Source organism: Marinococcus luteus, from assembly GCF_900106595.1.
Lineage (GTDB): Bacteria > Bacillota > Bacilli > Bacillales > Marinococcaceae > Marinococcus > Marinococcus luteus.
This window is the reverse complement of sequence record NZ_FNNC01000005.1, coordinates 1-57,671: the sequence shown is the minus strand read 5'-3', so window position 1 is coordinate 57,671 and position 57,671 is coordinate 1. Positions and strand designations below refer to the sequence as shown.

Here is a 57,671-nt window from a genome sequence, read left to right as displayed (position 1 = left end):
CACGGCGAATCGTTTCCTCAGTGACGTTAAACGTTGAAGCCAGGGGAGCGACGAATACTTTTTTATCACTGTAGAGAGTGGATAGAATTTTTTCTCTTCGTTCAAAAGCGAGCATAACATGGGCCTCCTTATCACAGCTGCTGTTTTGAGTCTTGATTTTACTAGTTACACTATAAGCATAAATCAGGCAGGAATACAGGTTTTCACGCAAAAATCTTTAAAAACAAAGAGTTTTTATACATAAAAGCTTCGCAGTTGAACATGATTTGTATCCTGTTTTAAATTTACAGACATAGAAACAGATTGGAATTATCAATGGAAAAAGTATGGGTTAAAGCTTCTTAACGAACTAAAATAATGGTATCATTAAGTATAAATACATATGTAATTGGAAAAAAAAGTTAAAATATCAGCCTTGATAATGGCAATGCACAAAAGGAGAAAATACTGTTTTGAAGAAGATCTTTTTTGTTATAGCCGGGCTTCTGATCTTACTTATGGCAGGGGCAGGAGGATGGTTTGTAATGAAATCAAACGCTTCACTTGGTAAAAACGCGGAGGACTCCGGGCATTATATAGGTGCTTCGGTGCGCTGGGATCCGCTTGCAGACAATGAAAAGTATAAAGATCTGCTCGTTGAAGAATTCAGCAGTCTCACCGTAGAAAACGAGATGAAGATGGAGGCCGTGCAGCCTGAACCAGGAAGTTACAGCTTTCAAAAAGCAGATGACATTGTAGAGACTGCTGAACAAAATGGTATGAAGGTCCGGGGTCACCCGCTTGTATGGGGCGAAGCGCTTCCCGATTGGGTTCATGAAAAGGTAGTGGATGAACAAAGCGCTAAAGCAGTGCTGAAAGATCATGTGCAGGCAATGGCCGGGCACTACAGCGGACGCGTGCAGGAATGGGACGTCGTTAACGAAGCCTGGAATGACGATGGAAGCTACAGAGAAACTATCTGGTTTGAATATATCGGACCGGAATATATTCCTCTGGCTTTCGAATGGGCACGTGAAGCGGATCCCGAAGCAAAGCTCTACTACAACGACTATGGTAATGAAATGAAAAATGAAAAAACAGATGCTATGTTTGAAGCCTTAAGCAGATGGAAAAATGACGGTGTCCCGATTGACGGTATTGGTATGCAGACTCATATTGATGCTGCCGACCCGAGATTTTCCAGGGAAAAGATGCAGGAAAACTTTAAGCGCTGGGAGGCCGCTGGCTTTGAGACAGCTGTAACCGAAATGGATGTGAAGCTGCAAAACCTGGATGCTCCCCGGGAGGAACGCCTGCAGGCACAGGCAGATATTTATGCAGATGTGACGAGTGTCTGTATGGAGGAGACCTCCTGCAGCGGCCTCACCGTCTGGGGGGTGGGTGACGCAGAAAGCTGGGTCACCGGGCAGGAGTCAGAAAGCGGGGAGCCGCTGCTGTTTGACAGCAGCTGGGAAATGAAGCCGGCATATGACCGTATGAAACGAACATTTATTTTTAATCATATACTGTAACAGGGGGCAGGACATGAACGACACATTCTGGTACATCGTAGCAGCAGAAATAATTGTACTAATGCTGCTGTATTTTTCAGCAAAAAAATGGACATGGTCCCGGCACATACTGCTCTCCCTTTTTCTTATCGTCAATGCTCTCTATCTTTTTTGGAGAGCGGCCGAAACGATTCCTACACTGGGCATTATCAGCTTTATCGCCGGGATTCTGTTATTGGCTACAGAAGTAATGGGCTATTTCCAGGCGATTGTGTTTACGATTTTATCCTGGAGACCGTTCAAACGAAAACATATTCCACTCTCAGAGCTGGAAAGCCTGCCTGCAGTCGATGTATTCATCGCAACATATAACGAACCGGAAGACCTTTTGAAGCGAACTATGATCGCGTGCACGATGATGCGCTATCCTGAAGACTTATTGAAAGTATACGTCTGCGATGACGGGAAAAGAGAGTCTGTGCGCCGCCTTGCAGAAAGCTTAGGTGTAGGCTACATCTCCCGCCCCGGCAACGAACACGCCAAAGCCGGCAACCTGAATGATGCGTTAACGAAAACCGACGGGGAAATCGTTGTTACGATGGATGCTGATATGGTGCCAAAAGCCGAGTTCCTCGAGCGTACCCTCGGGCAGTTCACGGACGAAAAAGTGTCGTTCGTCCAGGCGCCGCAGGTGTTTTATAACGCGGATCCTTTTCAGTACAATTTGTTTTTTGAAGACAATATCACCAACGAGCAGGATTTTTTCATGCGCCGGCTTGAAGAAGGAAAAGATCGCTTTAACGCTACCATGTATATAGGCAGTAACGCTCTGTTCCGCAGAAAGTCGCTCGAGGATATCGGCGGCTTTGCCACTGGTGTGATTACTGAAGACATGGCAACTGGAATGCTGCTTCAAACCGGACAACAAAAAACGGTATTCGTGAACGAAACATTGGCCGTCGGGCTCGCCCCGGAAACATATGCTGACCTTTTAAAGCAGAGAGACCGCTGGTGCCGTGGCAATATTCAGGTCACCCGGAAATGGAATCCGATGAAAATCAAAGGCCTCTCCTTTATGCAGCGGCTGTTGTATATGGATGGCATCAACTACTGGTTCTTCGGTGTTTATAAAATGATTTTTCTGCTGGCACCGCTGTTGTTTTTGATTTTTTCCATTTACAGCCTGAATGCAGAGTTTGAAACGCTGGTGCTTTACTGGCTGCCGGCCTTTCTTTCATCCCAGCTGGCTTTCCGGTTAATGTCCGATCAGAAACGCACAGTGCTCTGGAGTCATGTTTATGAAGTAGCAATGGCACCGTACATGGCAGTCTCGGTAATTACGGAAGCGTTTATGCGAAAAAACATCAAGTTTAATGTGACAGCCAAGGGCATCCAAAACGACCGCCGGCAGTTTTTGTGGAGGGTCAGTATTCCGTATCTTGTACTGCTTGCGCTCACCTTTATTGCCCTGGCTAGAGTGGTGGTGCATTTCACTACTTCTCTAACGCTTTTTCAAAACGAAGACGTATTGTACATTAATATTTTCTGGATCATCTATAACGCTGTAGCTCTCGTACTGGCATTAATGGTTTCAGTGGAACGTCCGCGTTTTCGCGGAGCCGAACGGCACAAAGTAGATCTGGAAGGTACTGTGTCAGCCGGGGGGAGAACGCTCCCGTGCAAAGTGCTGGATCTGAGTGAGACCGGGGTGCGTTTTGAAGTAGCACACCCGGAAGCAAAGTCCTGGCTGTCAGAGGAAGAACACTTTACGCTCAGCGCCGGTCCGATTAACGGCCTCCATGTGCATAAGCTGTGGGTCGGCGGCCAGGCAGAGGCCATGGCTGCTGCTGGAGGTAAATTTCAAAATGTAACTCTGGAACAGTACCGTAGTTTAATCCAGGTCATGTTTTTAGAAATGGCGGATATTTATACGAAACGTATTTACGAGCGTTCTTCGCTCGGGAGAGCCTTTCTGAAGTTTTTCAGAGGGACGGAAAAACAGCCGGCCCAGGCAAAACGCATGGCTGTCCGGGAACAGGTGAATATGTCTGCGACTTTAAAAGTAAACAACGTTATTTATGAAGCGGTAGTCAGGGATTACAGCATGAGCGGCTGCCGGGTGCAGGTAAAGAACGTCAAAAGTATTCAGCCGGGAGATATTGTCTATATTTCCGGAAGAGAGGATGATTTTCCGGATAACTACGCGCGTACCCAGTGGATCCAGCAGCGTGGCCGTAAAACGTGGGTAGGTATGCAGTTTTTACAGGAAAGCATAAGCAGTCAGTCCTCAAGCATCAGCTGAACAACGCAAAAAGGAAGGTTCCTGCGATAGGGAGCCTTCCTTTTATTATTTTTGACCCGGACCTGAAATGATAAGTATTAAAAGAAAAAACGGGCAGCCCTGGGGCAGACCGGCTCACGTTTCTTCCGGAGAAGCGGACGCGGTGGAGGATTTTCCGTGGCGGCGGTGATAAATAACGTTCAGTTCAGCGCCGATCATTAAAATCATGCCGGTCAGGAAAAACCAAAGCATTAGAATAATAATACCGCCAAGGCTCCCGTAGGTGGCAGAGTAGTTGCCGAAGTTGCTGACATAAAAGGAAAAAGCGAGAGATATCAGCTGCCACAGCACGGCAGCTGTGATAGCGCCGGGAAGAATTTCCTTCCATTTCAGTGTTTTGTTCGGAGCAAAACGATACAGTACGAGAAGCACAGCAGACATTATGGTCAGGGCGACGACCCACCGGAGAATTTGAAACAGCAGCTCGGTCTGAGGCGGGAGGCTGACGACAGAGTTGATAAAATTAATGATCAGGTTGCCGAATATAGGAAGAATAAGAGCGGCAGCAAGTGCAATAATCATACCGAGCGTCAGTGCAATGGAAAGGCCCCGGACTTTAATGAAGGAGCGTGTTTCTTCGATATCGTATGCAGTGTTGGAAGCGTTAATGAAAGCGTTGATCCCATTGGAAGCCGACCATAATGCACCGATCAGGCCGATGGTGAAAAGTCCACCCCGTGGGGTTTCAACGATACTCAGAATGTTTTCCTCGAGCACAGAAGTCATGCCACTCGGGGCGGTATTCTGCACAAGCGTGACAATGGCCTGGGAATCAATATTAAGAAGGGGAAGAATGGTAAGTATTAAAATCATCATCGGAAAAATGGAAAGCAGGTAATAGTAGGATTGGGCGGCGGCAAGTAACGGGACGTCGTCCTTTTTAAATTCGCCCATGAGTTCTTTGGCATAGGATTTGATGGTGTTCATATGTTATACCCCTCTCTTTACAGCTTGGCAATACATGCTTATACAAAGCCTTTCCTTACCGTACCACCAGGAGGGCGGGCTTAAACTGCCGGGGCACGGACTGGACGTAATTATTGTAACAGAATGTTTTATAGGGCAGAATAAAGCAGAGAACCAAAGGAGGAAAAAAGAATGATTTATATTAACAGCCGGGCGTTTCAGGAAGAGAAGATGCTAAGAAACGGTCGCACAGAAGAAGGAAAAAGGATCGTCGAATTTATGTTTCAGGTTACTCATGAGGAGTATCACGATGTGACTGTACTATTGTACGAAAATGATTTTAATGTGCAGGTGGGGGAATCAGAACCATTTCAGTCTGAGATTCTGCAGTATTCCACAGATACGGTGAATCTTTATGAACCTGGGAGCAGGGGACGCTATACGCTCGCACTGATTGAAAAATAACCGAAGAGCCGGGGCTCTTCGGTTAGCTTTTGGAATAATCTTTAATTTGATAGGCTTCGGCAAGCTTTTCATTATCCTTCTGGTATTTCAGCTGCAGCACTTTTTGAAGGTTCACAGGAAGCGAGTACCTTTTATAATGAAGGGCAAAGCTTGCGTTATTCTGCAGCAGGCGCCGCGGAGATACAAGGCCGATCTTCGGGATGTCGACGATGGGGATTTTACCGTTTGGATTCAGCGGTGTTTTAACGAAATAATTCAACTTGCGGGCAATTACCGCCTGCATGACTCCGTAGCTGCGGTTCAGCTTAGAGCGGTTGTATTTTGGTACACGGTCGATGCCCATATACTGAAGCAGCTGCAGAATTTGACCGTATTCATCCTTGCGAAAGTTTTCGTACTGCAGCAGGTAATAGTTATCCGGTCCGAAAAGCTCTTCTATTTTCTGGAGATAGCGGTAATAGTGATAATGATCCAGAATACCGTGGTCCTCCCAGTCCTTAAACAAAGCTTTGGCGCTCTTGTATCCTCCCTGATGGAGATATTGAACATAGAGGGAGGTCAGCAGGTCAATTTGATCCCGTACACCGACGATAATATGGGTATCATACGTATCTGCCGGAAAGGTGCGGCGGAGGTCTTCAAGCACTTTTAGATTGTTTTTTGATTTTTTCTGGGAAAATGGACTGCCGGAAAGACCTTCATAGGAAATAAGCACCGGCTTGTCCGGGTGCATAAATGCTTCAATATTTGTGCGAATGGTATAAATGTTTTCATCGCTCAGCCGTTTCAGCCGTAAATCATAAAGCTCCTGATCGATGCGCTTTTTTCGTATGTATTTGATTTCCTGTTTTAGTTTGGGATACACATTCTGCTGTAAAAACGTAGTCGCTGTCTTATGAAAACCGATATGTATAAACACTTTTTTTCGCATAGGTTCCTCCGCATAGTTTGTTTAATTATTATTATCATAACGAAAAATAAGAAGCTCCGCAAAGCGTTTATCCGGCTGAAGTAATAATGAATAAAAAAAGAGCACAGGCACAACTTTATGCCTGTTACTCGTATAACTTCTTTTCGAATCCCGGATTTTCGCTGAGCTGTTGAAGAAGCTCTTTCGGAGAGTCAGAAACGATAATTTTGTCGCGGTGGCCGCCAGGGAGAAACTGCTCCTGTTCCATATGGTTGAAAAATTGAAGCAGGTGGTCATAATAATGGTGAATGTTTAAAAGTGCGCACGGTTTTTGGTGCACGCCGATCTGGGCCCATGTAAACATTTCAAAAAATTCTTCAAGGGTCCCTGGGCCGCCCGGAAGCGCTATGAATCCATCGGCAAGTTCGGCCATTTTGGCTTTTCGCTCATGCATTGTAGATACTTTATAAAGGTTACTAAGGGAAGGATGGGCAATCTCCCGTTCAACGAGTTTATCCGGTATGACCCCTATAACTTCACCGCCGGCTTCGAGCGCAGCATCTGCGAGGCGCCCCATCATTCCTACATTGGATCCGCCGTAGACCAGTGTGCGCCCAGAGGAGGCTATCTCTCTGCCAAGAGCTGATGCTGAATCTTTATATACGGGGTCGCTTCCGAGACGGGAGCCGCAAAATACAGCAATGCTTTTCATCAGACATCTCTCCTTTAATATCTCAATCATTGAATAGTATAGCACGAGTAAAAAAAGAGAAAGAACAGCCAAATTTTCATGTTAAGATAAAAAAGAGAGGCGAAAAGGGAGCGTGAATGTCATGGTTTGCCAACAGGATCAGCCTATTGTCCGTATGGTGCAGCAGCATATGGCCGGCCGGCCGGTATCCTTTCACGTGCCAGGGCATAAAAACGGCACCGTTTTTCCGGCGTCGCTAAAGGAATGGAAAAACATCTTTCCTTACGACCTGACAGAAATCACCGGACTCGACGACCTTCATCAGCCTGAAGAAGGGATTGCGGAAGCTGAACATTTAGCGGCGGAAGTGTTCGGGGCCGAGAGAACTTGGTTTTTAATTAACGGCTCTACAACAGGAAACCTTGCGATGGTAATGGCCGCCTTTTCTCCGGGAGACCAAGTGCTCGTGCAGCGCGATGCTCACAAATCAGTGATGAATGCGTTAAAGCTTGCCGGTGTCCGGGCCGTATTTGCACGGCCGGAAATAGATGAATATACGCAGCTTTCCATCGGTATTTCCCGGGAAATACTGGCAGACGCGTGGGCCCGTTACCCATCATTAAAAGGGGCAGTCATCACTTCTCCTTCGTATGAAGGGTGGAGCAGTGATATTTCGTCCCTTGCAGAGTTCGTGCACGAACGTGATGGGGTATTGCTCGTAGATGAAGCCCACGGAGCCCACTTTGCAGCCAGTCCGCTGCTTCCGAAAGGGGCTCTCGCCCAGGGGGCGGATGTGGTCGTCCAGTCCGCGCATAAAATGCTGCCGGCTCTCACGATGAGTGCGTATCTACATGTATCCGGCTCCCGGGTTTCCCGTGAACGTCTATCCTATTATCTGGGGATGCTGCAGTCGAGCAGCCCTTCATATCTGCTCCTCGCTTCGCTCGATGCTGCCCGTCATTACGTACATACAATGCAGCATGAGGGATGGAGTGCCGAACAGCTTTCCGCCCAAAAGCAGCAGCTTGAGGCAGTCATCGGCAGCAGACTGATACAGCCGCCGGAGCACGTAGCCCCGGATCCATTAAAATTGATGGTTCCGGTACCTGAAGGGTATACAGGATGGGAGGTGCAAGAGGCCCTCGAACAGGAACACATCTATTCAGAGCTTGCCGGCAGCAGCTATGTTCTCTGGACTCTGCCCCTGACCAGCGAACATATCAACATTCCCTTAAAGGCAGTCGAGAGAGTGTGGGAAGGACTTGAGCCCCGGAACGGGAACAGGGTCCCCTCCTTTTCCATGTTTGAATTGTTTCCCCGGCTCTCCGAAGGCGCCCGGGAAGAAGAGCCTGGCGGCGAAGAGTGGATCCTGCTTGAAAGCGCAGAGGGAAGAACTGCGGCAGCGCCGCTGGTTCCCTATCCTCCGGGGGTCCCTCTCTGGCTTGAAGGAGAATGTATGGACGCCGGAAGAATTAGCTATGCCCGTGACCTTCTGCAGAACGGAGGACGCCTGCAGGGCGGCAGGAAAGAAGATAACCGCTTTTTTGTAAAAGTGAAACATAGGGAGAAAGGATAGAGGCATATGCAGGACACGAGTAAAGGGAAGTTCATTACGTTAGAAGGGGGAGAAGGGTCCGGAAAGTCTACGGTTATTGCAGCTCTCGAACAGTGGCTGCAGGAAGATGGATTCAAGGTGTTAAAAACGCGGGAGCCCGGGGGCATTCCGATTGCTGAAAAAATCCGGAGTCTGGTGCTCGATCCGGAATATTCAGAGATGGACGCACGCACAGAAGCACTTTTATACGCTGCTGCAAGACGCCAGCATTTGGTGGAACGGGTTTTCCCGGCTCTTGCCGAAGGAGCTGTTGTGCTCTGCGATCGTTTTGTGGACAGCAGCCTCGCCTACCAGGGCGCAGCCAGGGGTCTTGGCATAGATGAAGTGGCAGCTGTAAATGAATTTGCGATCGAAGGACGCATGCCTGATCTCACGCTGTTGCTTGATGTAGATCCGGAAGAAGGGATAGCAAGAATTCAGCGGGCTGAAGAAAGGGAATGGAACCGCCTGGATAATGAAGCTGCCCGTTTTCATACGAGGGTACATGAAGCGTATATGACGCTCGCAGAGAAATATCCGGCCCGCATTAAAAAAATCGATGCCGAAAAGCCGCTTGAAGAAGTAATTAAAGACTGCACGGAAAAGGTACAGGCCTACTTGAATGTAAAAAGTTGAGGAAAAATACAAATTCAGTACATACAATAAAATAAAAACGGGAAAAGGCATTAGGAAAATATCGCAATAAAGGAAGGAGCCGGACAGATGATTGCTATTTTATATGTGAGTATCGCTATCATTGTTTTGGCACTTATCTGGTTAGTTATCGGTGTTGTTCAGGCTGTTAAAGCAGCATCTTCCCAGATGAAGACCATCAATGAAACAATGGAGCGGATTCAAAAGAAAACGGACGGCTTGATTAATGAGTCGGAAACATTGACCCAGCGCCTGGAGGTTATTAACGATTCCGTCAACCGGGATATGGAGGCTATCCAGGAGCTTACGAATACGCTGAAGGGCTCCAAAGAAGCTGTAGGGAAATATCATATAGCGACGCGGGCAGTAGCTACAGAAACGCTTCATGAAAATCAAAAGCGTACGAAAGAAAATGAACAGGTGGCCCAGATACGTGACATCGGGGACACGGTGGTCGATCTGTACGCTAAATGGAAAAACCGTAAACAAGCATAGAAAAAGCAGTCAGGGGAGCGGTCCCCTGCTGCTTTTTTTACTGGGAGGAAGCTTTATATTCGCGTATATTCAGCCGGTACGATTGAATACCAGCGAATAGAAATAAAACCGCTGTGCAGATAAAGAGCGGAACTACAAGTCCGGAGCAGATGGCAGCGAGCCACGGGTAGGAGGTCTCTCCGAAATGGCAAAAGCCCCATAGCCCCAGTGCCACAGTAGTGCTTGCTGCCCCGACCAGAAACGGACGGTATTTTTTATACGCAGCAATAATAAACCAACTGCCAAACAGAGTGTAGAAAAAACCAATCACATATACGTTGACTGCTTTTTGAGCTGCTCCGAGTCCTGCAGAAAGCAGCGAATCGCCGGATTGATTCATATTAACCGAAACCACTTCATCGGCCCCGGATGCGCTGCTTACAATACGGAGTTCATACTCCGCGGGCTCCTCCGGCCAGTTTTTCTGGTGCATGTAGGCAATATCATCTGACTGATGAAAAAATGAAGGAGAATCAATGTTGTTTTCATGGTTGGTTAATCTTTTGGCCTGCATGTCTTCAAGGTCATATAAAAATAAATCGTACTGGTAGTTTGGCTCCTGGCTGGAAGCGACGTTCGTTGTATAGGCATAGCGGCTTTCTGACGGCGAAGCTGTCGGATTGTACAGCCCTCCGGGGAGGTTGTTCGCAAATTCGATATGTTCCTCATATACTTTGTTATTCAGCGTTTTCATTCCTACATGCATCTCATCATCGGGGCCTTCAGTGTAAGTATACAGAAGCATATTGCCTGTAGCGTCCGGAGAGATGTTTCCCATTAAATACTTGCTTTCACTGGTGATTTTTTTGTAAGCTCCTCCGGCGGCAGGCATGGAGTAGATGCTGAACCCTTTCTCTGTGCTCCGGTCGGCGGACTTCCAGGCGTCCGCCGGCATGCCTAAAAAGTAAATGAGCGTGCCATCCGGCGAGTAGGCAGCATCACGTACGTGAAGCTCACTGCCAGTTAACCGTTCATGCTGGCTGCTGTCCGTCTCTGATGTATAAAGAGAGCGAATCGAATCATTGTGTCCCGATAAAAATAGAATATCCTCCGGCGAGTGCGGATGGAAAGAAGGAGAAAATTGCGGCTGGTCCAGATCAGTAAGCGGCTCAGGATTTTTGCCGTCAGCAGTTGAGGTATATATTTTCTCCTCGCCGCCTGTGATATAGGTGAACGCTAATGTATCATCAGAAGGAGCGACAGACACGCTGCTTCCCATCCCGTCGAAGGACCGGTAAGGGTCTTCTTCCTTGGAATAGCCGATAGCTGTAGAACTTATTAATAAAACGGCGGTAATAAGAACGGCCCGGAGCAGCCAGCGGGGAAAGCGCATGAGTCCAACTTCCTTTCTTCGTTAATCTGATGATTCGGCAATGCCATAAATAGGAAACTGTTACTTGAAGTATTCCATATTTTGCTGATGGCTTCAATTCCAGTGTGTTTATTCCCAAATATTGATCAAAAGGTCTTAGGCTTAAGTGTTGAATCGAATGTTCAACAAATGGCTGTTTCGTTGGTGTGCTTCACTTTTTACTGTATATACAGTAAAATAAAAGTAATAAATATTGTGGATCTGGACGAAATAGGAGGTACGGAGCATGAAGCTGTTAGTGGCTGTGGTGCAGGATAAAGATAGTAACCGGTTGTCTAATGCGCTGGTGGAAGCAAATTTTCAGGCGACCAGGCTCGCGAGTACTGGCGGGTTTTTGAAAGCCGGAAGCACCACGTTTTTAATCGGTGTGGAAGATGAGCAGGTGGATGAAGTAAAAAAGGTCATCCAGGAAAACTGCAAAACCCGGGAACAGCTCGTCGCTCCTGTTTCGCCTATGGGCGGAAACGCAGATTCCTACGTTCCCTACCCTGTGGAAGTACAGGTCGGCGGAGCGACCGTTTTTCAATTAAACGTGGAAGAGTTTGAAAAATATTAAAGACGGAGAGATTAACATGAGTTGGGAAGCCATGCAGGAAGAACAGCCTACAGTAATGTCGCTGTTGGAAAGAAGCATGAACAAAGACCGCGTGGCCCATGCTTATATATTTGAAGGAAAAGCGGGTGCCGGCAAGCGTGAAACAGCGCTTCTAATGGCACAGCGCTTTTTTTGCGTAGAAAAAAGCGGTTCGGTGCCGTGCGGAGAATGCCGGGAATGCCGCAGAATTACGCACGGGAACCATTCGGAAGTCATGTTTTTACAGCCGGAAGGTGCTTCGATTAAAAAAGCACAGGTGGAAATGCTTCAAAAAGAATTCACCTACAAAGGAATGGAAGCCCGTTTAAAAATTTATATTATCGAAGACGCTGACCGTATGACGGCCAGTGCAGCCAACAGTCTGCTGAAGTTCCTCGAAGAACCGGAAAGTCCGACGCTCGCGATTTTATTAACGGAAAATGCTCATTTTCTGCTGGACACGATTCAGTCCCGCGCCCAAAAGATTGCGTTTTCTCCTCCATCCGTGGAACGTCGCCGCCGTTTATTTCAGGAAAGGGAAGGTACAGGGGAAATTGCGGCCGGCCTGCTTGCAAAACTGGCCCATGTCCCCGGGCGTGAAAACGACGCGGCGCAGGCTGAGTGGATTGTACAGGGTCGAAATCTAGTGATACAATTAACGGAAGAGGTGCATCAACGCCTTCACAGTGCATTATTGACACTGCAGGATAAATGGCTTGTACATTTTTCAGATAGAGAAGAACTGGACATCGGCTTAGATATGCTGCTTTTTTGGTATCGCGACCTCCTGTCGATCATATACGGTTCGGATGACATCACATACTTCGATCAAAAAGCGACGTTGGAACGAGTAGCCCTTCGTTTTTCAGAAATGGAGGTCGTTGCCCGACTGCAGGCAATTTTAGAAGCAAAGCGCCGGCTCCGGGCTAACGCGAATGCGCAGCTTCTGATGGAACAGCTGCTGATCCAGTTACAGGAGGGATCATGACATTGCATGATGTAGTAGGCGTCCGGTTTAAAAAGGCGGGAAAGATTTATTACTTTTCCCCGAACGGCCATGACGTGCAGGTAGAAAGCTGGGTCATAGTAGAAACGGCCAGAGGAATTGAGTACGGAAAAGTAGTGCTTGAAAATAAGCAGGTCAGCGGCGATGATGTCGTACTGCCGCTTAAAAAAGTTATGAGGCTTGCCGATGAGGATGATCATGCCGCTGTGAAAGAAAATAAACAGCTTGAGCAGGAAGCATACGATCTCGGCTGCGAAAAAATTGCGACGCACCAGCTGGATATGAATCTGGTGAACGTGGAATATACCTTTGACCGGAATAAGATTTTATTTTATTTCACGGCGGAAGGACGGGTGGATTTCCGTCAGCTGGTGAAGGATTTAGCTTCCCAGTTTCGTACGAGAATTGAACTCCGGCAGATTGGTGTCCGGGACGAAGCTAAAATGCTCGGCGGAATCGGCCCGTGCGGAAGAATGCTTTGCTGTTCGACGTTTCTCGGAGATTTTGAGCCGGTTTCCATTAAGATGGCAAAAGATCAGAATCTTTCCTTAAATCCGGCAAAGATTTCCGGTCTGTGCGGCAGGCTTATGTGCTGTTTGAAATATGAAAACGATCATTATGAAACAGCCAAGCGTGAAATGCCGGACGTTGGAGAGCATATTGATACCCCGGAAGGCAAAGGAAAGGTAGCCGGTATCAACATTTTAGAACGCCTCGTACAGGTGAACTACGCAGAAGAAGAGAGAGTATTGGAATTTTCGCTGGATGAGCTGCTTGATGAAGGCTTCATCGCAGGATAACAGTTAAACGGACGGAGAAGGTGGGGGTGCGAGTGGATAAAAAAGAAATCTTCTCCCAGGTGATTCATATGGAAGAGCGGATCGGCAGGCTCCATGATGAACTGGGAGAGCTCAAAGAACAGCTGGCGATGCTGATTGAAGAGAACCAGGCACTCGTACTTGAAAATCAGCACCTGCGTCAGCGGGTGGAAGACAGCGGTGAGGAGATTCAGGAAAAGGAATTAGCCGGAGGGGATTCTCAGCCGGGGCCGAGCCGAATTCAGACAAGCAGTATGGGGGAGGGCTATGATAACCTTGCCCGCCTGTACCATGAAGGCTTCCACATTTGTAATATGCATTACGGCAGCCTGCGGACGGATGGAGACTGTTTATTCTGCCTCTCCTTTTTAAATCAAAAATAAGCTATCTGGAACCGCCTGTCTGTAAAGACAAGCGGTTTCGTTTATATCTTGAGGACACACACTCATGCGTTTTCAACGAGGAGGGCGTGCAATGATCAGGCTTGTACAAGAGGAAGACTATGAAGCGGTGCGCCGGGTGGCTGAGCTCACGTGGGAGCATACGTATAAGAATTTAATACCGGCCCGGACAAGAGAGGCGTTCATTGACGCTGCGTACTCTAAAAAAATGTTTGATGTTAAGCGCGGAGAGTCCATATTTTTAGCCGCGGTTACCGAAAGCGTTCTGATAGGCTATATTAACGTGCTGCAGCAGGAGGAAGCGGAGCTCGCAGCTCTTTACGTACTGCCCGAGTATCAGCGGGCCGGCTGGGGACAAAAACTGTTCGACGCCGGGATGGAATATATTTCTGCTGAAAAGAAGACGGTGACAGTGTATGTGGAAGAGGGAAATACCCGGGCTGAAGCTTTTTACGAAAAGCAGGGGTTCCGGGAAACGGAGCGCTTCACAGAAATGTTTATGGCAACGCCGTTAAAAACGATAAAGATGGAAAGAGGGCTGCCCAGGTAAAGAAAGGCCTGAACGGTTTTTTGCCGAAATGGGTGGTATTACAGATAAAAACAAAGCGAAAGGACGGGATCATCAATGAGCGATATATCAAAATCCATCAAAGAGCATGTCCAGGCTCGCACGATAACCCTTCGGGACGGCACGGAGCTTCCGTCGCTTGGCCAGGGGACATGGCATATGGGAGACAACGCTGGGCTGAGGGAGCAGGAAATAGAAGCATTGCGGACAGGACTTGATTATGGAATGACGGTGATTGATACAGCCGAAATGTACGGCGGAGGCAAAGCAGAGGAACTAGCCGGAGAGGCACTGGAAGGAAGAAGAGAGGAAGCCTTTGTCGTTTCCAAGGTTCTTCCAAATAACGCAGGCGGCGAAAAACTTGAAAAAGCATGCGAAGGGTCGCTCAGCCGTCTCGGTGTGGAACAGCTGGACTTGTATTTACTCCACTGGAGTGGAAGTGTCCCTCTCAAAGAAACAGTGAAGGGCATGGAAAAATTAAAAGCAGATGGAAAAATCAAGCGATGGGGCGTTTCCAATCTGGATACCCGGGAGATGAAAGAGCTGCTCTCGCTCGAGCATGGAGGTAACGCCGTCTGCAATCAAGTGTTATATCACCTGGCTTCAAGGGGGATTGAGTTTGACCTGATGCCGTGGATGAAGGACCAGCGGATGCCGGTAATGGCATACTGTCCGCTTGACCAGGGAGGAGGGCGTACGCTTGGAGAAAGCCGGACCCTGCAGAGAATCGCTGAGCGCCGGAGCATGACTCCACTGCAGATTGCACTCGCCTGGACCATCCACTCGGGGATGGTGTTAAGCATTCCGAAGACGTCCAATCCGGAACATGTGCGGGAAAATGCGGAGGCAGCGAGTGTGACACTGACAAATGAAGAAGTCGAAATGCTGGATCGTGCTTTTCCGAAGCCGCAGACAAAGCAACCACTCGACATCGTGTAGCTGCCAGCCGGCCTTTTCGTATGAGAAGGCCGGTTTTTGTGCCGGATTGAGAAGAAATAAGCTGCAGGCATGTGCTAAAATATAAATAATTCTTAACGCGGGCAGAAATGTGCAAGGAGTCTTTTGATGAAAACTATTTTACGCTATGTTCGTCCTTATAAAGCAGCAGCGGTGTTGTCTTTCTTTCTGCTTTTGATTGAATTATCGGTGGAATTATTTCAGCCGCTTCTTCTTGCGAGACTGATCGATGACGGTCTGGCAAACAATGATATCGGCCTGGTCGTCAGCCTTGGGCTTGCGATGGCGGGCCTTGCCCTGCTCAGCTTTGGCGTTGGGGTGCTGAACTGTTTTTTCGCTGACCATGTCGGACACAGCACCGGCTTTGATCTGCGCAATGAAATGTATAAGCGTGTCCAGGAGTCAAGCCTTGAGAATCTGCAGAATTTCCCGCAGTCCTCGTTACTTACCAGGCTCACCAACGATATTACCCAGGTACAAAACATGATTGTGATGATGCTCCGGTTTATGCTTCGTTCCCCGCTTTTGCTGATTGGCGCGACTGTTATGGCTTTTGTGGTAAATGCCCGAATGGCTCTCATACTGGTGATTTTTATTCCTTTTTTGCTGTTAATCCTCGCATGGCTGATGACAAAAGGGATGATTTATTTCGGCAGCTTGCAAAAGCGTATCGATGCTGTGAACAGGGTAATGAAGGAAAACCTTGGCGGGCTGAGGCTTGTACGGGTTTTTGGCCGCGAGCAGCATGAAATTAAACGCTTTTTTGTACAGAATGAAGCTCTCCAGGAAAGTGCTGTTAAAGCTTTTCGTTATACGGCTCTTACTTCGCCAATCCTGTTGTTTTTAATGAACGCAGCGATTGTGCTTATGCTTTGGATCGGAGGGTCTGCCGTGCAGAACAACGAGGCCCAGGTAGGTGAGGTGGTAGCGGTAGTTAACTATGCTACAAGAATGACTGGCGCGCTTGGCGTTGTCGGTATGCTGATTACGCTGCTTGCACGGGCGAGAACCTCCGCCTCGCGGATTGAAGAGGTGCTCGAAGGTACCGAAAAAGAAAATTCCGGGCAGGATGCGGTGAAAAAAGAAGGAAGTATAGATGTCCAGTTTGAGAATGTGACTTTTGCTTATAGCGACAGCCGGGTCCCGGCCCTGAATGATGTAACGTTTCACGTGAAACGCGGCGAGCAGATGGCGGTTCTCGGGGCGACCGGGGCTGGTAAATCTTCTTTGTTCCAGTTAATACTTCGTTTGTATGAGCCGGTCAGCGGCCGTCTTCTTATTGATAATTCGGACACGAGGAATCTTAACATTGCTTCTTTAAGAACCCAAGTTGGCTATGTGCCCCAGGAGGCAAAATTATTTTCAGGGACAATTCGGGAAAATATTCAGTGGGGCCGGGAAGAAGCCGGAGACGGGGAAATAAGCAAAGCGGTGGAGACGGCTCAGCTTGAGGAAACGATCCGGGCCCTGCCCGAGCAGGAGCAAACGATGATCGGGCAGAATGGCGTAAATCTCTCGGGTGGTCAGAAACAGCGGGTGACGATTGCCCGGGCGCTGCTGCGAAACCCGGGGCTGCTGCTCCTCGATGACAGCACAAGTGCGCTGGATGCGGAAACGGAGGCAGAATTTCTAGAGGCACTTGAAGCGTATCCGTGCACCTCCATTTTAGTGACTCAAAAGCTTTCAACGGCGCTGAAGGCGGATAAAATGCTGCTTCTTGAGCACGGGGAAGTCATCGGGTTCGGTACTCATGAAGAGCTTTATAAGGAGTCTGCATTCTACAGACAGCTGTATCAATCACAGTACGGGAAGGAGGCGGCGACATGAAAAAGCACTGGATCACCTCGCCGTTTCAATATAAACACCCGGATATTAATCCTTCCCAGGCAGACGGCCGTCCGGACACCGACCGGATACAGAACTGGAAACGTACGACAGTCCGGCTCTGGTCTTACCTGTCCGTTCAGAAATGGCGGCTGACAGCTGTTTTTGTCTGCGTGTTTTTTACTGCTGCCTTTATGCTTTCGGGACCGCTGCTTCTCGGCCATATTGTTGACCAGTATTTAGTGCCGCAGCGTCTCGAAGGGCTTGGCACGATACTTTCACTGTTGTTTGCTGTGTACGTTGGGTGGGGAGTTATGAGCACCATTCAGACTTATGTGATGATTTCTCTTGCCCAGCAGGCCGTATTTAAGCTTCGTTACCACCTTTTTTCCCATCTGCAGACACTGCCGCTTTCGTTTTTTGACAAACGGCAGCACGGCTCGATCATGAGCAGAATGACGAACGATATGGATAACATATCAACTACTTTAAACACCTCGGTCGTGCAGATCATGACAAGCCTGTTAACGTTTACCGGCATTCTCGTTATCATGTTAGTGATCAGCCCGCTTCTCACCTTTTTTACGCTTTTGTTTCTGCCGGTCATGTTCTTGGGTCTGCGCTGGATTACCAGACGGACAAGACTGTTGTTTCAAAAGCAGCAGCAGGCGGTTGGGGCAGTGAACGGGTATGCTGAAGAAACGATTTCCGGCCAGTCGATCGTGAAGGTATTTTCTAAAGAGCCGCGTGTCATGAAAAACTTTGAACAGGAAAGTGAGACCCTTCGTCATGCAGGGTTTTGGGCTCAGACGTATTCTGGTTTTATCCCGAAATGGATGAATTTTTTAAACAATATTAATTTCGCGGTTACTGCAGGAGCCGGAGGCATTTTGGCGTATTATGGTGTCGGAGCGGTCACCATTGGTACGATCGTGATTTTTGTGGAATATTCCCGGCAGTTTACCCGGCCGCTGAACGACCTGGCGAATCAGTTTAATGCTCTGTTTGCGGCGCTTGCCGGCGCAGAGAGAATTTTTTCGTTTCTGGACGAGCAGGCGGAGGACCACCGGGAGGAAGAAGGAACAGCAAAGACTGTTTCCGGAGAAGTAAAGTTTCAGGACGTTTCGTTTGGTTATGAAAACGAAAAGGTGCTCCGCGGCATTGATTTTCATGTAAATGCCGGCGAGACAGCTGCTTTTATAGGCCCTACCGGCTCGGGGAAAACGACCGTAATGAATTTAATTATCGGTTTTTATACGGCGGAAGCCGGAGAGGTTTACGTGGACCAGACACCTCTTTCTGAATGGAACATTAAGCACCTTCGGAAGCAGATGAGCGTAGTTCTGCAGGATGATTTTCTGTTTGAAAAAACGGTAATGGAAAACATACGCTACGGTAATCTGGATGCCGCGGATGAAGAAGTAATAGAAGCGGCAAAAGCGGCCAACGCCCATGCATTTATCGAGCGGCTGCCGGAAGGATACCAGACGATGCTTGGGAAGGAAGGAAGCGGATTCAGTCACGGGCAGCGGCAGCTGCTTTCCATCGCCAAGGCAGTCCTATCCGACCCGAAAATTCTGATTCTTGATGAAGCAACCTCAAGCGTGGACACAGTAACAGAAATGAGAATACAGGAGGCGCTGGGGCGTTTAATGAAAGGACGTACTTCTTTTGTAGTGGCCCACCGCTTAAACACCATTGAAAAAGCAGATATCATCTATGTCATGGATAATGGAGAAATTGCAGAACAGGGAACGCACAGTGAACTTCTTCGAAAGCAGGGACGGTATGCAGCTTTTCAGCAGGCCACTCAGCAGAAAGTGGATATATGAAAAACTGTGAATCAATACAAAACCAGGGGGCGTAGGCAGTGAAAGAGGTATTACAAGAAGGTGAGAGAGTCGACTATACCCCTTCTAAGAAGTCTATTATTCAACATGAAAATGCTTTTGCGTTTTCCATTGATTCGGTGCTGCTTGCGTATTTTTGCTCTGTGCCGAAAACTGTTGGGAAAATTATCGATCTTGGGACCGGTAACGGAATTATCCCTCTGTTATTAACAGAGCGGAGCCGCGTTCCTGTTACAGGTATAGAAAGACAGCCGGAGCTGTGTGATATGGCGGCCCGGACGATGGCCATGAACGGAGCGGACGGGCAGGTTACCGTTCAGCAGGAAGACGTACGGACGGTTCGTTCCAGGTATCACGGTGATCAGTGGTCGCTGGTGACGTGCAATCCTCCTTATTTTGATACCGGCCGGGAGACAATGAAAAATAAGCAGGAAAAGCTGGCAAATGCACGCCACGAGGAGCACGGAAGCCTGGAGGAATTTGTACAATCCGCCGCATTTTTAGCCAAGCAGAAAGGAAAGGTGGCTATGGTTCTTCGTCCGGAAAGGCTTGCAGAGCTGTTTAGTTATTACCAGAAATACCGGATCGAGCCGAAGCGGGTACAGTTTGTGCATCCAAAGGCAGAGCGGGAGGCAAATATCGTGATGGTGGAGGGAATGAAAGCTGGCAGGCCCGGTTTGGAGTGTCTTCCCGCGATTATTGTCTATAACGCAGACGGACAGTATACAGAGGAGTTTAAGGCATACTATGGAACAAAATAAACATGTTGTGTATATATTGCAATGTCGGGACGGGAGCCTGTATACCGGCTATACAAACAATCTGCAAAAGCGGCTGGAAGCCCACAATGCAGGCCGGGGTGCGAAGTATACGAAGGGGAGGGGGCCTGTGCGGATCGTTTATCATCAGAGATTCCCTACAAAAGCAGAGGCGATGCGGGAGGAATACCGCATTAAGCAGCTCCCCCGCAGTCACAAACAACAGTTAATGAAGGAGGCGCATGATGACCCAGCAGTTCAGCTTTCAGGCTACTGAAAATACTGGCATGCTTTATTTAGTGCCAACGCCGATTGGGAATTTAGAGGATATTACCTTTCGGGCGGTGCGTATACTTCAGGAAGCGGCATATATTTTGGCCGAAGATACGAGACAGACAAAAAAGCTTACCCAGCACTATCAGATAGATACGCCTTTAGAGAGCTATCACGAACATAACAAGCGTCAAAAACAGGAAAAAATTCTGCAGTGGCTCACAGAGGGAAGACAGGTGGCGATGGTAAGTGATGCAGGTACGCCGCTGGTATCTGACCCTGGGGATGAACTCGTGCAGGAATGCATTGCACAGGGAATACCGGTAGTGCCGCTCCCCGGTGCAAGTGCTCTTCTGCCAGCGCTGACAGCTTCCGGACTCGGGGGCGGCGGCTTTTATTTTCATGGGTTTCTGCCGCGAAAGAAAAAAGACATACGCACGGTTCTGCACCAGCTTCCATCAGGCGTACCAATTGTTCTTTATGAATCGCCGTACCGCCTGCTCGGAACCATCCACTTTCTGCATGAAGAATGGGGGGACGTGCCGGCTGTGGTGGCAAGAGAATTAACGAAGAAATATGAAGAGTTTGTCCGTGGCACCCTGCTTGAAGCAGCGGCTGCTTTTGAGGACAGAGACATTAAAGGGGAGTGCGTATTAATTGTAGAAAAGCCTGTTTCGGATGAAGCCGCAGAAGAGGACGATGGGCCGATGGAGGAAGAAGTCCAGAAATACATGGAAGCGGGCGCTTCAAGCAAAGAAGCGATTAAAAAAACCGCCCAGCGCCGAAATGTTAAAAAACAGGAAGTGTATGCGGCTTATCACGGGTTAAATAAACCATAAAAAAAGAGCCTTCCCCCGAAAGGAAAGGCTTTTTCGTGAACTTAAGCGTTCGATTTATGGTTTTGCACATAATCCTGAAGATCTTTAATAATTGCTTCAGCGCCTTCAGGGGAAAGAATGATTTTACCGTCGGCAAGAGATAAGTTGTCATCCGACACTTCTCCGGTTACCTGGCAAGTCATGTTTGGTTTATATTTTTTCAATACAATGCGGTCATGGTCCACATAAATTTCAAGAGCGTCTTTCTCTTGGATTTCAAGTGTACGGCGGAGTTCAATTGGAATAACTACGCGCCCTAATTCGTCAACCTTACGTACGATACCTGTTGATTTCATTGGTAGGTCCTCCTTAAATTTAGTTTTATTCGTCAAAATTCGACATTTTCTATCTGTATGCTAACAATACCAATGTTTTCTAACACCGTCAACGAATTTGAATCATGGTTTCTGTGAAATTTAACAAAAATTTCAATCATATATACACAAATAAATCTTTTTATACATTTAATTACATGTTCATTTTAAAAAAATAAGAGTTTAATCAGGCCGATTATGTATAAAAAACCATAAAAAATTATAATAGGAAAATATTTACTTCGGAAAAATTAGTTTTTGTCGAATTGTCGAATGAAAATATTTTTGACGAAAAGGGAAAAAACACATAGTATATTAGTGTAGAAAATATTGGCCCGACGAATGGATGAGTATCTACAGAAGCCGGCACAGAGAACCGGGAATGCTGGAAGCCGGTGCGGCAGAACTAGAGAAAATGGTCCGGGAGGGCGTCCGTGTGAGCTGTAATAGTAAAGACGGGCCGTCGGCGGCGTTAACGCTGAACTTCCGGGGGCCGGGTGCGCCTGGAAATAAGCCGTTGTTTGTAAAAATAACGGAAATTTGGGTGGTACCACGTGAGCGCAGCTTTCGTCCCTTTGGCGGACGGAGGCTTTTTTATATTGGAAGAGACCTTATACATTTTTGAAGGGGGACATAAACATGCCAGAAGAAAAGAACACTTTTTATTTAACGACACCGATTTATTATCCGAGCGGCAAGCTTCATATCGGACATGCGTATACGACAGTAGCGGGAGATGCTCTCGCCCGCTACAAGCGCCTGAGAGGCTATGATGTAAAATACTTAACCGGAACTGATGAACACGGACAGAAAATTGAAAGAAAAGCGGAAGAAAACGGAGTCAGTCCGCAGCAGTTCGTCGATGATGCAGCGCAGAACATCAAGCAGCTGTGGGACAAATTAAATATTACCTACGATGATTTCATCCGCACTACTGAAGACCGCCACCGCGATGCTGTACAGATCATTTTTGAAAAACTGAAAGAAAACGGGGATATCTATCTGAGTGAATATGAAGGATGGTATTCGGTGCCGGATGAGACCTTTTATACAGAAACCCAGCTCGAAGATAAACAGTACGACGAAGCAGGCAATGTAACCGCCGGTATCAGCCCGGAAAGCGGTCACCCGGTAGAAAAGGTGCGGGAAAAATCGTATTTTTTCAAAATGAGCAAGTATGCGGACCGCCTGCTTCAGTTTTATAAAGATAATCCTGAATTTATCCAGCCGGAATCCCGTAAAAATGAAATGATTAATAATTTTATCAAACCGGGTCTCGGTGATTTATCTATTTCAAGAACAACATTTGAGTGGGGCATTCCTGTCAAAAGCGACCCGGAGCACGTGGTGTATGTATGGATTGACGCACTTAGCAACTACATCACTTCACTCGGCTACACGACAGAGCACGATGAAGAATACCAAAAATACTGGCCGGCAGATGTGCATATTGTTGGCAAAGAAATCGTGCGTTTCCATACTATTTACTGGCCGATTATGCTGATGGCCCTTGATCTGCCGCTTCCAAAGAAAGTGTTCGGCCACGGATGGCTGTTAATGAAGGACGGAAAAATGTCGAAGTCCAAAGGCAACGTGGTTGATCCGATTCCGCTTGTCGACCGCTACGGCCTGGATGCTGTCCGCTACTATCTGCTCCGGGAAGTGCCGTTTGGCTCCGATGGGGTATTCACGCCGGAAGGATTTGTGGACCGGCTGAACTATGATCTCGCGAACGATCTGGGCAATCTTTTGAATCGTACCGTGGCGATGATTAACAAATACTTTGACGGCTCCATCCCGGCTTACGTGAAGGATGCGAGTCCGTATGATGCTTCGCTGCTCGAGCTGATAGATGCAACCGTCACAAAGGTAGAAAACGCGGTTGAAGAAATGGAGTTTTCAGTGGCTCTGACAGCTATATGGCAGCTTATCAGCCGGACAAACAAATATATTGATGAAACGCAGCCGTGGATTCTTGCAAGAGATGAAAGCGAGCGGGAAGTACTGGGCTCCGTGCTGTATCATCTGGCAGAATCTCTGCGGGTAATCAGTATACTGATTCAGCCGTTTATGACAGAAACGCCGAAGAGCATCTGGTCGCAGCTTGGAATAGATAAAGAAATTACAGGCTGGGAGACGACGAAATCCTTCGCTCATATAAAAGAAGGCACCAGAGTAGCCGGAAAGGCCGTGCCTGTCTTCCCTCGTCTTCAGCAGGAAGATGAAGTGAAGTATATTATTGAATCGATGGGCGGTACAGTGAAAGCGGAAGCAGAAGAGGAAGAGGAAACGGAAGAAAACGGTGAAATCACAATTGATGATTTTGGTAAAGTTGAGCTGAAGGTAGCGGAAATCATCGACGCAGAACCAGTCAAAAAAGCTAATAAACTGCTTAAAATCCAGCTTGACGTAGGGGATGAGAAGCGTCAGGTCGTTTCCGGCATCGCAGAGCATTACACCCCGGAGGATCTGAAGGGCCGGAAGGTGATCTGTGTGACTAATCTGAAAGCGGTGAAGCTCCGGGGAGAGTGGTCGGAAGGAATGATCCTGGCTGCTTCTAAAGGAAAAGAACTTACGCTCGCTACTATCGATCAGGCTCTTCCAAACGGATCGATCGTCAATTAAAGAAAGGACGAGAATGTAATGCTTTTTGATACGCATGTTCATTTGAACGTAGAGCAATTTGAAGGAGAAGTCGCAGAAACGATCGAGCGGGCCAAAGAAGCCGGGGTTGAATACATGACGGTCGTCGGCTTTGACCGGGAGACGATTCCGAAAGCGATAGAACTGGCGGAAACGTACAATTTTATTTATGCAGCAGTCGGCTGGCACCCGGTTGACGCTGTCGACATGACCGATGAGGACCTGGACTGGCTTGAGGAACTCGCGGGCCATCCCCGCGTGGTTGCCCTCGGAGAAATGGGGCTTGATTATCACTGGGACAAGTCTCCGAAGGATGTACAAAAAGATGTCTTCCGCCGGCAGATACACCTGGCAAAGAAAGTGAATATGCCGATCATTATTCATGACCGCGAGGCCCATGATGATATTGTCGATCTGCTGGAGGAAGAAAATGCGGGAGAAGTCGGCGGTATTATGCACTGCTTTGGCGGAACTGCCGAGACGGCGAAGCGCTGCATGGATATGAATTTTTATATTTCCTTTGGCGGTCCGGTCACGTTCAAAAACGCAAAGCTTCCTAAGGAAGTAAGCAGGGAAATCCCGATGGACCGGCTGCTGGTGGAAACCGACTGTCCGTTTTTGGCGCCGCACCCTTACCGGGGCAAGCGGAACGAGCCGGCGTATGTAAAGCTGGTAGCTGAAAAAATCGCAGAATTGAAAGAAATTCCGTATGAGGAATTGGCTGAACAGACGACAAAGAACGCTAAACAGCTTTTCCGTCTGTAAACGATGAACAGGCCCGCTCTTTCCATGAAATTGGAAAAGCGGGCTGTATCATAGAAAAAGACTAAATTGGCTTAGAAGGAAGGTAACCGTGCGTATTTATGAATGTATCGTAGTGGAGGGCAAATCTGATACTGCAGCTGTCCGCAATGCGGTAGAGGCAGACACCATTGAAACGAACGGGTCGGCAGTAAGTGAGGAAGCGCTCCGCCGGATTGAACTCGCCAGGGAGCGAAGAGGGGTTATTATTTTAACCGACCCGGACGTACCAGGCGAGAGAATCCGCCGGATTGTCAGCCGGCGTGTGCCGGGATGCAAGCACGCTTTTTTAACAAAAGGTAAAGCCTTCGGGAGCCCGGGCCAGAGTCTGGGGGTTGAGCACGCTTCTGCAGAAACGATCCGGGAAGCTTTAAGGCACGTGCGGAGCGAAAAAGAGCACCCGGAAGTGACAGCAGCAGTAACAAGGCAGGACCTTCTGGAGCTTGGCCTGTTCGCCGGAAGCGGTTCAAGAGATAAACGTGCCCGCCTGGGGGAAATACTGAACATTGGCTATGCCAATGGAAAGCAGTTTTTGAAAAGGCTGGAAATGTTTCAAATCAGTCAGGCTGAATTCACTGCGGCGTATGAACAATTATTGGAAGAGGAGGAGAAGGCGTGAAGGATATAGCGACCCCCGGGCGGACAAAAGACATACTGGAAAGACACGGATTTGCGTTTAAAAAAAGCCTGGGACAAAATTTCTTAATCGACGCAAACATTTTAACGCGCATTGCAGAAGCAGCGGGCATAGAGCCGGAAGACGGGGTCATAGAGGTAGGCCCCGGCATCGGGGCCCTCACAGAGCATCTCGCAAAACAGGCCGGGCAGGTGGAGGCGTTCGAAATCGACCAGCGCCTGCTTCCGATTCTTGAAGAAACAATGGCTCCTTATCCGCATGTCCGGGTGCACCACCGCGATATTCTGCAGGTGAACCTCGGGGCGTTTATTCATGAAAACATGAGTGAATGCCGCAGCATATCCGTCGTAGGAAATCTTCCGTATTACGTTACAACTCCCATCCTGATGGCAGTGCTTGAACAGAGGCTGCCGATTAAAAACATTGTGATTATGCTGCAAAAAGAAGTGGCAGAGCGAATGGCGGCCGTGCCCGGCACAAAAGCCTACGGATCTTTATCCATAGCGGTACAGTATTTTGCGGAAACAGAGAAGGTGATGACCGTTCCTAAAACCGTTTTTATTCCGCAGCCACGAGTCGATTCGCTGATTCTCCGCTTGAAAAAGCGCTCCGCTCCGCCGGTGCACACAGTGAATGAGGAATTCTTTTTCCGCCTGGTGCGGGCATCGTTTGTCCAGCGCAGAAAAACCCTCTGGAACAATTTGCTGCACCAGCTCGTGGGCCCGGAGGGGAAAGGCAGACTGCTGCAGGCGTTTGAGCAAACCGGCATCGATCCCGGGAGACGCGGTGAAACGCTTTCCATGGAAGAATTTGCTCTACTGGCCAACGAACTTGCTCCTTTTTACCAGGAATTTTAAGATATTCTGAAAAAGAAAGATTTAGTAATTGACATTCAAATTGAAGAATTGTTATAATGAAAAATTTTTGACAACTAACCCGGGCTATGGTAAGATAGTTTTTAGTGAGGTGGGTTAGACAATGGGAAAAACATTGGTGGAGATTAAAGAAGCGTTGGATTTAAAAGTAGGTAAACGAGTTACGGTAATTGCTAATGGCGGACGCAAGAAAACCGTCGAACGTTCCGGGTATTTAGAGGAAACATATCCTTCCGTCTTTATTGTCAAACTGGACAGAGCCCAGCATCCTGTCGAACGTCTTTCTTACAGCTATACAGATGTACTCACCCAGACAGTCAAACTGTATCTAACGGAAGAAGAAGAGCTTCAGGCTTAACTAACACATACGAATGCAGTCCCCGGACAGCATACAGGCTTTCTGCGCTAAGCGGAAAGCTTTTTTCGTTTTTAAAGCCATGTTGAAGAAAGGACGCCAAAAGGTGCGCGAAAGCCTGATTTCCGAATCCACGTGCTCCTGCGGCAGTAAGGGAAGCTTTTCCTGCTGTACATGCTGCTGTTTTTCAACTAAAATGTTAGAAGGTTGAAAGTACGGTAAACGTGGAGGAAGATGAGAGAAGGAGAATGATGGTGAAGTTATCAAAGAAGGCTCCGGCGAAAATAAATCTGACGCTCGACGTTTTAGGTAAACGGGCAGATGGCTATCACGAGGTGAAAATGGTGATGGCTCAGGTGGATTTGGCTGATCGTCTGGAGTTTGAGCGAAGAAAAGATGGAAAAATTGTCGTGCAGATGTCAGAAGGCTTTCTTCCGGAAGACCATAGAAACCTGGCTTACCAGGCTGCAAAGCTGTTAAAGGATAAATACCGTATTGCTTACGGCGTGTCGATTTTCATACATAAAAACATCCCTGTCGCTGCCGGCCTCGCCGGTGGCAGCAGTGATGCTGCAGCTACTCTGCGGGGAGTGAATGAGCTTTGGGAAATCGGTGCGGACATGGAGGAACTGGCGGAAATTGGGGCGCTGATCGGCTCAGATGTCTCCTTTTGCGTACACGGAGGAACGGCGATCGCCACTGGCCGGGGAGAGCAGATTGAACACATTGACCCGCCCCCGTCCTGCTGGGTAATTTTAGCTAAACCTCCTACAGGCGTTTCCACCGGGGAGATTTACCGGAGAATCGACGCGGCGAAAAAACGCCAGGAGATGACCCCGGCGATGGTGGAGGCGATTCGGAATAACAATTATGAGCAGCTTTGCCGCTCTTTATCCAATACCCTTGAAGAAGTAACTCTGCCGCTTTATCCCGAGGTGGGCCAGATTAAAGCCCGCATGCTCGATTCCGGGGTGGATGCTGCGCTGATGAGCGGCAGCGGTCCTACTGTTTTCGGACTGGTGGATAAGGAAAGTAAAGTAAGCCGTGTGTATAATGCGTTGCGTGGTTTCTGCTCCCAAGTGTACGCGGTTCGCCTGTTGAACGACCGAAACGCTTGATAAAATCCGTATGAAAATGGTATATTCTTGCTAAATATTCGGATTTTACGGAGGTAAGCATGAAAAAACTGAAACGAAGCGGCCGATTGGTTGATATGACCAATTTTTTGCTGCAGCATCCACATGAACTTATCTCTCTTGGTTATTTTACGGAGAGGTATGATTCCGCCAAATCCTCGGTAAGTGAAGATTTGACTATCATTAAAGAAATTTTTGAAACACAGGGCGTTGGTGCACTGCGTACGGTGGCAGGCGCGAGCGGCGGCGTGCGATATGTGCCGAAAGTGGAAAAAAGCACGGCAGAATTGTTTGTCGGGGGGCTGTGTGAAAAGCTCGAAAACAAAGAACGGCTGCTGCCTGGAGGGTATTTATATATGATGGATATCCTTGGGCGTCCGCGCACGATGAACGAAGTGGGGAAAATGTTTGCTTCTGTTTTTGCGGACCGGCAGATTGATGCCATTGTTACTGTGGCTATGAAAGGCATTCCGCTTGGTCACGCAATTGGTACATATCTCGACGTACCTGTAAGCATTGTGCGAAGAGACCACCGGGTCACGGAAGGGTCGACGGTAAGCATCAATTACGTATCAGGTTCATCGAGACGCATTCAGACGATGTCCTTGGCCCGGAGGAGCCTGCCGGAAGGATCCAACGTTCTTGTAGTGGATGATTTCATGAAAGCAGGCGGTACGGTAAGCGGAATGATAGAGCTGCTGCAGGAGTTCCGGGCAAATGTGGCGGGCATCGGAGTGCTTGTAGAAGCTGAAGGCGCGGGCGAGCGGCTGGTGGATGATTACGTGAGCATTGCAAGAGTGGAAGAGGTAAACGAAAAGACAAAAAACATCCGTGTAGTTCCCGGCAATTTTCTCACAAAACTGGAAAAGGAGAGATCAAGATGAAGGAAGTATTTACTAAGCAGGCCCCAGAGGCCATTGGACCGTATTCGCAGGGCATCAAGGTAAATAATGTATTTTACAGCTCCGGCCAGATTCCTTTGACGACCTCAGGCGAAATTGTCAGCGGCGGCGTCGAAGAGCAGACGCACCAGGTTTTTCAAAATCTGCAGGCAGTACTCGCTGAAGCCGGTTCTTCGCTGAATCATGTTATTAAGGCAACAGTATTCATTAAAGATATGGAAGAATTTCCGGTTATTAATGAAGTGTATGGTTCTTACTTTCAAGAGCATCAGCCGGCCCGTTCATGTGTCGAAGTGGCCCGTCTCCCTAAGGATGTAAAAGTGGAAATTGAAGTGATCGCTTTATTAGCTTCATAAAAACAGTGCTCTGTGCTGCCTGTGCGAATGGCAGCCGGGGCGCTGTTTTTTTACGATATGGGTAGAAAAGAGCATATGACAAGCCGATAAGAAGAATAACGGAAAGATTTTTAAAGACAGGACTTTCAGCTCGAGCAAAAAGATGTGGTAACATGCATAAAACATCGTTATACTGGATACATGTTTATATACTTTAAAATTAAATATATCTGCAGGCGATTTTTTGCCTGGGCAGGACTTTGCGGAATAATATAGAAATCAATAATCAGCCTCTTTACGCTTTATGCGAAAGAGGAGATACATATAGATGAGAGAGTTAATAAACCAAAGGTGGTGAAAACATGCAGGTAACAGATGTCAGGCTGCGCCGGGTAAATACTGATGGACGAATGAGAGCAATTGCCTCAATTACATTCGATGAAGAGTTTGTGGTCCATGATATTCGGGTCATTGATGGAAATAACGGTCTCTTTGTTGCTATGCCCAGTAAACGCACCCCTGATGGGGAATTCCGTGATATTGCCCATCCTATTTCGTCAGCAGCGAGAGAGAAGATCCAGTCCGCTGTGTTGGCAGAATATGAAGAACAGGAACAACAGCCCGCAGAAAAAAATTTTAACGAAGCCGGCGCTTCGTAACATTATATGTACCAGGGCAGCGATAACGGTCTCGAGGGGGGCCGTTATTTATTTTTGCCTGTAAACGAAATCAGGTGGATAGGTAAACGTTCATTATGTAGAATAGGTAATAGTGTATTCTTGAAAACCTACAGCTTTTAAGATATTATTCTTAGTGGACAAAAATGCGCATATGGAGGAACCTACATGAATAATCGCTATGCCGTTATTTTAGCTGCCGGAAAAGGCACCCGCATGAAATCCAGTCTCTATAAAGTACTTCATCCTGTCTGCGGAAAACCGATGGTGGAACACGTGGTGGACGAGCTCGAAGACGCCGGTGTCGATCAATTAGTGACGGTGACCGGCCACGGGGCAGAATCTGTCGAAGAGCATTTAAAGGAGCGTACTTCTTATGTGCTTCAGGAGGAACAGCTTGGCACGGCTCATGCTGTAATGCAGACGAGGCAGATGCTTGAAGGTAAAAAAGGGACGACCATTGTGGCGTGTGGAGACACTCCATTGATTCAGGGAAGCACGATGCAGGCTCTGATGGATCATCACGAACAAATGGAAGCAAAAGCAAGCATTCTGACAGCCGTAGCAGACGACCCTGCCGGATACGGCCGGGTCGTCCGGGGCAGCAGTGGAGAAGTTGTCAGGATCGTTGAACATAAGGATGCAGACGAAACGGAAAAAAACATCCGGGAAATTAATACGGGGACTTACTGCTTTGATAATGAAGCGTTGTTTCATGCGCTCAGCGAGGTGGACAACAATAACGTCCAAGGGGAATATTACCTTCCCGATGTCATTGGTATCCTTCAGGAGAAGGGGGAGACCGTATCTGCCTGGACCACCCCTGACTTTTCTGAGACAATCGGGGTGAACGATCGCGTGGCTTTATCCCAGGCTGAAAAAGCCATGAAGCGCCGCATTAATGAACATTGGATGCGGCAGGGAGTAACCATTATTGATCCGGAGAATACTTATATCTCCAAAGAATCTGTGATTGGCGCTGATACAGTAGTTGAGCCCGGGACAATTCTCCGCGGCAGTGTACATGTAGGAACCTCCTGCCACCTTGGCCCGCATTCAGAAATCAGCAACGCTGTCATTGGCAGCGAAACAGTGATCCGTCAATCGACAGTGACGGACAGCGAGGTAGGAAATTCCGTACAAATCGGCCCTTACGCCCACGTCCGGCCGGCTTCGTCCATCGGTGATGAAGCTAAAATCGGCAATTTTGTTGAAATCAAGAAAGCATCCATCGGACAGGGAAGCAAAACGTCCCACCTAAGCTACATTGGAGATGCAGAGGTAGGAAAAAATGTGAATATCGGCTGTGGATCCATTACTGTTAATTACGATGGTATGGGCAAGCATTTAACGAAAATCGAAGATAACGTGTTTATTGGATGCAACTCCAACCTTGTGGCACCGGTGAATGTTGGGAAAGGCGCATACGTAGCAGCAGGTTCCACTATTACTTCGGATGTACCGGAGGATGCGCTTTCCATTGCGCGGTCGAGACAGACGAATAAAGAAAACTATGTAAGTGAAAAATTAAATGCAGATAAAAAGCAAAACAAGTGACGGAGGGAATTAAAAAATGTCCACGATGGATCGCTCCAATTTGAAAGTATTCACCCTGAACTCAAATCCAAGACTGGCAGAGGAAATTGTTGAACAGATCGGTACAACAATGGGACTCAGCTCTGTAAAAAGATTCAGTGACGGAGAAGTGCAGATAAACATTGAAGAAAGTATCCGTGGCTGCGATGTCTTTTTGGTCCAGTCGACTTCAGACCCGGCCAATGAACATCTTATGGAGCTTTTGATTATGATCGATGCCATGAAGCGGGCTTCGGCAAAAACGATCAGCGTTGTCCTCCCTTATTACGGGTACGCACGTCAGGACCGTAAGGCCCGGGCGAGAGAGCCTATTACAGCCAAGCTGATTGCCAATCTGCTGGAAACAGCTGGAGCGACCAGGATTTTGAGCCTGGACCTACACGCGACGCAAATTCAGGGATTTTTCGATATTCCGGTGGATCAACTACAGGGAGAACCTATTTTGTCCCGTCACTTCAACGAAAAAGGCCTGGAAGATCTCGTTATTGTATCGCCTGACCACGGAGGCGTCGTGCGTGCGCGCAGAATGGCAGACCGCCTGAAGGCTCCTATTGCGATTATTGATAAGCGCCGGCCGCGTCCAAACGTTTCAGAGGTCATGAATATCGTCGGTGACGTAAAAGGCAAAACAGCCATCATTATTGATGATATTATTGATACCGCCGGAACGATCACTCTCGCAGCGGATGCGTTAATCGAGTCGGGCGCAAACCATGTTTACGCATGCTGCACCCACCCGGTACTTTCCGGCCCGGCAATTGAAAGAATCGAAAATTCGAGGATTGAAGAACTGGTAGTAACAAATTCCATCGTGCTTCCGGAAGAGAAAAATATTGATAAGGTAACGCAGCTTTCCGTCGGCCCGCTTATGGCTAAAGCAATTATTAATGTCTTTGAGCAGACCTCGGTCAGCCGTTTGTTTAATTAATCTACAAGAAAATCAATGGTTTGAATAAGCCATTGATTTTTGATGTGGATTCTGGTATAATTATGTCTCAAGTGGGCAAAATTACGCGAACACGTGAAAATAAAATTTAACTTATGAGGTGAATACCATGGCTACGCAGTTAACTGCAGCTCGTCGTCCTGAAACAAAACAGTCAGTGACGAAAAAACTCCGCAGAGAGGGCACAATTCCAGCCGTTATTTATGGCAAGAAAACGGAAAGCCAGCCTATCTCTGTTGACAACGTTACATTCCTGAAAACGATTCGTGAGGCTGGAAAGAACGGCATCATTGATCTTACTATTGAAGGCGAAAACAAAAAGCACCAGGTCATCGTGCATGATATGCAGGTTGACTCCATTAAGGATTACTTTATCCATGTTGACTTCTTTGAAGTAGATATGACTTCCGAAATGGAAGCAGACGTTGCTGTACACCTCGAAGGCGAAGCGCCAGGGGAAAAAGACGGCGGCGTTGTCTCCCACATGATGTTCAATATTACTGTCAGCGCACTGCCTGCTGAAATTCCTGACAGCATCAGCGTGGACATTTCGACATTGAATGTCGGCGACTCCATTCAGGTAGCAGACCTTCCAGAAGGTTTGAACTACACGATTACGAGTGAGCCGGAAGAAACAATTGTTACTGTTCTTGTACCGGAAGAAGAGCCGGAAGAGCCAGGCGAAGAAGAAGCAGAAGAGCCTGAGCTTGTAGACGCGGATGAAGAATCCGAAGAAGGTTCTGAAGAAGGCAGCAACGACAACAACAATTCATAATTTCTGCACCAAAGCCGACGGAGGGCGTGCTGCCTTCCGTCATAAATAAAGATCGCAGGCGACGCTGTTGTACAGGCGCTCTGCGATCTTTATTTATGCTATGCTGTTAAGCGGAAATATCTTAAAATAAGACAAGTACTGTAATCGTTTCAAACGTCAAAAAAACAGTTTTTTAGTACAATATGTAGAAGCAGCCTGAACATTATACGTACGAAGCAGAGCGGGGGACCAGCATGAAATTTATTGTCGGGTTAGGCAACCCGGGAAAAAAATATAAAAAGACGCGCCACAATGTCGGATTTGAAGCTGTTGAAGAGCTCGCTTCCATGTGGCAGCTGTCATGGAAAAAGAGCAAGTGGAGGAGCGAAACTGCCGAAACAATGGCAGGGGGCGAAAAAGTGATACTGGTAAAGCCTTTGACTTATATGAATCTTTCGGGAGAAGCAGTAGGCCCGATGCTTGATTTTTATAAAGCGTCCCCGGAAGATGTCTTAGTTGTGTATGATGATCTGGACCTGGCTCCCGGCACGGTCCGCCTGCGTAAAAAAGGCGGCCATGGCGGCCATAATGGCATACGCTCGTTAATTGAACATTTGGGTACAAAGGAGTTCAAGCGTCTGCGAATTGGCATTGGAAAGCCGGAGAAGGCGTCCGTGATTGACTATGTTCTTGGCACTTTTCCACCGGAAGAGAGAAAGCAGATGGATGAAGCTGTTAAAAAGGCAGCAGTCTCGGCGGAAGCCTGGAGCAGTAAATCATTTGACGAAGTAATGAATGAGTTTAATTAATAGAAGGATGGAGTGGGGCTGAAGCGTTCCGCTCCCCTTTTGCGTGATAAAAAAAGACCACCATGAATAGGGAGGAACGAGCATGAAGGGTTTACCATCGATATTGGCCTCCAACCCGGAGGTCAGCGCAGTCATCGGCGACCTTCAAAACGGGGTACCGGAGCAGCTGATTTCAGGGCTCAGCGGATCGGCAAGAACGTTATTTATGACGCTTGCCCAGGAGAAGACGCAAAAGCCTCAGCTGGTAGTGACGCACACGTTGTATCAGGCGCAGAAGCTGTACGATGATTTGTTGGAATGGTCGGAAAAAGAAGTATTAATCTATCCGGTCAATGAGCTTATTTCTGCTGAAATTGCGGTAGCGAGTCCGGAAATGAGGTCGCAGCGAATTGAAGTGCTCGACCGTCTGGTCAGCGGCTTTGACGGAATTATTGTGAGCCCGGTGGCCGGCCTTCGCCGTCTGCTTCCTCCGCCTGCTGTTTGGGAAGCAGCCCAGTGGCCGCTGCATACCGGTGACGATCTTGACCTGGATGCTTTCCAGCAATTTCTCTATGCTTCCGGCTATCAGCGGGCCGATATGGTGGCTGCTCCCGGTGAATTCAGCATCCGCGGCGGTATTATTGACATTTACTCGCTTACGGCGGACAATCCAGTTCGTCTGGAGCTGTTTGATACAGAAATTGATTCTCTCCGTTTGTTTAATCCAGAGGATCAGCGGACAATTGAGCAGATTACTAAGGTAAATATCAGCCCTGCCCAGGAAACAATTCTTTATCCGGAACAGTTTCAGCGTGCAGCCTCCCAGCTTGAGGACGGACTGGGTAAAACGCTGAAAACAGTCAAGGACGAGACCGTGAAACAGAAGGTGCAGGAGCGCCTGTCGGAAGAGCGGGAGCAGCTGCTGCAGCACGTACGTTTTCAAAGTCTGTACAAATATATGCAGTTTTTCTATGAACAGCCAGCTACCCTGAGCAAGTATTTTTCCTCCGAAACGATCTTTTTTATTGATGAAGTGAGCCGTGTGCAGGAAACAGCAGAACGGCTGGATGAAGAAGAGGCAGAGTGGCGGACAAATATGGTGGAGCAGGGGGAGCTGCCGGTAGAGATGCAGCTTTCGGTACCGTTCCATACGCTTATGAAAAACATCGATTTTCCGAAGGTGCTTTTTTCTTTATTTACCCGTAGTTTATCCGAGTTTCACCCGCGCCGGGTGGCGAATGTCACGAGCAAGGCGATGCAGCAGTTCCACGGTCAGCTGCCGGTACTGAAAAATGAAATTGAACGCTGGCAGAATGGCGGATTTCGTATCGTTTTTGCCGCTGAGACTAAGGACCGCCTCGAACGGCTGCAGAGAATTCTCGATGATTACGGAGTAGAAGCAGAACGGGCCGACAAGGACGGACCATTTACGCCGGGACGTCCTGCTATTGTACAGGGGCGGCTCGACAGCGGATTTGAATTGCCGCTTGAAAAGCTTGCCGTCATTACGGAGCAGGAGACGTTTACAAAGCAGGTGCGTCGCTCGAGGCGCCGGGAAAAGCTGAATAATGCGGAACGCATCAAGAGCTATTCGGAGCTGCAGGTGGGAGATCTGGTGGTTCACGTGAACCATGGCATCGGAAAATACCTGGGAATGGAAACCCTGGACGTTGGAGGAGTGCACCAGGACTTCTTAAACGTATCCTATGCGGGCAACGACAAACTGTATGTGCCGGTCGAGCAGATTGATCAGGTGCAAAAGTATGTGGGATCAGAAGAAAAGGATCCTAAAATTTATAAACTTGGCGGCAATGACTGGAAGCGTGTAAAACGCAAAGTGCAGTCCTCGGTTGAAGACATTGCTGATGACCTGATCAAGCTGTATGCAGAACGGGAGGCTGCGAAAGGGCACGCCTTTAACCGGTATGCGATGGAGGAGCAGGCGTTTGCAGCGACGTTCCCTTATCAGGAAACGGAGGATCAGATAAAAGCAATTGAAGAAATCCGCGAAGACATGGAGCGCGAACGTCCGATGGACCGCCTGTTGTGCGGGGATGTTGGCTACGGAAAAACAGAAGTGGCAATACGGGCGGCGTTCAAAGCAGTAATGGACGGCAAGCAGGTGGCCATTTTGGTGCCGACAACGATTTTGGCCCAGCAGCATTTCGATACGCTCACAGAGCGTTTTGCCGAGCAGCCGATCAACATTGGCTTAATGAGCCGTTTCCGGACGAAAAAACAGCAGAACGAAACGATCCGCGGGCTGAAAGCAGGAAGCGTTGACATTGTGATCGGCACGCACCGTGTGCTTTCCAAGGACGTACAGTTTCATGATTTAGGGCTGCTGATTGTCGACGAAGAACAGCGGTTTGGAGTTACTCATAAAGAGAAAATTAAGCGGCTCAAGGCAAACATTGACGTGTTAACACTGACGGCAACGCCGATTCCAAGAACGCTGCATATGTCGATGCTCGGCGTTCGTGACCTGTCAGTTATCGAGACCCCGCCGGAAAACCGCTTTCCGGTCCAGACGTATGTGATGGAATACAACCCGACGCTGGTCAAAGAAGCCATTGAACGTGAAATCAGCCGCGGCGGCCAGGTGTATTTTATGCATAACCGGGTGGATAATATCAGCCGGATGGCTGACCAGATTTCGATGCTTGTGCCGGAAGCGGAGGTCGCCTACGCTCATGGACAGATGAATGAGCAGGAGCTCGAATCGGTCATGGTGGAGTTTTTAGAGGGCAACAAAGATGTACTGGTCACGACAACGATTATAGAAACAGGGGTCGATATCCCGAACGTGAATACGCTTATTATTAATAACGCTGACCGGATGGGGCTTTCCCAGCTGTATCAGATCCGCGGCCGGGTGGGCAGGTCCAACCGCGTAGCGTATTCGTATTTCACGTACCAGCGCGACAAAGTGCTTTCTGAGGTGGCGGAAAAACGCCTGCAGGCCATCAAGGAATTTACGGAACTCGGCTCCGGCTTTAAGATTGCCATGAGAGACCTCTCCATCCGTGGAACGGGTAACCTGCTCGGTGCAGAGCAGCACGGCTACATTGAATCCGTGGGCTTTGATTTGTACTCACAGATGCTCAAAGAAGCTATTGAAGAACGTAAGGGAGATCAGCCGAAGCAGCAGGAGCCGGAGATGGATATGAATATGAAAGCAGATGCCTATATCCCTGACTTTTATATCGATGACTCCAAGCAGAAAATAGAGATGTATAAACGCTTCCGGGGGCTTGAGACGCTTGAGGATATGGAAGATCTGCAGAGTGAAATGATGGACCGCTTCGGGGAATATCCGGTGGAAGTGGAAAAGCTGTTTATTCTCAGTAATATTCGTCTGCGCGCGGAAGCTTCCGGAGTGGAATCCATTTCCCAGGAAGCAAACAAAACCATTATTCTGGTAGGCGAAGCAGCAAGCAATGCAGCAGATGGCGCTTCGCTGTTCGGACTTGTAAATGATCTGGGACGTCATATCGGTATCGGGACCAGTGGAAAAAAAATTCAGATCTCAGTGCAGCACCAGCGGCTCGAAGAAATGAAAATCCTCACTTCCGTGCAGGCGGTTGTCAAAGGCGTACAGGAAGCAAAAAAAGAGCCGGAAGGAACAACGTCCCCGAAATAGAGCGGGCGGATAGAAGGTACCGAAGATGACAAATGACAGACGCTCTTTCGCCCGTTTACTAAAAAGCGTTTCCCTGCTGACAGCAGCTGCCCTGATAGGAAAAGTATTCAGCGCTGTTTACCGGATTCCATACCAGAATATGACCGGAGATATTGGATATTATGTTTATCAGCAGGTGTACCCGTTTTACGGTATAGCGATGATTCTTGCTCTTTACGGCTTTCCGGCTGTGCTGGCCGGGGAAATGGCACAGCAGAAAAAAGCATCCGACCGGCTGGAAACGATGAAAGCGGCTGGAATGGTGCTGGTATCTGCAGGGGCTTCGGCTTTTATGCTTCTGCTTCTTTTTGCGCCCGTGGTGGCTGGTGCTATGGGGGATGAACAGCTTACGCCGGTACTACGTATGACTTCATTCGTCTTTCTCCTCGTGCCTGTGCTTTCGCTTGGACGCGGATACTACCAGGGGATAGGGAGAATGGAGCCGACGGCTTTATCGCATGTAGTGGAGCAGGTGTGCCGGGTGAGCTTCATTCTGTTATTTGCCTGGGCAGCAGTATCGGCCGGAGAGGGAGTGTACGACATAGGCGCCGGTGCTATGGGAGCATCCATAGCAGGTGCCGGGGCAGGGGCTTTGATTATGCTGCTTCTCTGGTGGTCTCAGCACCGTCGTAAACCGCTGCCTTTTCGTTTCCGGGGAGCCGGGAAAGAGTATAAAACGATGGTAAAAAAACTGCTTATACCAGGAGTAGTCGCCTGTCTCGGTGCAATGGTGTTTTTGTTTTATCAATGGATCGATGCGTTTACTGTAGTTCCCGGGCTTGAGGCTTACGGTGTTTCCGGACAGGATGCGAAAGAAACGAAGGGTGTGCTGGACCGGGCGCAGCCGCTTCTCCAGTTCGGCACGGTAATATCTACGGCGCTCGCAGCAGCTGTACTCCCTTCGCTGCGCGGAAAAGAAGGAGTTTTCCTCGGCGGGCTTGCTCTTCGGGTCAGTCTGGTTATCGGCGGAGCAGCGGCTGTAGGCCTGTATACAGTAGCCGGTTTTGTGAACGTGATGCTGTTTGAAAACAGGAGTGGGACGGAGCTTATGGCGACGCTCGCTATTTCACTTCTGTTCAGCGGCTGGATTGTAACTGCGAACGCGATTCTCCAGGGGGCAGACCGTGTCCGGATGGCTGCCGGAGCGATAGTGGCCGGAGGAGTCATAAAGCTCATCGGAAATATAGTGCTTATCCCGGTCTCTGGAGCAATTGGTGCAGCGGCGGCAACGATTGGCGGTCTTGCCGTCACGAGCCTTCTGCAGGGGATGCTTCTGCAGAAGCACGGGCTGATTTCCTGGCCTTCCCGCAGATGGTGCATCTGCTGGGCGGCTCTTTTAGTCCTGCTTGGCGCTGGCCTGTGGGTGCTGCAGCTGCCTGTCGGCAGCGTGGATGCACGGACGGTCGCTGGCATGTGGGCCCTTGGCCTGGCCGTGGCCGGCGTGGCGCTTTGTCTGGCTCTTGTCAAAGGCTTAAGACTTTTCGAACCCCAGGAGTGGAAGATGGTTTCCGCAGGCGGAAACAAGAATGAAAAGAGGGGGACTTCCTAATGAATAATGCAGATATGCGACCAGTTATTACCGTTTTAGGCCTCGGAGCAGGGGATGCCGGGCAGCTCCCACTGGAGGTTTACCGTCGTCTCCGCTCAGCCTCCTCTCTGTATTTGCGTACCAGGGAGCACCCGGTAGTCAGAGAGCTGCAGGAAGAGCTGCCGGCCTATAAAACCTTTGACCGGATCTACGAACAGACAGATTCGTTTGAAGAGGCATACGGATTAATGACGGCAGAGCTGCTGGAGGCTTCCAAAGCCCCCGGGGAAATTTGTTATGCAGTGCCGGGACATCCGCTAGTGGCAGAAATGGTGGTGCAGCAGCTGCTCGAAGCGGAAAAGGCCGAAAAATGCCGGGTGGACATTGTGGGGGGACAAAGCTTTTTAGACCCTGTATTTGCAACCCTCCGGCTGGATCCAAGTGAAGGATTTCAGCTGCTGGACGCGACGGCGCTGAAAAGAGAAGACGTGCAGGTGTCCACCCATTTGCTGCTCACTCAGGTGTACGATCGTATGACAGCTTCGGAGGTGAAGCTGACGCTGATGGAGCTGTACCCGGAAGAGCACATAGTGCACATGATTTCCGGAGCGGGAACGGGGGCAGAACGGCTTCAGGAGCTTCCGCTGTACGAGCTTGACCGCGAAGACTTTGTCGATAATCTAATGTCAGTCTATGTTCCGCCGCTGCCGTTTTCAGCCCGGTACGGCGACTGGGACAAATTCCGCAGCATTATCGCTGCCCTCCGTGCACCGGACGGGTGCCCGTGGGACAGGAAACAGACGCACCAATCGCTGAAAAAATACCTGCTCGAGGAGACCTATGAAGTATTAAGTGCCATCGATGCTGAAGACGATGACAACCTGCAGGAAGAGCTGGGGGACATTTTGCTTCAGGTGATGCTTCATGCTCAAATTGGGGAAGAGGAGGGCTTTTTCACCATTGATGATGTGGTGGAATCAGTAACAGAAAAAATGATCCGCCGGCATCCGCACGTGTTCGCGGAATCAGCGGCGGCTACCCCGGAAGAAGTGAACACTCAGTGGGAAGAAGTTAAAAAAGCTGAAAAAAGCAAAGACGGCGAAGAAGATTCTGTACTCGCGGATATTCCTCAGGCAATGCCAGCACTTATGAGAGCCTATGAAATCCAGAAAAAGGCAGCGAAAGCCGGGTTCGACTGGGGTGATGACGCTCCGATGTGGGACAAGCTCCATGAAGAAATAGAAGAATGGAAAGCAGAGCTTCGGGCAGAAAACGAACAAAACAGCTCAAAAGAATTTGGGGATATTTTATTTGTGCTCGTGAATCTCGCCCGGTTCTTTCGCGTACACCCGGAGGAAGCGCTGGAACAGACAAACCAGAAATTTTTCCGTCGTTTTGCCTACATTGAACGGAAAATGAATGAAGAAAACCGGCAGTGGCAGGAAGAAAACTTTCTGCAGACAGCGGAATCATGGTGGCAGGAAGCGAAGAAGGAGGAGCGGTAACGGTGAGAATAGATAAGTTTTTAAAGGTGTCGCGGCTGATTAAGCGGAGAACTCTTGCAAAGGAAGTAGCTGCTCAGGGACGCATTACGGTAAATGGCAATCAGGCGAAGGCCGGTACGGAAGTAAAGCCTGGGGATGAAATCATCGTACGTTTTGCTTCGAAGACATTAAAGTTAAGAGTGGAAGCCATTAAAGATACAACGAAAAAAGACGAAGCAGAGTCGATGTATACACTGATGGAAGAAGAAAGCAAATAATGCGAACGGCCGTTCCTTTTTGGGACGGCTTTATTATTTAGTATGTAAGAAAACCTGCGCAAACAAGAAAAATAAAGCAAAAAACTGTAATAAAGAGGAAAAACCGTGTTGAAACTCTTTCGCTGCTCCGTTATGATTAACATAACTAAAATCGTAAACGTTTTATAAAGTGCGTCTTTTATAACAAAGCTTGCAGAGACGAGCGAAGGAGGAGCTCTTGATTGATTGAGGAAAAGAAAAAAGTAACAAACATTCATCGACCGCACTCCCACCAGCAGACACAGACAGATGCCCGTAAAGAAGCCGCAGTGCAGAAGCAGCGCCGTGGATTGAAAAAAAGAATGACTGCTTTAACTGTCGTTACTGCCTTTGTCGTCATATTAATGGGCATCACTTTGTTTTCACAGTGGCAGACAATTGCGGCCAACAATGAAGAGCAGCAGCAGATGGAAGAGCAGATGGTGAACCTTGAGGATAAAGAAGCGGACTTAAATCAGCAGGTGGAGGACTACAACGACCTTGATTACATAGCGGAAGTCGCCCGGGAAGAATATTATTTAACCAAAGAAGGGGAAACGCTTTATAAACTTCCGGAAAGCGATTCATCTAATTGACATTGTTTTTTGGCTTCGAGTATAATTACTTGGACACAGAGAAATTGAAAACGTGAGGCGTTTCTCTTTCTTTTGCACTAATCTCTTTTTATATTTCATATAGGATCCATAAGGAGGAGCATTTTTTAGATGGCAATTGAAGTGGGCAGCAAGATACAGGGCAAGGTTACCGGCATTACGAAGTTTGGCGCTTTTGTAGAAGTCGAGCCGGGAAAAACAGGTCTCGTTCACATTAGTGAAGTCGCGGATAAATACGTGGAAAACATCAGTGATTTTCTGTCCGTCGGGGATGAAGTGACAGTAAAGGTGATGAAGGTAGAGGATGATGGAAAAATCGGACTCTCCATCCGTAAGGCGCAGGACCGTCCTCAGGAAGAACGCCCGAAAAGCAGCGGCAGCGGACGTCCAAAAAGCGGGGGAGACCGGCCCCGCGGAGGATCGAAACCTCCTCAGCAGCAGCGTCCGGCAAGCTTTGAAGACAAAATGAGCAGCTTCATGAAAGACAGCGAAGAACGCCTGGCCACTATCCGTAAGCAGACAGAAAAAAAGGGAAAAAAATCCCGCAAGTAATGCCGGAAGCTTCCCACCCTGGAGAGAGCCTGCCAGCGCACGGCAGGCTCTCTTTGTTCGGGGAAATGCTTCAGCTGAAATTAATTTCATATCGCTTATTGACTTTTAATATAAAAACAATTTATAATCGTGAATGTCGCAATAAATGGCGGCGTAGCTCAGCTGGCTAGAGCGTACGGTTCATACCCGTAAGGTCGGGGGTTCGATCCCCTCCGCCGCTACCAAATAATAACTTGAATGCTTCCACTGCCAATCGGGCAGTGGTTTTATTTTGTTCCAATTAATTGAAGCGGTTTCACTGCTGAAAATTACTTTTGTTCCGCTGGCGAGTATTCTATACTTTAACCGAAAGCACATTTACATATTAATTGAGGAAGGGCGGGGAGGCACGTGGAAAAAGCAGATGACATTATGGCCATGTGTCTGCATGCCGGACAGCTTATGCTTCGTTACGGTTCAGAAACGTTCCGGGTAGAGGACACAATGCGGAGAATGGGCCAGGCTGCCGGAATGGAGCAGGTGAATACATTTGTGACGACAACAGCTATCTTTTTGTCGTTTAAATCGCCTGTAGACCAGCGTGACCATATACAAATGCTCCGAATTGAGGAACGTTATCAGGATTTAAGCAAAGTGACTTCAGTCAACCAGCTGTCGAGGGAATACGTGAGCGGTCTTCTTACTTCAAGGGAGGTAAAGAAGCAGTTAAAAGAAATCGAAGAATCACCGATGAATTATCCTGTATGGTTCATTTACCTGGCTTCCGGTATCGGCGGGGGTGCTTTTTCTTATTTGATTGGCTCGAGCATCATGGATATGCTGCCGGCCGCGCTTGGCGGACTCGTGACAGCGGTGGCGCTCGTACGCTACCAAATGAGGCTGAAAGTGAAGTTTTTCTCGGAGTTTCTGGCATCATTCACAGGTGCTTTAATAGCCATGCTGATGGTGCAGATGGGACTTGTAATGAATACCAATCAGGTGATTATCGGTACGATTATTCCTCTTGTGCCGGGCGTACCATTGACGAATGCGGTGCGTGATTTAATGTCAGGAGACTTGGTGGCAGGAGTAGCCAGGGGGGCCGAAGCGGCTGTCTCAAGCATGTCTATAGCAGGCGGTGTGGCAGTAGCACTCACAATTTTTTTCGTATAGACTGAGGAAAAGAGGGAAATAACGATGGCGATGTTTGCATTAGAGCTGGGCCTTTGTTTTGTGGCAACGATCGCTTTTGCGATTATTTTTAATATCCCGCTCCGGCTCGTCTGGTGGGGTGGGTTTATCGGTGTATGTACGTGGGCCATTTATTCACTGATGCCGGTTTTAGGACTGTCGCTTGTTTTTGCGGCGGCGGTGGCTGCTTTTTTTGCTTCGTTTGTCAGCCAATGGTTTGCCCGGTTTATGAAAGTCCCGGTAACAACCTTCAGTCTCCCGGGAATTATTCCGCTGATCCCTGGCAGCCGGGCGTATGAAACAATGCTTGCATTCGTGCAGGAACGGTATTTATATGGACTGGAACAGGGAGTGGAAACAGTGCTGCAGGCCATTGCGATTGCGGCTGGCCTCGTGTTCGCGTTTTCGGTATTTTCTGTTGGCAAAGGAGTGGGCCAGCGTTATGAAACGCATCGTTGAAGAATGGATCACCAGATGGGAAATGATACCATCGGGAGCGAAAGTACTCGCAGCGGTATCCGGCGGTCCAGATTCCATGGCAGCTGCCTCCATCCTGAAAAGCTTACAGAGTAAATATGAATTCACGTTGGGAATCGCGCATGTAAATCACGGCTTCCGTCCGGAAACATCGAAGGCAGAGGCGCAGATGGTGCGGGCGTGGACAGAGCACCAACAGCTGCCTTTTTTTTCTGCGGCAATGTTTATGAAGGAGGCTCCTGAAGAAAAGGCGACCCAGGCATCGGCCCGGAAAAAAAGATATGATTTCTTTTTCCGCACTATGGAACGTTTTGGCTATAATGTGTTGATAACCGGCCACCATGCGGATGACCAGCTCGAAACGATGATCATGCAGGCAGCTTCGGGCCGGTCGCTTCTCGGCGAAGAAGGGATTGCCCCGAAGCGTACAATGAACGGATTTGAGGTTGCGCGTCCCCTGCTTGGTGTGCAAAAAACAGACGTTCTGCTCTATTGCAGAAAGTACGGCATTCCTTACGTGGAGGATGAAAGCAATTCTGCAGATGATTACAGGCGCAACCGGGTGCGCCACCATGTCATTCCGGCGCTGACAGAGGAATTTCCATTGGTGCATCAGCACATGCAGGAAAAGTATGAATGGCACAAAGAACAGCAGGACTATATGCGCAGCCAGGCCCGAGCTTCCCTCGATTTTTACGGAGAACAGCTGGAGCTCAATCATGCAGCTGTAAGAATGGATTTTTTTCACGAAGCCCCTCTTGCTTTACAAAGGGAAACGGTTTCGCTACTATTAAATTATTATTTTTCTGCAGAAGAAACAGGCATTTCTGCTTCTTTGGTAGATTCCTGTATTGGTCTGGCTTCTGCCGCCGGCCCGTCGGGAGAGCTTCATTTACCCGGGGGGATACTAGTCCGCAAATCTTACGGCAGGCTGGAATTCTTACGCAGGGAGGAAGCCGTGGCTTCTTCTCCTGAGATGATACGCATTTCTGGCTATGGTAATTACAAATACGGCACCGGTATCGCTGGAGTAAGTCGTGACCGGCCGGAGGACACGGATTTTTGGGTTGCTGTACCTGAAAGAATTCTTTCGTTCCCGATATACGTAAGACCCCCGCGCGCAGGGGACCGAATACATATACCAGGCATGAAGGAAGCGAAAAAAATTCATCGTCTGTTTATAGACGAAAAAGTTCCAAAGCATGAACGTGCGCACCGGCCCGTATTTACAGATGAAAAAGGAACCATTTTATGGATTCCGGGCCTCCGCGCCTCCTTTCGTTATGAAAAAGAGGCAGCATACTTCGTATGGAAAAAAGACTAAGCGGGCACGTGAAATAAGAAGTGACAATTTCGGAAAATTTTTTGTGCAGGGAAGCAAATTCCCTTTATACGTGCTATGATTGAAAATGGACCATTTTTAACACTGGCAGCTTATAACACGGTTGTACCGCTTCTGTTTTGTGACTATAGTTATATAAAATAAAACAGCGGCTGTTAAATAACAGCCCGGATGAAAGAATGAAATTCGCTTGGGAGGGTAAAGACATTCAGATGCACGACGAAATACAGGATATATTAATCTCGGAAGAAGAACTGCAGGCAAAAATTAAAGAACTGGGCACGACGCTTACGGAAGAGTATGACGGGCGTTTTCCTTTAGTGATCGGAGTTTTAAAAGGAGCACTTCCTTTTATGGCTGATATTGTCAAGCGCATGCATATTCATCTTGAAATGGATTTTATGGACGTTTCAAGTTATGCCGGAGGCACGGTGTCTACTGGCGAAGTTAAAATTATCAAAGACCTGGATACAACGGTTTACGACAGAGACATCGTGATACTTGAAGATATTATCGACAGTGGGCGTACGCTTAAATACTTAATCAGCCTCCTGCAGACCCGGGGAGCGAAGTCACTGAAAGTGGTAACGCTTCTGGATAAGCCGGAAGGACGGGTAGTAGACCTTACCGCAGACCTGGTTGGTTTTACTGTGCCGGATGAATTTGTCGTAGGCTACGGCCTGGATTACGCAGAGAGATACCGGAATCTGCCGTATATCGGTGTATTAAAGCCCGAGATTTATCAAGGCGGATGATTAGGAACAGACAAGTGAATATGATACTATTATTGCAGCTTTCGATGTATGCAGGAGGAGGTCAGGAATGAACCGAATTTTTCGTAACACTGTGTTTTGGCTTTTTTTATTCCTGGTTATTATAGGGATTATCAGCTTTGCCCAAAACGATGGTGGAGATACAAATACAATCAGCAGCACAGAGTTCAATGAACGTCTTAGTGAGAACGAATTTGCTACTATTACGCTTCAGCCCGAAGGCGGAGTTTACAATGTAACAGGTGCTACAAGTGGGGATACTGAAAACGCGGAAACATACGAGTCGTATATTCCGATGACAGATGAATCAACACAGCAGCTGCAGACAGCGCAGGGGCCAAATGGCAACGCTGTCGAATTTGATACACAGCCGGAAGAAGAAACGAGCGGCTGGGTTACTTTCCTTACGACGATGATTCCATTTATCATTATCTTCCTTCTATTCTTCTTCCTGCTCAGCCAGTCCCAGGGCGGCGGCAGCAAGATGATGAACTTTGGTAAAAGTAAGGCAAAAATGTACCAGGAAGACAAAAAGAAGGTGCGTTTTAAAGACGTAGCCGGTGCGGAGGAAGAAAAACAGGAGCTTGTAGAAGTCGTTGACTTTCTGAAAGACGCCCGTAAATTCTCCAACATCGGTGCCCGTATTCCAAAAGGCGTACTTCTTGTCGGTCCTCCGGGTACAGGTAAGACGCTGATCGCCCAGGCGGTTGCCGGAGAAGCAGACGTACCGTTCTTTTCCATCAGTGGTTCAGACTTCGTGGAAATGTTTGTCGGTGTCGGTGCTTCCCGTGTACGTGACCTTTTTGAAAACGCGAAGAAAAATTCACCGTGTATTATTTTCATTGACGAAATTGACGCAGTGGGACGCCAGCGTGGTGCCGGCGTCGGCGGCGGCCATGATGAACGTGAGCAGACGCTGAACCAGCTTCTGGTTGAAATGGACGGCTTTGCCGGCAATGAAGGCATTATTATCATTGCAGCGACTAACCGTGCCGACGTACTGGACCCTGCACTTCTCCGTCCGGGACGTTTTGACCGTCAGATTCTTATCGGCCGTCCGGATGTAAACGGCCGGGAGGAAATTCTCCAGGTGCATGCGCGCAACAAGCCGCTTGCAGAGGATGTTAACTTCCGGGCGATCGCCCAGCGTACGCCTGGCTTTACCGGGGCGGACCTTGAAAATCTTCTGAACGAAGCGGCGCTTGTAGCAGCTCGTGCTGATATGCAGAAGATCAGAATGACGCATGTGGAAGAAGCGATTGACCGCGTTATTGCCGGTCCTTCGAAAAAATCACGCGTTATTTCAGAAAAAGAACGTAACATTGTGGCTCACCACGAAGCAGGCCATACAGTTGTTGGTATGAAGCTTGAAAACGCGGATATGGTGCACAAGGTAACCATTGTGCCGCGCGGCCAGGCCGGCGGTTATGCAATGATGCTTCCGAAGGAAGATCGTTACTTTATGACCAAGCCGGAGCTTCTCGATAAAATTGTCGGCCTGTTAGGCGGCCGTGTGGCAGAGGAAGTCATGTTTAACGAAGTGAGTACAGGTGCTCATAATGACTTCCAGCGTGCGACAGATATCGCCCGCCGCATGGTTACCGAGTACGGTATGAGTGAAAAACTCGGCCCGCTGCAGTTTGGTTCAAGCGGAGGCGGCCAGGTATTTCTCGGCCGTGACATGCAGAACGAACAAAATTACAGTGACGCTATCGCTCACGAAATTGATAATGAGATGCAAAGAATCATTATGGAGTCGTATGAACGCTGTAAACAAATTCTGACGCAGTATAAAGACCGGCTTGAGCTTGTAGCCCAAAGTCTTCTGGAACTGGAAACGCTGGATGCAGAGCAGATTCGTTCCCTTGTTGAAGACGGCAAGCTTCCGGAGGATCACTATTCGAATAAATCGGATGAAGAGATGGGTGCTACGAAAAGCGAAGAACAAAAACGTGAAGAGGAACAGGCTGACCACGTCCTAAAAGACGACAGCGGTGAATCTTCTTCGGAGGATACCTCCACCGAAGAAACGACAACTTCTTCGGACTCGGGCTCCGACAGTGACGATACGAACCGTCGCGACTAGTATAAAAGAAAGGATGCCTTTAAGCGGGCATCCTTTTTGTATGCTTGAAAGAGAGTAGATGTTTTTCTCCGCACGTTCCGCGGTATAGCATAAACAGAAAGAATGCGAGCGGATTAGTTGTTTTTCAATTGGTTTTGTACAATACTATGTATCAGGTTTTCGAAGATAATATAATGATATAGAGAGCAAGAGTGGAAAGGAAGGAATTAAATCAATGAAGGATTATTTGGTAAAAGCAACAGCGTTTAATCATCAGGTTCGTGCTTACGCCGTGCACACGACAGAAATGGTGGATGAGGCGGTCAGACGCCACCGGGCATGGCCGACTGCTTCGGCGGCTTTAGGCCGGGCGATGACAGCTGGTTCCATGATGGGAGCGATGCTTAAAGGCGACGATAAACTGACCATTAAAATTGAAGGGCACGGGCCGATGGGTCCAATTATTGTTGACAGCAATTCTTCGGGTGACACGAGGGGATATGCCCACAATCTGCAGATTCACTTCGATTTGAATGACAACGGTAAACTCGACGTTGCCCGCGCCGTTGGTACAGAAGGAACACTGTCGGTTGTTAAAGATCTCGGCATGCGGGATATGTTTACCGGCAATGTTCCGATTGTTTCCGGCGAACTCGGAGACGATTTCACGTACTACTTTGCAAATTCCGAACAGCTGCCTTCGTCTGTCGGCCTCGGGGTGCTTGTGAATCCGGATAACTCTGTGAAAGCAGCTGGCGGATTTATTATTCAGGTGCTTCCAGATGCAGAGGAAGAATATGTAGCGCACCTTGAGCAGCAGATACAGCAGATGCCGCCGGTGTCCAAGCTTATTGAGCACGGCAAAACTCCGGAGGAAATCCTTCATATTATCCTTGGCGAAGAAGTGAACGTGCTCGATACGCAGCCAGTTCAGTTTTCCTGCCAGTGCTCCAAGGAACGGGTGGAAAACGCGATTATTTCTCTTGGCACCGACGAGCTCCAGGATATGATTGAAAAAGACGGGGGAGCCGAGACGACGTGTCACTTTTGTAATGAGGTCTATCACCTGGACGTGGACGACCTGGAGCGTTTGAAAGAGCGCACCTCCGAAATTGAAAACCGCTCCTAGGTCATTTGTGCGCCTTTTGATCTACAGATTGACAGAAGTTGACCATATTGGTACGATTAATTTATTATAAAACCAATAAATTTACTTGGTATTTGAAGGAGGAGCATGAATGAAGGCTGCAAATAACGTTACAGAACTCATTGGGAATACTCCCGTAGTAAAACTAAACCGTTTAACCGGGGAAAATGATGCAGATGTTTATTTGAAACTCGAGTATATGAATCCGGGAAGCAGCGTAAAAGACCGTATTGGTCTTGCGATGATCGAAGCTGCTGAACGGGATGGCCGCTTAAAAGAAGGGGATACAATCGTTGAACCGACAAGCGGTAATACAGGCATCGGCCTGGCGATGGTAGCTGCAGCCAAAGGCTACCCGGCGGTGTTGGTAATGCCGGAGACAATGAGCATGGAGCGTCGCAATCTTCTTCGTGCCTACGGCGCGGAACTGGTGCTTACACCGGGACCTGACGGCATGGGTGGCGCAATTTCTAAAGCGAATGAGCTTGCTGAAGAAAAAGGCTACTTTATGCCGCAGCAGTTTGAAAACGAAGCGAATCCGAAAATCCACCGTGAAACAACCGGTCGTGAGTTGCTGGAGCAGATTGACGGACCGATTGATTCCTTCGTTTCCGGCATCGGGACCGGCGGCACGATTTCCGGTGCAGGCGGCCTGCTGAAGGAGCACTATCCGGAGATGCGTATTGTAGGTATTGAGCCGGCAGATTCCCCAATTTTAAACGGCGGAAATAAAGGCCCTCACAAAATCCAGGGGATCGGCGCCGGTTTTGTACCGGGTACGCTGAATACAGACATTTACGATGAAGTAGCGGAAGCAACCACGGAGCAGTCGTTTGAATATGCACGCCGCGCTGCCCGCGAGGAAGGTATTTTAGGCGGTATTTCTTCCGGATCGGCTATTTATGTTGCTCTTCAAGAAGCGAAAAAGCTCGGCAAAGGCAAAAAGGTCGTAGCTGTTATTCCTAGTAACGGGGAGCGTTACTTGAGCACGCCTCTTTATCAGTTTGAAGAAACTGTAGATTAGCATAAAAATCCTTAAAGAGCCCGTACCCTGAAAAAGGGGCGGGCTTTTTTTATGGGAAAATATCTTTTGTGCTTTACTTTAAGTTTATTTGGAGTGAATGGGAACGAAAAAGGGTAATAAAGCAGGCACAGCGTTCTGATTGTTTTTTTATAAAAAATTTCGTAGACTTGGAGGAAATATAAAGAGAATTGTCTGCGAAAAGAGAGACTTGGACGAAACCGGGGGCATAAACATAATGGATGAGCGACTGGCCAGAGGGCCTCAAGCAGGAGAATCATATACACAGACTACGACGTCGTTTTTTCAGACGAATGAGCAGTTTTTTCAGGCGTTTGAGTTTCTTGGCAGAGACGAACCTTACCAGGTGCTGCTTGAAAGCGGGCGCCAGGGCGAGCTTGACATTGCTGCCCTTTGTCCCTTTGCGGTAGTGGAAGGGAAAAATGGAGAAACGAGCCTTCATAGACATGGGAGTACTGAAATGCATGAGGGAGACCCGCTTGAAGCGCTGGCAAAATGGATGGAGCCGTACAATCTTCCAAAGAATCCGGATCTCCCAGCGTTCCAGGGAGGGGCGGTAGGCCAGATAAGCTATGACTATGTACGGTATATTGAGCATCTTCCGGAGCTTGCGGTGGATGATCTGAGAATGCCGGATGCGTATTTTCTCCTGTATGACCTGTTTTTCATTCACGACAAAAAAACGGGGAAAACGTGGGTATGGCATTTACATGCCGAAGAAGAAGACGCCGTTAAATTCGTCGAGAAATGGAAAAAAGCATGGCTGGAGGCGGCAGAAAAGTCTTCCAGGCAGGAGCATCCAGAAGCGAAGGGGGCTGTATCTGCCGAAAAGTCGGTACCGTCCTTTTCCGAGGAGTTGTTCGGTGGAGCGGTGGAGCAGATTAAAGGGTACATTGCCGCCGGGGACGTATTTCAGGTAAATTTATCCACGCGCCAGACGCAGCTCCTGCATACTTCTCCCTTTCATATTTATCAAAAGCTAAGAGAGCTGAATCCTTCCCCGTACATGGGTTATATGCACACTCCGGACTGGCAGACGGTCAGTGCCTCCCCGGAGCTGCTGGTTAAAAAACGGGGTGCGGAAGTGTCTACCCGCCCAATTGCCGGGACCCGTTCGAGAGGAAAAGACGAACAGGAGGATATGGCGCTTGAACAGGAATTAATGGGAACGGAAAAAGAGCGGGCCGAGCATGTCATGCTTGTCGATCTTGAAAGAAATGACCTTGGCCGTGTCTGCCGTTACGGGTCGGTAAAGGTGGATGAATTAATGGCGGTGGAACGGTATTCCCATGTGATGCATATCGTTTCCAATGTAAGAGGAATACTTGCTGAAACAGAGCAGGTGTATGATATGATAAGGGCAGTATTTCCCGGTGGAACGATCACCGGTGCTCCGAAAGTACGGACGATGGAAATTATTGAAGAGCTTGAGCCGGTACGCCGGGGTTTCTATACAGGAGCGTTCGGCTGGATTGGCTACAATGAGGATGCGGAGCTGAACATTTCGATCCGCACGATGCTTGCCAAGGACGGGTACGCTCATGTTCAGGCAGGAGCCGGGATTGTCATCGACTCTGATCCAAAAGCAGAATACAAAGAATCAATCAAAAAAGCCAAAGCATTATGGGAAGCGAAAAGCCAGAGTGAAGCAGAGGCCGGTATCACCCACGAGCAGAGCTGAGACTAGAATAGAAAGGAAGATTTTCGCATGATTCTAATGATAGATAACTATGACTCTTTTACGTACAACCTCGTGCAGTACCTCGGAGAAATGGGCGAAGAACTCGAAGTGCGGCGCAACGACCAAATCACGGTGGAGGAGATTGCTTATTTGAATCCGGATATTCTGATGATTTCCCCGGGGCCCTGCAGTCCGGATGAGGCGGGGATCAGCGTCGAAGCGATACGGCACTTTGCCGGAGAGATCCCGATTTTTGGTGTCTGTCTCGGCCACCAGGCGATTGCGCAGGCCTTCGGGGGCGATGTTGTACGGGCGGAGCGTCTGATGCACGGAAAAACATCGGATATCCACCACGACGGTGTAAGTATTTATGCCGATCTTCCAAATCCATTAACGGCTACAAGGTACCACTCGTTAATTGTGAAAAGAGAAACACTGCCGGACTGCTTTGACATCACCTCTGAAACGGAAGCCGGTGAGATTATGGGGATCCGCCACCGCACCCTCCCTGTGGAGGGCGTGCAGTTTCACCCCGAATCGATTATGACCGGTGAAGGGAAACAGATGCTCAAGCGCTTTGTGGACCGGCACCGGCAGTCAGAAGAGGTGCTGTAGCAGTGTATGTGTATATAGACGGTGAGGTAAAGAAGGCGGGCGAAGCTCGTCTTTCTGTGTTTGATCACGGTTTTATGTACGGACTTGGCTTGTTTGAGACGTTTCGGGTTTATAACGGCCACCCGTTTTTGCTGAATGCTCATATGGAAAGGCTCGAAGCCGGCGCAGAAGAGCTCGGCATTGTCTTTCGCTATGAGCGTGAAACGGTCGAGGCAGAAATTCAGCAGCTGCTCGACGCCAATGGGCTGCAGAATGCCTACGTACGCTACAACGTTTCTGCAGGGCCCGGGGATCTGGGGATCCAGACGACTCCCTACCTTGAACCGGTTATTGTTATTTACATGAAGCCGCTCCCGGCAGCAGGAGCAGAACCTATGCAAAAGGACGCCTTATGGCTCCGTCTGAGGCGGAATAGTCCGGAAGGCCGGGAGCGCATGAAGTCTCATCATTATATGAACAACTGGCTCGCCAAACAGGAAATAAAAGACCGGCCGGACGTGGAAGGTATTTTTGTAAACGGCGAAGGGTATGCCGCAGAAGGCATCGTGTCCAATATTTTCTGGCGGAAAAGAGATACTTTGTATACACCGGCAGTGGGGACAGGTATTTTAAACGGCATTACCCGTCAATTTGTGATACAGTTAGCACATGAAAATGATTACATCGTGGAGGAAGGATACTTCCTCCCGAAGAATATAGAAGCAGCGGAAGAAATGTTTGTCACGAATTCTATTCAGGAAATTGCAGCAGTGCGTGCCCTCGGGGATCATTATTTTCCAAGTTATTCAGCGGCCCGGCTGCTGCACAGCCGCTACCAGAAAGAAAGAGAGAAAAAATAACAGCTGGCACGGCAGGGAGGAGAGAAAATGCGCAATCAGGTAATGCGATGGAAGAATTGGGAGCTTGATTTTTCCTTAAAAACGTTTGTCATGGGTATTTTAAACGTGACGCCGGATTCTTTTTCTGACGGAGGCCGGTACAGCGAGGTGGAGCAGGCTGTTGCGCAGGCAGAAAAGCTGGTGGAGGACGGAGCGGATATTATAGATATCGGCGGGGAGTCCACCCGTCCCGGTGCGACATTTGTAGAAGCAGAAGAAGAGCAGCGGCGGATCGTTCCGGTACTCGAAGCCCTGAGGGGCCGGATAGGTGTGCCTATCAGCGTGGACACCTATAAAGCATCCACCGCCGAAGCAGCTGTCGAAGCCGGGGCGGATATCATTAACGATGTGTGGGGAGCGAAAGCAGATCCGGACATGGCCCGGGTAGCAGCTGAATACGACGTGCCGATAATTTTGATGCACAACCGGGATAATACAGAGTACCAGGATTTGATGCCTGACATGATTAAGGACGTTTATGAAAGTATAGCCATTTGCGAGCGAGCCGGGGTCAAAGCAGACCGCATTATTCTGGATCCTGGCATCGGCTTCGCAAAAACGTATGAGCAGAACCTGGAAGCGATGCGGAACATGGATCAGTTTACGTCGCTTTCGTACCCAGTACTCCTTGGCAGCTCCCGTAAATCGCTCATATCAAAAACGCTTGAACTTCCTGCCCATGACCGGGTAGAAGGAACGGGTGCTACGGTGAGCCTTGGTATTGAACGCGGATGCGACATTGTCCGTGTGCATGATGTAAAAGAAATGACGCGCGTAGCACGGATGATGGACGCTATGCTCGGAGTAAGAAAGGAGCATTCGGTTGGATAAAATTCATTTGCAAGGAATGGAGTTTTACGCTTATCACGGGGTGTTTGAAGAGGAAAACAGGCTCGGCCAGCGCTTTCGCGTCAATTTAGTACTCGAAGCGGACCTGAAGCCGGCAGCAGCAGAGGATGACGTAGAAAAAAGCGTCAACTATGCCGAAGCGTTTGAAGCAGTGAAAGAAGCCGTGGAAAACCAAACTTACCGGCTGGTAGAAACGATTGCGGAAAAGATTGCCGAAACAATATTTGAGCGTTTTGGAATCGTTGAGCAGCTTCACGTGAAAGTGATTAAACCGGATCCGCCAATCCCAGGCCACTACGATCATGTTGCCATTGAAATGACAAGGGTTCGTCCATAATGCCACAGGTTTTTATTGCGCTGGGGTCAAACCTCGGTAAGCGGGAAGAGTATTTAAAGCGGGCGCTCCTGGCTATGCAGCAGGAGAAAGAGATGCAGCTGACAAAGCTTTCACCGGTGTATGAAACCACACCGGTAGGGGTGACTGATCAACCGCATTTTCTGAACATGGTTTCCGAATGGAGCACTGATTACGGACCGGAGGAACTGTTGGAGGTGCTTCACCGGATCGAGCATGAACTTGAGCGTATACGTGAAGAACGGTGGGGGCCGAGGACAGTGGACCTTGACATTCTTATCTATGATGAAGAAAATATGAACAAGGAGCATTTAATTATTCCGCATCCCCGGTTAACTGAACGGGCCTTTGTTCTGGTGCCGTTTTTTGATATTGCCCCGGACCGTTTTGTTCACGAGGACAAGACGGTTCGTTGGTATGTAAAAAAACTGCCGGAGAAGGAACGGGCCGACGTAGTATACTGGGGTGAGCTGTTAATAGATAACGATGACGCGTGAAAAATAAAGACAACACATAGGAGGTTGCTGTGGTGTTAAAAATTCGTGACATAAAAATGAATAACCCGGTGGTGCTTGCTCCGATGGCAGGAGTCAGCAACCCTGCTTTCCGACTGATTGCGAAGGAATTTGGAGCAGGACTGGTATGCGCAGAAATGGTAAGCGACAAAGCAATACTGCACGAAAATGAAAAATCGATGCGGATGCTCTACGTGGATGAAAGGGAAAAACCGCTCAGTCTCCAGATTTTCGGTGGGGACAAAGAAACGATGGCCGGGGCTGCTGAAGTAGTGGATCAGCATACCAATGCAGATATCATTGATATAAATATGGGCTGTCCTGTACCGAAAATCACTAAGTGTGACGCAGGGGCCAAGTGGCTGCTTGACCCGGACAAAATTTATCAAATGGTAAAAGCAGCTGTGAACGCAGTAGATAAGCCCGTAACGGTGAAAATGCGGATGGGCTGGGATGATGAGCATATACTGGCTGTGGAGAACGCACAGGCAATCGAAGCAGCCGGTGGTGAAGGCGTGGCAGTACACGGGCGCACCCGGGTGCAGATGTATGAAGGCGTCGCGAACTGGGAAATACTTAAGGAAGTAAAAGACGCAGTGAATATTCCGGTAATAGGCAATGGGGATGTCTCTACTCCTCAGGACGCCCAGGCAATGCTTGATACTACAGGAGTGGACGGCGTGATGATTGGCCGTGCCGCCCTTGGAGATCCGTGGATGTTTTACCGGACGGTACAGTACCTGGAAACAGGAAAGCTTGTGGAAGAGGAACCGACTCCGAAGGAAAAAATGGATGTATGCATTGTGCATATGGACCGTTTGATAGAGTTGAAAGGCGAGGATGTGGCTGTGCGGGAAATGCGCAAGCACGTGGCCTGGTATCTTAAGGGCATGCACGGTGGCTCTAAAGTACGGGGAAGAGTAAATGAACTGAATACACGCGATGAAGTGGCGGAAACACTATATAATTTTGTCGGTTCTACGGAAGCTCCCAGTATGGCATAAGTATCTGCGCGCAGAGCGGCTTCTTCCAGGGAAGCCGCTCTGCTTATGGCTATCGGAATGAAAATGGAAACAAAAGGCATTTATATAGAAGAAAAAATTAAAAACGAGCTAAAGGAGAGACTACTAGTATGAGCCAGGATCATGAGCTGAACGACCAGTTCCGTGTACGGCGGGAAAAAAGAGAAGCACTGATTAATGAAGGGAAAAACCCGTTTGGGGAACGCTTTGCCCGCACGTATGATTCAAAAACCATGCACCGGGAGTTTGACGCCTTCTCTAAAGAGGAGCTAAGCGAAAAAAACACGGATATCACGATAGCGGGGCGCATGGTCACTAAGCGTGGAAAAGGGAAAGCGGGCTTTGCACATCTGCAGGACCTTGAAGGACAGCTCCAGATTTACGTCCGGAAAGACGAAGTCGGCGATGAAGCGTACGAAGGCTTTAAAGATATGGATATTGGAGACATTGTCGGGGTGCGCGGACGTGCATTTAAAACAAATGTAGGGGAATTATCTGTGCGGGCAACAGAAGTAACGCTTTTAACAAAGGCTCTTCGCCCGCTTCCTGATAAATACCACGGCCTTCAGGATATTGAACAGCGCTACCGCCAGCGTTATTTAGATCTTATTGCGAATCCGGAAGTAAAAGATACGTTTATCATGCGGAGTAAGATTATCCAATCTATGAGAAATCATTTGAACCGCCAGGGCTTTTTGGAAGTGGAAACACCGATGCTGCATACGATACCGGGCGGAGCGTCTGCACGGCCGTTTGTTACTCATCATAATGCCCTGGACATGGAGCTTTATATTCGTATCGCGATTGAATTGCATTTAAAGCGTCTGATTGTAGGCGGCATGGAAAAAGTATATGAAATTGGCCGTGTCTTCCGTAATGAAGGGATTTCGACCCGCCATAACCCTGAATTTACCATGATGGAATTGTATGAAGCGTTCGGAGACTATGAAGATATTATGGACCTGACCGAAAGTTTGATAGTACAGATCGCTGAAGACGTGCTTGGGAGCACAGCTCTGCAATACGGAGAAGAGCAGATTGAACTCGGCAATCAGTGGAAAAGAATGCATATTGTAGATGCTGTCAAAGAAGAAACCGGCGTAGATTTCTGGGAAGAAATGAGTGACGAAGAAGCGAGAGCACTGGCTAAAGAACATAATGTGCCTATTCGGGAAACGATGTCCTTTGGTTATGTGGTTAATGAATTCTTTGAGCATTTTGTTGAAGAAAAACTAATTCAGCCTACATTTGTGTATGGGCATCCGCTCGCTATTTCTCCACTTGCAAAGAAAAATGAAAAAGATCCCAGATTTACAGACCGCTTTGAGTTATTTATTGTAGGGCGTGAGCATGCCAACGCCTTTAGTGAGTTAAACGATCCTGTAGATCAGCGTGAGCGGTTCGAAAAACAAGTGGAAGAAAGAGAAGCTGGAGATGAGGAAGCTCACATGATGGACTATGATTATCTTGAAGCAATGGAATATGGTCTTCCTCCAACGGGAGGGCTCGGTATAGGCATTGACCGGTTGGTCATGCTGCTCACGAATTCTGCTTCCATCAGAGATGTGCTCTTGTTTCCACAAATGCGCAACCAGGGTTCCCACGAAGAGTAGACAGCTTTATGCCGGCTTTCTGAAGCGAAAGTCGGCATTTATATAAAAAATTTAAAAGAAAATATAAAAATGGGTTGCGTACAAATAAGAAACGATGATATATTATTTTTTGTCGCCGTAAAGAGAGCGGCAGGCTGTTCAGGCAGCTGAAAAAAGTTATTGACTTAACAACACTTCGGTGTTAACATATAAAAGTCGCGAAAATAACGACAGATTGTTCTTTGAAAAGGAAAGACAAGCCAGAGCCCCAAAGAAAAGAACCATTTATTTAGGGCATCACTGATGCCACAGCATCAAACTTTTTACGGAGAGTTTGATCCTGGCTCAGGACGAACGCTGGCGGCGTGC

56 protein-coding genes, 1 tRNA gene and 1 pseudogene (1 of these 58 running past the window's edge) are annotated in these 57,671 nt (G+C 48.4%); 52 read left to right on the top strand and 6 right to left on the bottom strand.

The window, feature by feature from the left end:
- On the bottom strand, positions 1-115 hold the 5' end (the start) of the coding sequence (locus BLV22_RS10850) for a DeoR/GlpR family DNA-binding transcription regulator (protein WP_091615101.1). The gene continues 650 nt to the left of window position 1, outside the view; the window shows 115 of its 765 coding nt (coding positions 1-115); its start codon is at positions 113-115; the stop codon falls past the left edge of the window.
- Positions 116-524: 409 nt separating this feature from the next.
- Between BLV22_RS10850 and BLV22_RS10845 the strand changes: the two genes are divergently transcribed.
- Both BLV22_RS10845 and BLV22_RS10840 read left to right on the top strand, forming a co-directional pair.
- Positions 525-1,511: an endo-1,4-beta-xylanase gene (locus BLV22_RS10845; RefSeq protein ID WP_176967746.1), complete on the top strand. Its 987-nt coding sequence runs from the start codon at positions 525-527 to the stop codon at positions 1,509-1,511.
- Positions 1,512-1,524: 13 nt separating this feature from the next.
- Positions 1,525-3,792 (top strand): glycosyltransferase, encoded by a 2,268-nt coding sequence (locus tag BLV22_RS10840; RefSeq protein WP_091615096.1) that lies wholly within the window; start codon positions 1,525-1,527, stop codon positions 3,790-3,792.
- Between the two features lie 114 nt (positions 3,793-3,906).
- On the opposite strand, the gene BLV22_RS10835 is transcribed toward BLV22_RS10840, so the two are convergent.
- Positions 3,907-4,758, bottom strand: coding sequence for a YihY/virulence factor BrkB family protein (locus BLV22_RS10835; RefSeq protein ID WP_091615093.1), 852 nt, complete (start codon positions 4,756-4,758; stop codon positions 3,907-3,909).
- A gap of 171 nt (positions 4,759-4,929) precedes the next feature.
- Here BLV22_RS10835 and BLV22_RS10830 point away from each other — a divergent pair, with 171 nt between their 5' ends.
- Entirely contained in the window at positions 4,930-5,202 is a 273-nt protein-coding gene (locus tag BLV22_RS10830; RefSeq protein WP_143030975.1) for a DUF3219 family protein, read from the top strand.
- A gap of 22 nt (positions 5,203-5,224) precedes the next feature.
- Here BLV22_RS10830 and BLV22_RS10825 read toward each other — a convergent pair whose 3' ends face one another.
- On the bottom strand, positions 5,225-6,133 hold the full coding sequence (locus tag BLV22_RS10825; protein WP_091615090.1) for a sulfotransferase: 909 nt from the start codon (positions 6,131-6,133) through the stop codon (positions 5,225-5,227).
- Between the two features lie 124 nt (positions 6,134-6,257).
- On the bottom strand, positions 6,258-6,824 hold the full coding sequence (locus tag BLV22_RS10820; RefSeq protein WP_091615087.1) for an LOG family protein: 567 nt from the start codon (positions 6,822-6,824) through the stop codon (positions 6,258-6,260).
- A 121-nt stretch (positions 6,825-6,945) separates the two neighbouring features.
- Here BLV22_RS10820 and BLV22_RS10815 point away from each other — a divergent pair, with 121 nt between their 5' ends.
- From BLV22_RS10815 to BLV22_RS10805, 3 genes are all read left to right on the top strand, one after another.
- The gene (locus BLV22_RS10815) at positions 6,946-8,379 is read left to right on the top strand and encodes an aminotransferase class I/II-fold pyridoxal phosphate-dependent enzyme (protein ID WP_091615084.1); all 1,434 of its coding nucleotides are present in this window, start codon (positions 6,946-6,948) and stop codon (positions 8,377-8,379) included.
- 6 nt (positions 8,380-8,385) lie between these two features.
- The gene (gene tmk / locus BLV22_RS10810) at positions 8,386-9,033 is read left to right on the top strand and encodes a dTMP kinase (protein ID WP_091615081.1); all 648 of its coding nucleotides are present in this window, start codon (positions 8,386-8,388) and stop codon (positions 9,031-9,033) included.
- Positions 9,034-9,120: 87 nt separating this feature from the next.
- A complete protein-coding gene (locus BLV22_RS10805; RefSeq protein ID WP_091615078.1) occupies positions 9,121-9,546 on the top strand; it encodes a DUF948 domain-containing protein in 426 nt (141 codons plus the stop codon).
- A gap of 37 nt (positions 9,547-9,583) precedes the next feature.
- Here the strand turns inward: BLV22_RS10805 and BLV22_RS10800 are convergent, their stop codons facing one another.
- Positions 9,584-10,918 (bottom strand): TolB family protein, encoded by a 1,335-nt coding sequence (locus BLV22_RS10800; RefSeq protein ID WP_091615075.1) that lies wholly within the window; start codon positions 10,916-10,918, stop codon positions 9,584-9,586.
- 265 nt (positions 10,919-11,183) lie between these two features.
- On the opposite strand from BLV22_RS10800, the gene BLV22_RS10795 reads away from it, so the two are divergent.
- From BLV22_RS10795 to rsmI, 11 genes are all read left to right on the top strand, one after another.
- On the top strand, positions 11,184-11,513 hold the full coding sequence (locus tag BLV22_RS10795; RefSeq protein ID WP_091615072.1) for a cyclic-di-AMP receptor: 330 nt from the start codon (positions 11,184-11,186) through the stop codon (positions 11,511-11,513).
- Positions 11,514-11,529: 16 nt separating this feature from the next.
- Entirely contained in the window at positions 11,530-12,519 is a 990-nt protein-coding gene (gene holB, locus BLV22_RS10790; protein WP_091615608.1) for a DNA polymerase III subunit delta', read from the top strand.
- 2 nt (positions 12,520-12,521) lie between these two features.
- On the top strand, positions 12,522-13,337 hold the full coding sequence (locus BLV22_RS10785) for a PSP1 domain-containing protein (RefSeq protein WP_091615606.1): 816 nt from the start codon (positions 12,522-12,524) through the stop codon (positions 13,335-13,337).
- 32 nt (positions 13,338-13,369) lie between these two features.
- A complete protein-coding gene (gene yabA, locus BLV22_RS10780) occupies positions 13,370-13,738 on the top strand; it encodes a DNA replication initiation control protein YabA (protein ID WP_091615070.1) in 369 nt (122 codons plus the stop codon).
- Between the two features lie 91 nt (positions 13,739-13,829).
- The gene (locus tag BLV22_RS10775) at positions 13,830-14,306 is read left to right on the top strand and encodes a GNAT family N-acetyltransferase (RefSeq protein WP_176967745.1); all 477 of its coding nucleotides are present in this window, start codon (positions 13,830-13,832) and stop codon (positions 14,304-14,306) included.
- Between the two features lie 75 nt (positions 14,307-14,381).
- Positions 14,382-15,263, top strand: coding sequence for an aldo/keto reductase (locus BLV22_RS10770; RefSeq protein WP_091615064.1), 882 nt, complete (start codon positions 14,382-14,384; stop codon positions 15,261-15,263).
- A gap of 126 nt (positions 15,264-15,389) precedes the next feature.
- Positions 15,390-17,108: an ABC transporter ATP-binding protein gene (locus BLV22_RS10765; protein ID WP_091615061.1), complete on the top strand. Its 1,719-nt coding sequence runs from the start codon at positions 15,390-15,392 to the stop codon at positions 17,106-17,108.
- Positions 17,105-18,937 (top strand): ABC transporter ATP-binding protein, encoded by a 1,833-nt coding sequence (locus tag BLV22_RS10760; protein WP_091615058.1) that lies wholly within the window; start codon positions 17,105-17,107, stop codon positions 18,935-18,937. The genes BLV22_RS10765 and BLV22_RS10760 overlap by 4 nt, the downstream gene beginning before the upstream one ends.
- Before the next feature lie 38 nt (positions 18,938-18,975).
- Positions 18,976-19,716: a tRNA1(Val) (adenine(37)-N6)-methyltransferase gene (locus BLV22_RS10755; RefSeq protein WP_091615056.1), complete on the top strand. Its 741-nt coding sequence runs from the start codon at positions 18,976-18,978 to the stop codon at positions 19,714-19,716.
- The gene (locus BLV22_RS10750) at positions 19,703-19,990 is read left to right on the top strand and encodes a GIY-YIG nuclease family protein (protein WP_091615053.1); all 288 of its coding nucleotides are present in this window, start codon (positions 19,703-19,705) and stop codon (positions 19,988-19,990) included. The genes BLV22_RS10755 and BLV22_RS10750 overlap by 14 nt, the downstream gene beginning before the upstream one ends.
- The gene (gene rsmI, locus BLV22_RS10745) at positions 19,959-20,825 is read left to right on the top strand and encodes a 16S rRNA (cytidine(1402)-2'-O)-methyltransferase (RefSeq protein WP_425433806.1); all 867 of its coding nucleotides are present in this window, start codon (positions 19,959-19,961) and stop codon (positions 20,823-20,825) included. Before BLV22_RS10750 ends, rsmI begins: the two co-directional genes overlap by 32 nt.
- Before the next feature lie 41 nt (positions 20,826-20,866).
- On the opposite strand, the gene BLV22_RS10740 is transcribed toward rsmI, so the two are convergent.
- Positions 20,867-21,160, bottom strand: a complete 294-nt coding sequence (locus BLV22_RS10740; protein WP_022792877.1) for a transition state genes transcriptional regulator AbrB — start codon at positions 21,158-21,160, stop codon at positions 20,867-20,869.
- A gap of 630 nt (positions 21,161-21,790) precedes the next feature.
- Here BLV22_RS10740 and metG point away from each other — a divergent pair.
- The 35 genes and pseudogenes from metG to lysS all read left to right on the top strand — a co-directional run.
- Positions 21,791-23,803: pseudogene (gene metG / locus BLV22_RS10730) on the top strand (methionine--tRNA ligase); the annotation flags it as partial.
- 18 nt (positions 23,804-23,821) lie between these two features.
- Entirely contained in the window at positions 23,822-24,586 is a 765-nt protein-coding gene (locus BLV22_RS10725; protein WP_091615043.1) for a TatD family hydrolase, read from the top strand.
- Between the two features lie 88 nt (positions 24,587-24,674).
- The gene (gene rnmV, locus BLV22_RS10720; RefSeq protein WP_091615040.1) at positions 24,675-25,241 is read left to right on the top strand and encodes a ribonuclease M5; all 567 of its coding nucleotides are present in this window, start codon (positions 24,675-24,677) and stop codon (positions 25,239-25,241) included.
- Positions 25,238-26,116, top strand: a complete 879-nt coding sequence (rsmA, locus tag BLV22_RS10715) for a 16S rRNA (adenine(1518)-N(6)/adenine(1519)-N(6))-dimethyltransferase RsmA (protein ID WP_091615037.1) — start codon at positions 25,238-25,240, stop codon at positions 26,114-26,116. The genes rnmV and rsmA overlap by 4 nt, the downstream gene beginning before the upstream one ends.
- Positions 26,117-26,237: 121 nt before the next feature.
- Positions 26,238-26,492 (top strand): Veg family protein, encoded by a 255-nt coding sequence (locus tag BLV22_RS10710; protein WP_022792872.1) that lies wholly within the window; start codon positions 26,238-26,240, stop codon positions 26,490-26,492.
- Positions 26,493-26,743: 251 nt separating this feature from the next.
- On the top strand, positions 26,744-27,607 hold the full coding sequence (gene ispE, locus BLV22_RS10705) for a 4-(cytidine 5'-diphospho)-2-C-methyl-D-erythritol kinase (protein ID WP_091615603.1): 864 nt from the start codon (positions 26,744-26,746) through the stop codon (positions 27,605-27,607).
- A 59-nt stretch (positions 27,608-27,666) separates the two neighbouring features.
- A complete protein-coding gene (gene purR / locus BLV22_RS10700) occupies positions 27,667-28,509 on the top strand; it encodes a pur operon repressor (protein WP_022792870.1) in 843 nt (280 codons plus the stop codon).
- Positions 28,506-28,883, top strand: coding sequence for a RidA family protein (locus tag BLV22_RS10695; RefSeq protein WP_091615034.1), 378 nt, complete (start codon positions 28,506-28,508; stop codon positions 28,881-28,883). The genes purR and BLV22_RS10695 overlap by 4 nt, the downstream gene beginning before the upstream one ends.
- A gap of 341 nt (positions 28,884-29,224) precedes the next feature.
- A complete protein-coding gene (gene spoVG / locus BLV22_RS10690; RefSeq protein ID WP_091615031.1) occupies positions 29,225-29,521 on the top strand; it encodes a septation regulator SpoVG in 297 nt (98 codons plus the stop codon).
- Positions 29,522-29,707: 186 nt separating this feature from the next.
- Positions 29,708-31,096 (top strand): bifunctional UDP-N-acetylglucosamine diphosphorylase/glucosamine-1-phosphate N-acetyltransferase GlmU, encoded by a 1,389-nt coding sequence (gene glmU, locus BLV22_RS10685; protein ID WP_091615029.1) that lies wholly within the window; start codon positions 29,708-29,710, stop codon positions 31,094-31,096.
- Positions 31,097-31,112: 16 nt separating this feature from the next.
- Positions 31,113-32,063, top strand: coding sequence for a ribose-phosphate diphosphokinase (locus BLV22_RS10680; protein WP_091615026.1), 951 nt, complete (start codon positions 31,113-31,115; stop codon positions 32,061-32,063).
- A 127-nt stretch (positions 32,064-32,190) separates the two neighbouring features.
- Positions 32,191-32,856, top strand: coding sequence for a 50S ribosomal protein L25/general stress protein Ctc (locus tag BLV22_RS10675; RefSeq protein ID WP_091615022.1), 666 nt, complete (start codon positions 32,191-32,193; stop codon positions 32,854-32,856).
- A 233-nt stretch (positions 32,857-33,089) separates the two neighbouring features.
- Positions 33,090-33,644: an aminoacyl-tRNA hydrolase gene (pth, locus tag BLV22_RS10670; RefSeq protein WP_091615020.1), complete on the top strand. Its 555-nt coding sequence runs from the start codon at positions 33,090-33,092 to the stop codon at positions 33,642-33,644.
- Between the two features lie 82 nt (positions 33,645-33,726).
- Complete coding sequence (mfd, locus tag BLV22_RS10665; protein ID WP_091615017.1) at positions 33,727-37,266, top strand: transcription-repair coupling factor; 3,540 nt, start codon at positions 33,727-33,729, stop codon at positions 37,264-37,266.
- A gap of 25 nt (positions 37,267-37,291) precedes the next feature.
- Positions 37,292-38,854, top strand: a complete 1,563-nt coding sequence (locus tag BLV22_RS10660) for a polysaccharide biosynthesis protein (RefSeq protein WP_091615014.1) — start codon at positions 37,292-37,294, stop codon at positions 38,852-38,854.
- A 14-nt stretch (positions 38,855-38,868) separates the two neighbouring features.
- Complete coding sequence (gene yabN / locus BLV22_RS10655; protein ID WP_091615601.1) at positions 38,869-40,338, top strand: bifunctional methyltransferase/pyrophosphohydrolase YabN; 1,470 nt, start codon at positions 38,869-38,871, stop codon at positions 40,336-40,338.
- 2 nt (positions 40,339-40,340) lie between these two features.
- Positions 40,341-40,595: an RNA-binding S4 domain-containing protein gene (locus BLV22_RS10650; RefSeq protein ID WP_091615012.1), complete on the top strand. Its 255-nt coding sequence runs from the start codon at positions 40,341-40,343 to the stop codon at positions 40,593-40,595.
- 221 nt (positions 40,596-40,816) lie between these two features.
- Positions 40,817-41,209: an FtsB family cell division protein gene (locus BLV22_RS10645; protein ID WP_091615010.1), complete on the top strand. Its 393-nt coding sequence runs from the start codon at positions 40,817-40,819 to the stop codon at positions 41,207-41,209.
- 129 nt (positions 41,210-41,338) lie between these two features.
- A complete protein-coding gene (locus tag BLV22_RS10640) occupies positions 41,339-41,779 on the top strand; it encodes a S1 domain-containing RNA-binding protein (protein WP_091615007.1) in 441 nt (146 codons plus the stop codon).
- 147 nt (positions 41,780-41,926) lie between these two features.
- Positions 41,927-42,003 (top strand) — tRNA-Met (locus BLV22_RS10635).
- A 166-nt stretch (positions 42,004-42,169) separates the two neighbouring features.
- Positions 42,170-42,931 carry a threonine/serine exporter family protein gene (locus BLV22_RS10630; RefSeq protein ID WP_245724078.1) on the top strand — a complete coding sequence of 254 codons (762 nt, stop codon included), beginning with the start codon at positions 42,170-42,172 and terminating at the stop codon, positions 42,929-42,931.
- Between the two features lie 24 nt (positions 42,932-42,955).
- Positions 42,956-43,408, top strand: a complete 453-nt coding sequence (locus tag BLV22_RS10625) for a threonine/serine exporter family protein (RefSeq protein ID WP_176967744.1) — start codon at positions 42,956-42,958, stop codon at positions 43,406-43,408.
- Positions 43,392-44,750: a tRNA lysidine(34) synthetase TilS gene (gene tilS, locus BLV22_RS10620; protein WP_091615004.1), complete on the top strand. Its 1,359-nt coding sequence runs from the start codon at positions 43,392-43,394 to the stop codon at positions 44,748-44,750. Before BLV22_RS10625 ends, tilS begins: the two co-directional genes overlap by 17 nt.
- Before the next feature lie 230 nt (positions 44,751-44,980).
- Complete coding sequence (gene hpt / locus BLV22_RS10615) at positions 44,981-45,523, top strand: hypoxanthine phosphoribosyltransferase (protein ID WP_176967761.1); 543 nt, start codon at positions 44,981-44,983, stop codon at positions 45,521-45,523.
- A gap of 67 nt (positions 45,524-45,590) precedes the next feature.
- Positions 45,591-47,627 carry an ATP-dependent zinc metalloprotease FtsH gene (gene ftsH / locus BLV22_RS10610; RefSeq protein ID WP_091615001.1) on the top strand — a complete coding sequence of 679 codons (2,037 nt, stop codon included), beginning with the start codon at positions 45,591-45,593 and terminating at the stop codon, positions 47,625-47,627.
- Between the two features lie 214 nt (positions 47,628-47,841).
- Positions 47,842-48,735, top strand: a complete 894-nt coding sequence (gene hslO, locus BLV22_RS10605) for an Hsp33 family molecular chaperone HslO (protein WP_091614998.1) — start codon at positions 47,842-47,844, stop codon at positions 48,733-48,735.
- Positions 48,736-48,844: 109 nt separating this feature from the next.
- Positions 48,845-49,777: a cysteine synthase A gene (gene cysK, locus BLV22_RS10600; protein ID WP_091614995.1), complete on the top strand. Its 933-nt coding sequence runs from the start codon at positions 48,845-48,847 to the stop codon at positions 49,775-49,777.
- 235 nt (positions 49,778-50,012) lie between these two features.
- A complete protein-coding gene (locus BLV22_RS10595; RefSeq protein WP_091614993.1) occupies positions 50,013-51,476 on the top strand; it encodes an anthranilate synthase component I family protein in 1,464 nt (487 codons plus the stop codon).
- Between the two features lie 27 nt (positions 51,477-51,503).
- Positions 51,504-52,091 carry an aminodeoxychorismate/anthranilate synthase component II gene (gene pabA / locus BLV22_RS10590; RefSeq protein WP_091614989.1) on the top strand — a complete coding sequence of 196 codons (588 nt, stop codon included), beginning with the start codon at positions 51,504-51,506 and terminating at the stop codon, positions 52,089-52,091.
- 2 nt (positions 52,092-52,093) lie between these two features.
- Positions 52,094-52,930 (top strand): aminodeoxychorismate lyase, encoded by an 837-nt coding sequence (pabC, locus tag BLV22_RS10585; RefSeq protein WP_091614986.1) that lies wholly within the window; start codon positions 52,094-52,096, stop codon positions 52,928-52,930.
- Positions 52,931-52,957: 27 nt separating this feature from the next.
- On the top strand, positions 52,958-53,800 hold the full coding sequence (folP, locus tag BLV22_RS10580) for a dihydropteroate synthase (RefSeq protein ID WP_245724077.1): 843 nt from the start codon (positions 52,958-52,960) through the stop codon (positions 53,798-53,800).
- Positions 53,793-54,155: a dihydroneopterin aldolase gene (folB, locus tag BLV22_RS10575; RefSeq protein WP_091614984.1), complete on the top strand. Its 363-nt coding sequence runs from the start codon at positions 53,793-53,795 to the stop codon at positions 54,153-54,155. Before folP ends, folB begins: the two co-directional genes overlap by 8 nt.
- A complete protein-coding gene (folK, locus tag BLV22_RS10570; protein WP_091614981.1) occupies positions 54,155-54,670 on the top strand; it encodes a 2-amino-4-hydroxy-6-hydroxymethyldihydropteridine diphosphokinase in 516 nt (171 codons plus the stop codon). The genes folB and folK overlap by 1 nt, the downstream gene beginning before the upstream one ends.
- Positions 54,671-54,702: 32 nt before the next feature.
- Entirely contained in the window at positions 54,703-55,692 is a 990-nt protein-coding gene (gene dusB, locus BLV22_RS10565) for a tRNA dihydrouridine synthase DusB (protein WP_091614979.1), read from the top strand.
- A gap of 128 nt (positions 55,693-55,820) precedes the next feature.
- Positions 55,821-57,323: a lysine--tRNA ligase gene (gene lysS / locus BLV22_RS10560; protein WP_091614976.1), complete on the top strand. Its 1,503-nt coding sequence runs from the start codon at positions 55,821-55,823 to the stop codon at positions 57,321-57,323.
- The last annotated feature ends 348 nt before the right edge of the window (positions 57,324-57,671 follow it).

Coding starts and splice junctions, on each gene's coding strand:
- yabN (WP_091615601.1), top strand. CDS start 38,869: ATGCGACCAGTTATTACCGTTTTAGGCCTCGGAGCAGGGGATGCCGGG.
- BLV22_RS10770 (WP_091615064.1), top strand. CDS start 14,382: ATGAGCGATATATCAAAATCCATCAAAGAGCATGTCCAGGCTCGCACG.
- BLV22_RS10760 (WP_091615058.1), top strand. CDS start 17,105: ATGAAAAAGCACTGGATCACCTCGCCGTTTCAATATAAACACCCGGAT.
- BLV22_RS10695 (WP_091615034.1), top strand. CDS start 28,506: ATGAAGGAAGTATTTACTAAGCAGGCCCCAGAGGCCATTGGACCGTAT.
- folK (WP_091614981.1), top strand. CDS start 54,155: ATGCCACAGGTTTTTATTGCGCTGGGGTCAAACCTCGGTAAGCGGGAA.
- BLV22_RS10660 (WP_091615014.1), top strand. CDS start 37,292: ATGACAAATGACAGACGCTCTTTCGCCCGTTTACTAAAAAGCGTTTCC.
- tmk (WP_091615081.1), top strand. CDS start 8,386: ATGCAGGACACGAGTAAAGGGAAGTTCATTACGTTAGAAGGGGGAGAA.
- BLV22_RS10830 (WP_143030975.1), top strand. CDS start 4,930: ATGATTTATATTAACAGCCGGGCGTTTCAGGAAGAGAAGATGCTAAGA.
- rsmI (WP_425433806.1), top strand. CDS start 19,959: ATGACCCAGCAGTTCAGCTTTCAGGCTACTGAAAATACTGGCATGCTT.
- BLV22_RS10675 (WP_091615022.1), top strand. CDS start 32,191: ATGGCTACGCAGTTAACTGCAGCTCGTCGTCCTGAAACAAAACAGTCA.
- mfd (WP_091615017.1), top strand. CDS start 33,727: ATGAAGGGTTTACCATCGATATTGGCCTCCAACCCGGAGGTCAGCGCA.
- ftsH (WP_091615001.1), top strand. CDS start 45,591: ATGAACCGAATTTTTCGTAACACTGTGTTTTGGCTTTTTTTATTCCTG.
- hpt (WP_176967761.1), top strand. CDS start 44,981: ATGCACGACGAAATACAGGATATATTAATCTCGGAAGAAGAACTGCAG.
- BLV22_RS10815 (WP_091615084.1), top strand. CDS start 6,946: ATGGTTTGCCAACAGGATCAGCCTATTGTCCGTATGGTGCAGCAGCAT.
- BLV22_RS10805 (WP_091615078.1), top strand. CDS start 9,121: ATGATTGCTATTTTATATGTGAGTATCGCTATCATTGTTTTGGCACTT.
- tilS (WP_091615004.1), top strand. CDS start 43,392: ATGAAACGCATCGTTGAAGAATGGATCACCAGATGGGAAATGATACCA.
- BLV22_RS10845 (WP_176967746.1), top strand. CDS start 525: ATGAAATCAAACGCTTCACTTGGTAAAAACGCGGAGGACTCCGGGCAT.
- holB (WP_091615608.1), top strand. CDS start 11,530: ATGAGTTGGGAAGCCATGCAGGAAGAACAGCCTACAGTAATGTCGCTG.
- BLV22_RS10775 (WP_176967745.1), top strand. CDS start 13,830: ATGATCAGGCTTGTACAAGAGGAAGACTATGAAGCGGTGCGCCGGGTG.
- BLV22_RS10740 (WP_022792877.1), bottom strand. CDS start 21,160: ATGAAATCAACAGGTATCGTACGTAAGGTTGACGAATTAGGGCGCGTA.
- BLV22_RS10595 (WP_091614993.1), top strand. CDS start 50,013: ATGGATGAGCGACTGGCCAGAGGGCCTCAAGCAGGAGAATCATATACA.
- folP (WP_245724077.1), top strand. CDS start 52,958: ATGCGCAATCAGGTAATGCGATGGAAGAATTGGGAGCTTGATTTTTCC.
- BLV22_RS10795 (WP_091615072.1), top strand. CDS start 11,184: ATGAAGCTGTTAGTGGCTGTGGTGCAGGATAAAGATAGTAACCGGTTG.
- BLV22_RS10840 (WP_091615096.1), top strand. CDS start 1,525: ATGAACGACACATTCTGGTACATCGTAGCAGCAGAAATAATTGTACTA.
- pabA (WP_091614989.1), top strand. CDS start 51,504: ATGATTCTAATGATAGATAACTATGACTCTTTTACGTACAACCTCGTG.
- pth (WP_091615020.1), top strand. CDS start 33,090: ATGAAATTTATTGTCGGGTTAGGCAACCCGGGAAAAAAATATAAAAAG.
- BLV22_RS10750 (WP_091615053.1), top strand. CDS start 19,703: ATGGAACAAAATAAACATGTTGTGTATATATTGCAATGTCGGGACGGG.
- BLV22_RS10820 (WP_091615087.1), bottom strand. CDS start 6,824: ATGAAAAGCATTGCTGTATTTTGCGGCTCCCGTCTCGGAAGCGACCCC.
- BLV22_RS10800 (WP_091615075.1), bottom strand. CDS start 10,918: ATGCGCTTTCCCCGCTGGCTGCTCCGGGCCGTTCTTATTACCGCCGTT.
- BLV22_RS10710 (WP_022792872.1), top strand. CDS start 26,238: ATGGGAAAAACATTGGTGGAGATTAAAGAAGCGTTGGATTTAAAAGTA.
- hslO (WP_091614998.1), top strand. CDS start 47,842: ATGAAGGATTATTTGGTAAAAGCAACAGCGTTTAATCATCAGGTTCGT.
- BLV22_RS10725 (WP_091615043.1), top strand. CDS start 23,822: ATGCTTTTTGATACGCATGTTCATTTGAACGTAGAGCAATTTGAAGGA.
- glmU (WP_091615029.1), top strand. CDS start 29,708: ATGAATAATCGCTATGCCGTTATTTTAGCTGCCGGAAAAGGCACCCGC.
- cysK (WP_091614995.1), top strand. CDS start 48,845: ATGAAGGCTGCAAATAACGTTACAGAACTCATTGGGAATACTCCCGTA.
- purR (WP_022792870.1), top strand. CDS start 27,667: ATGAAAAAACTGAAACGAAGCGGCCGATTGGTTGATATGACCAATTTT.
- BLV22_RS10825 (WP_091615090.1), bottom strand. CDS start 6,133: ATGCGAAAAAAAGTGTTTATACATATCGGTTTTCATAAGACAGCGACT.
- spoVG (WP_091615031.1), top strand. CDS start 29,225: ATGCAGGTAACAGATGTCAGGCTGCGCCGGGTAAATACTGATGGACGA.
- BLV22_RS10625 (WP_176967744.1), top strand. CDS start 42,956: ATGGCGATGTTTGCATTAGAGCTGGGCCTTTGTTTTGTGGCAACGATC.
- BLV22_RS10640 (WP_091615007.1), top strand. CDS start 41,339: ATGGCAATTGAAGTGGGCAGCAAGATACAGGGCAAGGTTACCGGCATT.
- lysS (WP_091614976.1), top strand. CDS start 55,821: ATGAGCCAGGATCATGAGCTGAACGACCAGTTCCGTGTACGGCGGGAA.
- BLV22_RS10835 (WP_091615093.1), bottom strand. CDS start 4,758: ATGAACACCATCAAATCCTATGCCAAAGAACTCATGGGCGAATTTAAA.
- BLV22_RS10680 (WP_091615026.1), top strand. CDS start 31,113: ATGTCCACGATGGATCGCTCCAATTTGAAAGTATTCACCCTGAACTCA.
- BLV22_RS10765 (WP_091615061.1), top strand. CDS start 15,390: ATGAAAACTATTTTACGCTATGTTCGTCCTTATAAAGCAGCAGCGGTG.